43 protein-coding genes and 1 pseudogene (2 of these 44 only partly in view) are annotated in these 57,671 nt (G+C 68.1%); 8 read left to right on the plus strand and 36 right to left on the minus strand.

The features are described from left to right. Positions 1-651, plus strand: the 3' portion of a protein-coding gene (locus tag ACFXMF_RS06825) for an MAB_1171c family putative transporter (protein ID WP_379987838.1). The gene continues 588 nt to the left of window position 1, outside the view; only the last 651 of its 1,239 coding nucleotides appear in the window; the start codon falls outside the window, past its left edge; its stop codon occupies positions 649-651. 19 nt (positions 652-670) lie between these two features. Here ACFXMF_RS06825 and ACFXMF_RS06830 read toward each other — a convergent pair whose 3' ends face one another. From ACFXMF_RS06830 to ACFXMF_RS06895, 14 genes are all read right to left on the minus strand, one after another. Next, on the minus strand, positions 671-1,276 hold the full coding sequence (locus ACFXMF_RS06830) for a hypothetical protein (protein WP_379987837.1): 606 nt from the start codon (positions 1,274-1,276) through the stop codon (positions 671-673). Further along, positions 1,273-2,460, minus strand: coding sequence for an MAB_1171c family putative transporter (locus tag ACFXMF_RS06835; protein ID WP_379987836.1), 1,188 nt, complete (start codon positions 2,458-2,460; stop codon positions 1,273-1,275). The genes ACFXMF_RS06830 and ACFXMF_RS06835 overlap by 4 nt, the downstream gene beginning before the upstream one ends. Further along, positions 2,457-3,086 (minus strand): ImmA/IrrE family metallo-endopeptidase, encoded by a 630-nt coding sequence (locus ACFXMF_RS06840; RefSeq protein WP_379987835.1) that lies wholly within the window; start codon positions 3,084-3,086, stop codon positions 2,457-2,459. Before ACFXMF_RS06840 ends, ACFXMF_RS06835 begins: the two co-directional genes overlap by 4 nt. Next, positions 3,079-3,552, minus strand: a complete 474-nt coding sequence (locus tag ACFXMF_RS06845; protein ID WP_379987834.1) for a hypothetical protein — start codon at positions 3,550-3,552, stop codon at positions 3,079-3,081. The genes ACFXMF_RS06840 and ACFXMF_RS06845 overlap by 8 nt, the downstream gene beginning before the upstream one ends. A gap of 225 nt (positions 3,553-3,777) precedes the next feature. Beyond that, a complete protein-coding gene (locus ACFXMF_RS06850) occupies positions 3,778-4,581 on the minus strand; it encodes an SAM-dependent methyltransferase (protein WP_379987833.1) in 804 nt (267 codons plus the stop codon). Then, on the minus strand, positions 4,578-5,519 hold the full coding sequence (locus ACFXMF_RS06855) for an endonuclease/exonuclease/phosphatase family protein (RefSeq protein WP_379987832.1): 942 nt from the start codon (positions 5,517-5,519) through the stop codon (positions 4,578-4,580). The genes ACFXMF_RS06850 and ACFXMF_RS06855 overlap by 4 nt, the downstream gene beginning before the upstream one ends. Before the next feature lie 377 nt (positions 5,520-5,896). Continuing rightward, positions 5,897-6,259, minus strand: coding sequence for a formyltransferase family protein (locus ACFXMF_RS06860; protein ID WP_380020549.1), 363 nt, complete (start codon positions 6,257-6,259; stop codon positions 5,897-5,899). 259 nt (positions 6,260-6,518) lie between these two features. After that, positions 6,519-7,433, minus strand: a complete 915-nt coding sequence (locus ACFXMF_RS06865) for a hypothetical protein (RefSeq protein ID WP_379987831.1) — start codon at positions 7,431-7,433, stop codon at positions 6,519-6,521. Beyond that, positions 7,430-8,374 carry a phosphotransferase gene (locus ACFXMF_RS06870; RefSeq protein ID WP_379987830.1) on the minus strand — a complete coding sequence of 315 codons (945 nt, stop codon included), beginning with the start codon at positions 8,372-8,374 and terminating at the stop codon, positions 7,430-7,432. Before ACFXMF_RS06870 ends, ACFXMF_RS06865 begins: the two co-directional genes overlap by 4 nt. Before the next feature lie 62 nt (positions 8,375-8,436). Next, positions 8,437-9,270 (minus strand): SAM-dependent methyltransferase, encoded by an 834-nt coding sequence (locus ACFXMF_RS06875; protein ID WP_379987829.1) that lies wholly within the window; start codon positions 9,268-9,270, stop codon positions 8,437-8,439. 2 nt (positions 9,271-9,272) lie between these two features. Continuing rightward, the gene (locus ACFXMF_RS06880; RefSeq protein WP_379987828.1) at positions 9,273-9,650 is read right to left on the minus strand and encodes a hypothetical protein; all 378 of its coding nucleotides are present in this window, start codon (positions 9,648-9,650) and stop codon (positions 9,273-9,275) included. Then, entirely contained in the window at positions 9,647-10,186 is a 540-nt protein-coding gene (locus ACFXMF_RS06885; protein ID WP_379987827.1) for a hypothetical protein, read from the minus strand. Before ACFXMF_RS06885 ends, ACFXMF_RS06880 begins: the two co-directional genes overlap by 4 nt. Positions 10,187-10,647: 461 nt before the next feature. Continuing rightward, positions 10,648-10,989 carry a hypothetical protein gene (locus tag ACFXMF_RS06890; RefSeq protein WP_379987850.1) on the minus strand — a complete coding sequence of 114 codons (342 nt, stop codon included), beginning with the start codon at positions 10,987-10,989 and terminating at the stop codon, positions 10,648-10,650. Next, positions 10,916-11,605, minus strand: coding sequence for an ATP-binding protein (locus ACFXMF_RS06895; RefSeq protein WP_379987826.1), 690 nt, complete (start codon positions 11,603-11,605; stop codon positions 10,916-10,918). The genes ACFXMF_RS06890 and ACFXMF_RS06895 overlap by 74 nt, the downstream gene beginning before the upstream one ends. Before the next feature lie 252 nt (positions 11,606-11,857). Here ACFXMF_RS06895 and ACFXMF_RS06900 point away from each other — a divergent pair, with 252 nt between their 5' ends. After that, the gene (locus ACFXMF_RS06900; protein WP_380020551.1) at positions 11,858-12,718 is read left to right on the plus strand and encodes a helix-turn-helix domain-containing protein; all 861 of its coding nucleotides are present in this window, start codon (positions 11,858-11,860) and stop codon (positions 12,716-12,718) included. Positions 12,719-12,855: 137 nt separating this feature from the next. Then, positions 12,856-13,044, plus strand: a complete 189-nt coding sequence (locus ACFXMF_RS06905) for a DUF397 domain-containing protein (protein WP_379987824.1) — start codon at positions 12,856-12,858, stop codon at positions 13,042-13,044. 161 nt (positions 13,045-13,205) lie between these two features. Here the strand turns inward: ACFXMF_RS06905 and ACFXMF_RS06910 are convergent, their stop codons facing one another. The 8 genes from ACFXMF_RS06910 to ACFXMF_RS06945 form a co-directional block, all read right to left on the minus strand. Next, positions 13,206-15,143 carry an ABC transporter ATP-binding protein gene (locus ACFXMF_RS06910; RefSeq protein ID WP_379987823.1) on the minus strand — a complete coding sequence of 646 codons (1,938 nt, stop codon included), beginning with the start codon at positions 15,141-15,143 and terminating at the stop codon, positions 13,206-13,208. Further along, complete coding sequence (locus ACFXMF_RS06915) at positions 15,140-15,658, minus strand: NUDIX domain-containing protein (protein ID WP_379987822.1); 519 nt, start codon at positions 15,656-15,658, stop codon at positions 15,140-15,142. Before ACFXMF_RS06915 ends, ACFXMF_RS06910 begins: the two co-directional genes overlap by 4 nt. A 268-nt stretch (positions 15,659-15,926) precedes the next feature. After that, entirely contained in the window at positions 15,927-16,421 is a 495-nt protein-coding gene (locus ACFXMF_RS06920) for an NUDIX domain-containing protein (RefSeq protein ID WP_379987821.1), read from the minus strand. A gap of 220 nt (positions 16,422-16,641) precedes the next feature. After that, positions 16,642-17,730 carry a hypothetical protein gene (locus ACFXMF_RS06925; protein WP_379987820.1) on the minus strand — a complete coding sequence of 363 codons (1,089 nt, stop codon included), beginning with the start codon at positions 17,728-17,730 and terminating at the stop codon, positions 16,642-16,644. A gap of 4 nt (positions 17,731-17,734) precedes the next feature. Then, positions 17,735-19,789 (minus strand): methyltransferase, FxLD system, encoded by a 2,055-nt coding sequence (gene fxlM, locus ACFXMF_RS06930; RefSeq protein ID WP_379987819.1) that lies wholly within the window; start codon positions 19,787-19,789, stop codon positions 17,735-17,737. Positions 19,790-19,837: 48 nt separating this feature from the next. Next, positions 19,838-20,908 (minus strand): lanthionine synthetase C family protein, encoded by a 1,071-nt coding sequence (locus ACFXMF_RS06935; RefSeq protein WP_379987818.1) that lies wholly within the window; start codon positions 20,906-20,908, stop codon positions 19,838-19,840. Then, positions 20,905-22,932, minus strand: a complete 2,028-nt coding sequence (locus tag ACFXMF_RS06940; RefSeq protein WP_379987817.1) for a lantibiotic dehydratase family protein — start codon at positions 22,930-22,932, stop codon at positions 20,905-20,907. The genes ACFXMF_RS06935 and ACFXMF_RS06940 overlap by 4 nt, the downstream gene beginning before the upstream one ends. Positions 22,933-23,011: 79 nt before the next feature. Next, positions 23,012-23,197: an FxLD family lanthipeptide gene (locus tag ACFXMF_RS06945; RefSeq protein ID WP_379987816.1), complete on the minus strand. Its 186-nt coding sequence runs from the start codon at positions 23,195-23,197 to the stop codon at positions 23,012-23,014. A 264-nt stretch (positions 23,198-23,461) separates the two neighbouring features. Here ACFXMF_RS06945 and ACFXMF_RS06950 point away from each other — a divergent pair, with 264 nt between their 5' ends. Further along, positions 23,462-24,754, plus strand: a complete 1,293-nt coding sequence (locus ACFXMF_RS06950) for a helix-turn-helix domain-containing protein (RefSeq protein ID WP_379987815.1) — start codon at positions 23,462-23,464, stop codon at positions 24,752-24,754. Here the strand turns inward: ACFXMF_RS06950 and ACFXMF_RS06955 are convergent. Continuing rightward, a complete protein-coding gene (locus tag ACFXMF_RS06955) occupies positions 24,740-25,372 on the minus strand; it encodes an HAD family hydrolase (protein WP_379987814.1) in 633 nt (210 codons plus the stop codon). The genes ACFXMF_RS06950 and ACFXMF_RS06955 overlap by 15 nt on opposite strands. Positions 25,373-25,598: 226 nt before the next feature. On the opposite strand from ACFXMF_RS06955, the gene ACFXMF_RS06960 reads away from it, so the two are divergent. After that, positions 25,599-26,687 (plus strand): endonuclease NucS domain-containing protein, encoded by a 1,089-nt coding sequence (locus ACFXMF_RS06960; RefSeq protein ID WP_379987813.1) that lies wholly within the window; start codon positions 25,599-25,601, stop codon positions 26,685-26,687. 187 nt (positions 26,688-26,874) lie between these two features. Here ACFXMF_RS06960 and ACFXMF_RS06965 read toward each other — a convergent pair whose 3' ends face one another. Beyond that, positions 26,875-28,299 carry an HNH endonuclease gene (locus tag ACFXMF_RS06965; RefSeq protein ID WP_380017660.1) on the minus strand — a complete coding sequence of 475 codons (1,425 nt, stop codon included), beginning with the start codon at positions 28,297-28,299 and terminating at the stop codon, positions 26,875-26,877. A 246-nt stretch (positions 28,300-28,545) separates the two neighbouring features. Between ACFXMF_RS06965 and ACFXMF_RS06970 the strand changes: the two genes are divergently transcribed. After that, complete coding sequence (locus ACFXMF_RS06970; protein ID WP_380020553.1) at positions 28,546-29,262, plus strand: hypothetical protein; 717 nt, start codon at positions 28,546-28,548, stop codon at positions 29,260-29,262. A 52-nt stretch (positions 29,263-29,314) separates the two neighbouring features. Here ACFXMF_RS06970 and ACFXMF_RS06975 read toward each other — a convergent pair. The 6 genes and pseudogenes from ACFXMF_RS06975 to ACFXMF_RS07000 all read right to left on the minus strand — a co-directional run bounded on the left by ACFXMF_RS06975 (position 29,315) and on the right by ACFXMF_RS07000 (position 42,510). Continuing rightward, positions 29,315-30,085 (minus strand): annotated as a pseudogene (locus tag ACFXMF_RS06975) (transposase). Between the two features lie 43 nt (positions 30,086-30,128). After that, on the minus strand, positions 30,129-31,412 hold the full coding sequence (locus tag ACFXMF_RS06980) for a hypothetical protein (protein WP_380017661.1): 1,284 nt from the start codon (positions 31,410-31,412) through the stop codon (positions 30,129-30,131). A 1,589-nt stretch (positions 31,413-33,001) separates the two neighbouring features. After that, a complete protein-coding gene (locus ACFXMF_RS06985; protein ID WP_380017662.1) occupies positions 33,002-35,212 on the minus strand; it encodes a P-loop NTPase fold protein in 2,211 nt (736 codons plus the stop codon). A gap of 250 nt (positions 35,213-35,462) precedes the next feature. Next, positions 35,463-37,979, minus strand: coding sequence for an RNaseH domain-containing protein (locus ACFXMF_RS06990; protein WP_379987808.1), 2,517 nt, complete (start codon positions 37,977-37,979; stop codon positions 35,463-35,465). Between the two features lie 14 nt (positions 37,980-37,993). Continuing rightward, the gene (locus ACFXMF_RS06995) at positions 37,994-41,323 is read right to left on the minus strand and encodes a hypothetical protein (RefSeq protein WP_379987807.1); all 3,330 of its coding nucleotides are present in this window, start codon (positions 41,321-41,323) and stop codon (positions 37,994-37,996) included. Then, positions 41,320-42,510 carry a hypothetical protein gene (locus ACFXMF_RS07000; protein WP_379987806.1) on the minus strand — a complete coding sequence of 397 codons (1,191 nt, stop codon included), beginning with the start codon at positions 42,508-42,510 and terminating at the stop codon, positions 41,320-41,322. Before ACFXMF_RS07000 ends, ACFXMF_RS06995 begins: the two co-directional genes overlap by 4 nt. A gap of 359 nt (positions 42,511-42,869) precedes the next feature. Here ACFXMF_RS07000 and ACFXMF_RS07005 point away from each other — a divergent pair, with 359 nt between their 5' ends. Next, positions 42,870-44,792, plus strand: coding sequence for an NACHT domain-containing protein (locus ACFXMF_RS07005; RefSeq protein WP_379987805.1), 1,923 nt, complete (start codon positions 42,870-42,872; stop codon positions 44,790-44,792). Positions 44,793-45,367: 575 nt separating this feature from the next. Further along, positions 45,368-46,231 (plus strand): hypothetical protein, encoded by an 864-nt coding sequence (locus ACFXMF_RS07010; protein ID WP_379987804.1) that lies wholly within the window; start codon positions 45,368-45,370, stop codon positions 46,229-46,231. Positions 46,232-47,031: 800 nt separating this feature from the next. Here the strand turns inward: ACFXMF_RS07010 and ACFXMF_RS07015 are convergent. The 6 genes from ACFXMF_RS07015 to ACFXMF_RS07040 all read right to left on the minus strand — a co-directional run. Beyond that, complete coding sequence (locus ACFXMF_RS07015) at positions 47,032-47,778, minus strand: hypothetical protein (protein ID WP_379987803.1); 747 nt, start codon at positions 47,776-47,778, stop codon at positions 47,032-47,034. Positions 47,779-48,018: 240 nt separating this feature from the next. Next, the gene (locus ACFXMF_RS07020; RefSeq protein ID WP_379987802.1) at positions 48,019-49,755 is read right to left on the minus strand and encodes a hypothetical protein; all 1,737 of its coding nucleotides are present in this window, start codon (positions 49,753-49,755) and stop codon (positions 48,019-48,021) included. Positions 49,756-49,801: 46 nt separating this feature from the next. Then, positions 49,802-51,520 (minus strand): hypothetical protein, encoded by a 1,719-nt coding sequence (locus tag ACFXMF_RS07025; RefSeq protein WP_379987801.1) that lies wholly within the window; start codon positions 51,518-51,520, stop codon positions 49,802-49,804. Next, positions 51,520-52,398 carry a hypothetical protein gene (locus ACFXMF_RS07030; protein WP_379987800.1) on the minus strand — a complete coding sequence of 293 codons (879 nt, stop codon included), beginning with the start codon at positions 52,396-52,398 and terminating at the stop codon, positions 51,520-51,522. The genes ACFXMF_RS07025 and ACFXMF_RS07030 overlap by 1 nt, the downstream gene beginning before the upstream one ends. Positions 52,399-52,455: 57 nt before the next feature. Beyond that, positions 52,456-55,887 carry a hypothetical protein gene (locus ACFXMF_RS07035; RefSeq protein WP_379987799.1) on the minus strand — a complete coding sequence of 1,144 codons (3,432 nt, stop codon included), beginning with the start codon at positions 55,885-55,887 and terminating at the stop codon, positions 52,456-52,458. A 4-nt stretch (positions 55,888-55,891) separates the two neighbouring features. Next, positions 55,892-57,671: the 3' portion of a hypothetical protein gene (locus ACFXMF_RS07040; RefSeq protein WP_379987798.1), read on the minus strand. The gene runs 401 nt beyond the window's last position; only the last 1,780 of its 2,181 coding nucleotides appear in the window; its start codon lies off the right edge, out of view — the gene reads right to left on this strand; its stop codon occupies positions 55,892-55,894.

The following is a 57,671-nucleotide window of genomic DNA, read 5'->3' on the forward strand; positions in this document are numbered from 1 at the left end:
ACCGTCTACGCCACCGGGCACACAGCCCCCGATGCCTTCACCACGAACCGATTGAGCCAACCCTTCGGCGCCTTGTCGGTCCTTCTCATCGTCGCGGGCGTCTCCGTTCCGGGCTTGGTCACCCTCCATCGGACCTGGATCGCTCACCGGCGACTGCGCACCCTTCGCCCACTCTGGGACCTGGTCGTCCCCGCCATCCCCGACGCCGTTCTGCCCCCGCCTCCCCGCTCGCGCACCGACCTGCTGGGCCTGGGCAGCACCCATCTGCGCCTGGTCCGCCAGGTCGTCGAGATCCGCGACGGCATGCTGGCCCTGCGCCGGTACGCCGACCCGGACCTGTGCGAACGCCTCCGGGTGGATCTAGAGGCGCGCGGGCTCGTGGATGCTGACCTCGAACTGGCGACCGTCGCAGCGTGGACGATCCTGACGGCCGACGCGTTGCACCGCGGCAAGACTCCCCAGCGCGTGGTGGCGCCGCCCCCACGGCCGCCGAAGCCGAGTCTCGACGCGGAGGCGAAGCGGCTCACCGATATCGAGGACGCACTTCACTGGCCCCGGACGAAGGCATGTGTCGAGGCGATTTTGGGTGCCTCCGAAAATGGCGCGGTGAGGCGTCCACCCGGTCGGGAGAACGCCTCACCGCTGCCGTAGGCAGACGAACTTCGCCGGTTCAGCCGAGAATCCAACAACCCGCGGCCAGGCCGAACCCGACCATCGCACCGGCCAGGGCCTGCGCGCGGGTGTGGGCACGAAGGACCACTCGCGACCAGGCAACGAGCGGGACGAGCACGGCAGCCAACGTCCACCACGCACTCAGCGCGTACACGGTCTGTGTGATCGCTCCGGCCATCACCGTGGTGTGCACGCTGATCTTCCACACGCTGGTGACGACCGTAAGCACCGACAGCGTCACCACCATCACCACGACCAGCAGCACCATGTCGTGGGGAGCCCCCAGCACCACCATCGACGTCAAGCCGACCGCCACCAGGGCCACGACCACGGGCATCACCCGCATCCGCTGGGCCCGCCTGCTCAGATGCCGGTCCGCCCACCGGCCGCGCCGGATACCGACCTTGACGAGGGCCAACGGCAGAACAGCGGTGAACAGGATCGCCCACATCGCCCAGCCGACCCCGGACCATCCGTCCGTGACCGCCCCGACCAGCAACAGCAGCCCGACCACGATGTACTGAGGCGCGAGCACATCGGTGACCGTCCGCGCGAAACGCTCCCCCGGCCGGACCGGCGTCGAGGAGCGGCGCGAGGCACTCATACCGCGCCCTTCGGAAGCGCCTCGTGAATTCGGCGCATCACGGGCGAGCCGAAAGCCTGGGCCACCCGCACAAGCCAAGCCGTCTCCGCCTCCGATTCCGCCGCCGGATGCGGCGAATACGAGGGGTCACCCGGTCCGCTCAGGCCCAGTTCCACCGACAGCAGGACCTGCTTGAGCCAGAACGCTTCCGCCACCACCGCTCGCTCGGCCTCCGGCACACCCACACGCTCCACCGCGAGCACCGCGTCGCGATAGAGCCCCGCCGGCGCGGTATCGCGCAGGGTCAGGGCAGCGTCGCGGATCTCGATCCCCCTGCGGTGGAGCCGATAGGTCAACTCCACCAAGCTGTGCTCACGCGGCTCGTTCTCGTCGCGCAGGACGACATGCGGCACCGCATCGGTCAACACCGCCCACAGGGCACGCAGTCGACGCATCGCAACCCACTGCCTCCACCGGCGCAGGGCGAGCGCGAACGCTGAGTACGACGTCCCGGCGAGAATCAACGTGATCGCGCCCAGCTTGACCACCTTGGACTCCGCCTCGAAGGCGCCGTCTCCCCCGGGCCAGGCCCCATCGAACGCCGTGACCAGCAGATACGTCGCCCGAAGCGCGCAGTAGCCCACACCCAGCAGGTTCCCCAGCGCCAGCGTCGCCAACGACCGCCGCAAGCCACCGACCGGGGCCTGGCGCGCGGCTCTGCCGACCAACGAGGTACCGACCCCGGTCGCCAACGCCGCGCTCGCGACGAACACGAGCTGGTACGCGGTCGCGACCGCGTCGCCGGCGTGGTCGGTGATGAAGTAGTCCCCGCCGTGGTCCCGTTCGGGGATGAGGAAGAACAGCACCACCAGCGCGCAGATCATCACCCCTGCCGTGATGTATCGGGGCGAGGTGAAAGCCGGCGGCTCCTCGGTGGGAGACAGCAGGGCCGTGATCCAGTTGACCAGCAGGAGCATCGCCACGACCCCGACGATGTGCTTGAGCAGCGTGCTCACCTGCGCCACGCCGGTGACGTTCTCGATGATCTCGGCAACGCGAGGCATGCGGATCGTAAGCGCGACAGCCAGGGCCACAAAGGCGCCCCAGAGCGGCTGGGTCTGGAACGACGTGCGCAACGTCGGACGCCTCCACACCACAACGACCCAGGCCAACACCACCACAACCAGTTCCAGCGCGTGGATCATGATCGCCTGCGGAGTCGCTGTGCTGGCTCGGTCAGACTCGCGTGCAACCGCGACAGCACCCGACCCGACAGCTCGGGCGAGGACGGAGCGGCCGGGAGCGTGAGCAGCGTGGCCAGCGTCTCGGCCTCCAGTTCCTGGAAGTCGGTGTACGAGGTACGCCCGATCATGCGCCGAATGGTCGCCGGATCCAGGTCCGGCGACAGCCGCCCCGCCATGAGGGCGTCCATACCGCCGTTGTGGTCACACAGCACGTGCGCCAGCTCGTGCGCGACGATGTGCCGCTGGTGCGCCGGGCTGGTCGAGGCGTCGTACCAAACCCAGTCCGCCTTCTCGGTGGCCGCCCACATCCCGCAAGGCATCCCGGCCGGCATCCCCTCCGGCAGCGGCATCAACCGCAGGGCCCGGCCCCGCGCCCGGGAGATGTTCTCGCACAGCAGCTGCGCGTCGAACGGATCCGGGATGACGATGTCCAGGCGTTCCAGCCGCTTGCGAGATGCGTCCCGCAGGCGCTTGAGATCCATGCGCGCAGTACTCCGTTGTACCCAGGACGACGGGGAGAGCCGGTCGTCGCAGCCGTTGCCGTTGCCGTTGCCGTTGCTGCGGATGCAGGTGCGGGTCTCAACCACGCTCCACCGCCGACGCACCGTCCGCGTCCGGAGGACCACCCTTGAGCCCTTCGAGACGACGCGCCTGCTCGATCACCGCGCTCACCATTCGCAGACTGTCGGCCGACAGACCATCGGCGCGGAACACCAACCTGTGGACGTCGTTCTCCCGCATCCGCGACCAGGCGTCCCGCTCGGCGGCGATGCGTTCAGCCGCCTCGTCGTCGAAGAAGTAGACGGGTTCGACGTTGAAGAACCGCGCGAGCGCGTCGAGGGTCTTCAACGTCGGATTCGTCTGCACCCCGGTTCGCAACTGCTGCACCAGGCTCGCGGAGACCGTCGGCCCATCGGGACCTGCCTGCTCCTTGATCCCTCGCGCGACCTCGCCGTTGCTGTACGCACCGCCGTCGGGTTTGCGCACGACATCGAACAAGCGGTCAAGCTTCGCCGCCAGCGTCATAGCCGGCAGATCAGGCTTCTCGCCCACTCCGCCACACCTCCTTCATCGGAGGCACAGACTGCACGAATCATCATCATCGCGTCCACCAAACTGTTGGATGATGAGAATCACATGCCAATGGGCTGTGAGCTTCGAACGCGGCCTGCCTTGCCGCGTCTGCGGCAAGGCAGGCCCATGGTCTTCTCGGTCTTCCGGTTCCCCTGTGTTCGTTCGGCCATTCGGAGGGCCAGCAGGCTGGACAGGCGACGCGGGTCAGCGCACCCGAGCGACGCCCCCGTACATGTGGACCTCCCACTCCCCCTGGTGGCCGGTTCGATAGGGACCGATGTCGTCAGTCCTCCACGCTGCGACGTCGCCCGCCCCGGGTGGCAGCACCTCAAGCCCCGCCAGCAAGGCGGCGGCTTCGTCGGATGTGGCAACGCGACCCCAGGCTCCCCTGGTGCCGGCGTGCATCGCGTCGGTAATCGCGCGGCGGACACCCGGCTGATCGCTGACGAGCACGCTCACGACCACGTACGAGCCGGACGGCACGCGGCCGACAAGGGCGCGCATGAAGGTTGCCGGACTTCGGAGGCAGTTCAGAACCGCCGTTGCCAGTACGGCAACCGGACCCTCGACGAGGAGATCGGCGATGTCGGGGATACGCATCAAGGCGTCAACGTCGGCGATGTCCGCGGCCACGACAGACGTGTATTCGTTCTGATCCAAGAGCATCCTCGCCTGTCCAAGCACCAGTTCGTCGTTGTCGACGTGGACCACCCGGGTCCCGGAATGGGTGCTCTGGGCCACCGTGTGGATATAGGGCTGGGTGGGGACGCCGCAGCCGAGATCGAGAATGCGGCGGATCCCGCAGTCACGGACGAGAATTCTGGTGGCACGACGCGCGAACGCCTGCGAGTTGCGTACGACAACTCCGGCCGAGGGCGCGACGTCGAGAATGGCCGAGCCGGTCGCGCCGTCGGGCGGGTAGTGGTCGGCGCCGCCGGCCAGCCAGTCGAATACGCGGGCGTCGGACGCAGTCTCGATCCCGGTCGGGATCGGCTCGTCGGGGGTCACAGGGCCGCGCTCCGGGATTGGGCAGACGAGCGTTCGCTGTCGGCGTGTGGCACAGAGGCGCGGCGCAGGATGTCCGCCAGGGCTTTGCGGTCGAACCTCGCGCGGACGGCGTGGTGGTCGGAGAGCCCGGTCATGTCGATGACTTCGACGTCCCACAGCGCGGGCAGGAGCAGCGTGGACACCCACAAGCCGTCGACGGCGGTCGGAGGACCTTGCGACGGTTTGGGGATGACAGTGGGGGCCAGCGCGGACATGCGTCCCTGGGTAAGAGCGATGTGGCGGGCTGCATCCTCGGCGCCGGCGGCGCGCATGACGTCGTCGGTGTGGGTGTCGGGGATGCGGGTGCCGTCAGGGCCGGGGCGGGAACGGTGGGTCTGGTGGACCCGGTCGGTGAAGGTCTCGACGGGTGGCAGGGGCGGCCCGCCGGGGACCGGGGTTCGGTAGCTGTTGCGGTCGCCACCGAAGATCGCCGGGAGCTTGACCGTCGCTCCGCTTTCGGTGGTGTACGCCTTGTCGAGGAAGCGGGTCAGATTCTCTCCTTCCGCTGCTCGGGCGGTGACGGAGGAGTAGGTGAGGTGATGCGATACCGCGACGATCGGCAGCGTCTCTCCGCCGGTGTCTCGCAGACACAAGGCCCTTGCCGTTGGCTCCAGTTGCCATCCGTGGTCGTCCCAGCCGCGTGGGGACTCGAACACTTGCGGGTCGATGTACAGGGCGGTCGAACTCCCGCGGCCGACCCATCCGGTCATTGCGAGAACCGTCTCGGCCGCCCCGGCGAGTTCGCCGTCGTTGTCGAGGGCGGTCCACACCTCCTGCTGAAGAAGCACAGCCGGACGCAGCGAGGCGTAGAACTGGTGCGCCTTCAGCCACTTCGCGGGATCGCCGCCGCCGTAGTTCTCGAAGTTGCTGCTGACGATGTCGAGTGTCGCTGGGGTCATGGAAGTCCCTTCGTGGGGGTGGAGCAGGAACGAACTGCGCGGAGTAGCGCGGAACGGGCGGGGAACGGGCCCGGGCCCGCGGCAGGGTTCGGGGTTCGGGTGCGGCTGTGAGGCGTGGGTCAGGTATGGGCATGTGGGGATGCGGTGGGGATGGGTGTCGCGTCGGCGACCCAGAGCGGTGCACCGTCTCCGCACTGAACGCGAAGGGTGCATGCAGAGGTTGGCGTCGGGCTGGTGCGGGTGATGGTGTGCCAGGCACCGTCGATGTGTACGTGGGGTGTCCACCCGAGATAGCGCAGCGCGCGGGTGAGGTCGTGGAGCGTCGAGGCCGGTCGCGTGGTGTCGAGGTAGCGGTCGGAGGGGTTCATGAACCCGGCTCAGGTCGCGACGTCCGCATCCTGGGGGGCGCCCGGTTCGCAGTGCACGAGCGCGGTCAGGGCCTTCGGCAGGACACCGCGCAGGAGTTTGCGGGTGAGGTGCGCGCGGAGCGCGGCGGGGTCGAACTCGTCGGGCGCCGGAATGCTGTCCTGTGCGAGAACGGGGCCGTCGTCGTAGGCGTCGCCGGTCATCCGGTGAACGCTGAGTCCGATGACCGGATCGCCCATCCGCAGAGCCCAGGCGATCGGCGAGGGTCCCTGCCATCGGGGAAGCAGCGCGGGATGGCAGCCGATGGCACCTCCGGGGACGGCGTCGAGGACGACCCGCGGCAGGACAGTGGGGTACTCGCAGACCACCAGCACGTCGACGCCGAATAGGCGAACACGTCAGGGAGTTCGGTCGCGGGCCGGCCGACGACGCCGATTTCCGGGGGCGTGACGGCGCGGACGCGGGCCAGTCGGGCGGCGGGGTCCTGCTCGCGGGTGCGGTGGTGCCAGATCACCGGGGGCACGACGACGAGGACCGGTTGCACGCCGGCCCCGGCGCATGCATCGCGCATCAGCTCCAGGACGTCGAGGCGTGCACTGACCAACGCCGCTCGCGGGTAGGGCCGTTCAGTGATCATGATGTCCTCCCCGCGGTGTTCGCGTGCCGCGCGGAGGCGGGGCCCGGTGCGTGGGCGGCGGAGCGATCGGGATCCTCGTGGCGAGGTGCTCTCAGGGCCAAGGAAGGCTCCAGGTCGGCTGGATATCGGGTGCCGGATGTGGGTAATGCGGTGAGCCGTCGGCGCACGCGGTGTTCCCGGCGGCCGGCTCGGTTCGGCAGTGGCTTTGCCGGTGGTCGACTCGGGAGTCGGCTACCGATGCGCTTCTGTCGTCGCGACGTACGGGTGCTCGGATTGTCTGCGGTAGGTGAGGACGGCTGCGAAACGCAGGTCGGGACCCGGGTTGTCGGCCATGGCGACCCGTAGGTGCGGGTGCAGGGCAAAGCCGTCACCGGCCCGGCGCACATGCCGCACCCGACCGCCCGCCGACGCCGAGCCCGCCAACGTGCCCACGGCCCGAGGGATGGTGCGTCGGTGTGGCTGAGGAAGGCCACCCGCAGGACCTGCTCCGACGGCAGAGGAAGCCACAGGTGCACCAGGTCTTCGCCGCTGCTCGGGCGGTGGTGCTCCTGGTCGGGGCGGGGCAGCCGGGCGGGGCGCGGTGACGGGCTGCGCGGCGGTGCGCAGAGCAGCGTGGCGCCGGCCGGCGCCGCCAGGCCGTGGCCGAGGAAGACGGCCGCCGTGTCGATGAGAACCGGGTCTGCCAGGGTTCGCGCGATCACCTCGGACCGTTGCTCGACGGCGAGCAGCCGGTGCATGTTCAGTGCGATCTCGCCCGGGTGGATCAGCAGTTCGCGTCGCGTGGGTGGTTGCTCGTACAGGCGCGCGGCCTCGGCGGTGAGGTCGTCGATGATCGTGCGGTCCGGGAGGCGGCCCAGGTGGGCGTAGCCGTTGCGGAGGTAGAGGGAGCGGGCGTCCGGTTCGATCGTCACCGGGTCGTCTCCGCCGGAGCAACGGTGTCGGCGCGGCGGTGGGCCACCCTGGCGGCGGCCCGGTGCAGGTCCGCGAGTTGTGTATGCAGCTCGGTGGCGGTGGGCCGGTCCATCGGCGCGCGGCTCAGCGCCGGCGTGAGTATGTCGTCGAGTGCCGTCCAGGCGAGATCGCCGGGCACTCGGGACAAGGGTGCTCCGTCGGCGATCGCTTTCCAGCGTTGTTCCGGGGACAGCGGTCGGCCGCCGTAGCCTCGGCGCACGGCGACGGCCGGCTCGCCCGTCCAGCACAGGCGCAGCGATGCGGCGAGGGCGTAGACGTCGGCTGCGGGGGTGGCGACGGGTCGGCGGCGGTTGACCATCATGGTGGCGATTTCGGGGGCGGCGCAGTCGATGCGGCCGTTCGGGCGGGGGGTGACGAGGTTGTCGGGAATGGCGCCGCGCGGTCCGCGGGCGCAGGCGTAGTCGATCAGGCGGACGCCGGTGGGAGTGTGGATGCAGTGCGCGGGGTGGAGGTCGCCGTGGGTCCAGCCTTTCGCGTGCACGGCGGCGACGGCGGCGGCCAGTTCGACCGCACGCTCCAGGGCTCGTACGCGCGTGATCTGGCGTTCGGGGGCTCGCTCGCGCAGGGGTGCCCAGTGTTGGTCCGTGGTGGCGCCCTGGTACCAGGGCGTGGCGAACCAGGTGCCGACGGTGTGTGAGCCGCGTAGGGGGCGTTCGGGGACAAGGTCGACGGCGTGCAGGGCGTCGAGGACGGTGGCCTCGCGGTCGACGTCCCGGCCGAAACCGCATTTGAGCGCCAGGATCGTGTGTCCGCCGGCGATACGCCACACCGGGATACGCGCGGCGGGTGCCGTGATCCGCGTGGCGGTGGGGGTGGGACCGACAACGGCCCGCAGGGCGTGGAGGACGCCCGGGGGTAACTCGACTGCGGTGGTGTGCACGTGGACTCCGATCGGGGTGAGAGATGGGGGCGGCGTGGGTCGCCCGGTTGTGGTGGTCCGGCTCAGGTGCCGGTGCGTTGCAGCGGTGCGGGTGCGGCGAGTTCGCTCACGACCGCGTGGCAGGTCACGGCCGCCGCGGCCGGGGTGTTTGTGAGGGGCGTGCGCCATCGGGCGGCCGGTACGAGACCCGGAGGCAGCGGTGTTCCCGGGAGAAGCGCGAGGATTTCGCGACGGGTTCGCACACGCAGGTGGATGCCGTGGGAGTCGTACACGCGGGCAATTGCGGTGGCGCGCGAGCGGGGGTCGGTGTCCCCGGTCAGGTGGGTGGTGAGGATGTGGCTGCCGGCCGGGAGGTCCGCGGTGAGGCGGTGGAGGACGCCGCGCGGCCCGTGCCCGTACGGGAGGTGTTGGAGAAGGCCGCCGACGACGACGGCGACGGGCTCGGTGAGGTCGAGCATCGCGCGGATCCTCGGGTGCTCCCAGACGGTCTCCGGCTGCAGGGGCCATGCGCGGACGCAGGCGACGCGGCCGGTCGGGTCGTTCGTCAGGGCGCTTGGGAGGGCGTGGACGACCGGGTCGTCCTCGACGTAGACGATCCGGCAGTCCGCGTCGACCGCGTGGGCGACCTGGTGGACGGTGTGGCCTTCGATCGGGACGCCTTGCGCGAGGTCGACGAACTGGCGCGTTCCGCTGCGTGCCAGGTGGTCGATCGCGCGCCGCGTGAACAGCGTTGCGTCCGCCACCGTCCTCCACAGCTGCGGATACACGGTGAGCGCGGCGTCGGCCAAGGCTCGGTCGGCGGCGAAGTTGCTGTGACCGCCCGCGAGGCTGTTGTTCACCCGGGCCGGGTGCGGCCGGTCCAGGTCGAGTGCGACGGGAGGGGAAGGCGCGTGCATGTCTACCGTTTCGGAGTGGTGAAGGGGATGGGAGCCGCGCCCGAGGTGTCGGGTGTGCCGGTCGGCTTGTCCTCGAACCAGTCGCGGCCCACGGGGCTCGGGCGGTGGGGTGGCACGCCGGGCGCGAGCCGAACCCCCGGGTCGAAGTCGCGCCACGGCAGGCGTCGTTCGCTGCCCTGCTGCCAGAGCTGAAGGAGCGCTCCCGACCGGCCGGGCCGACGGACCGCGGGTACGAGGTGCAGATGCCGAGGCCAGCCGAGGTAGAACGCGCGGATCGAAGCGATCGCCTGCCCGGCGGTGACGGTCCGCTCGCGCGATCCGCAACCGATGACGAACCGCAGCCGCCAGGCGTCGTGCAGGCGCACGCTCATGCCACTCATCCGCAGTCCTCGGACACCTGCCGGCACCACACCGGTGCGGTCAGGCGACGCGCTGTCGGCTCCTCGCCCACCAACGGCAGGCGTGGTGGATCACCCGCGACGGGCGCGCCGCTGTCCCATGCCCTGCGCAGGCTTCGCAGCCAGTCGCGTGTGCGTGCCGACGAAGGGAGTTCGGTGTCGGGCAGCAGCCACACGCCGGCGCCGGTCGGCGCGTCGTCGGGGCCGAGGCGGATCACAGCGAGCGCGATGCGGGCTGCGGCGGACCGGTGGACGACGTCGACGGCCGCCTCGGCAACCGCCCGTCGGCGCGCTGCCGGTGTCCGGGCCAGGCTCCAGGCGTCGGTCTGGATGTCGAGGGCGGTGTCGAGGTCCGCCCACAAGGTCTGCCAGAGCGTCAACGGTAGGGTCCAGACCCGCTCGGGTGCGTCCGGCGACGCGGGCCACCAGACCCGAGGGGTGTCGTCCAACGGTCCGAAGCCGAAATGGGAGATCACGGCCAGGGCATTGGCCGCGGGCGTGCACGGCCACGCCACCATGCAGGGTGCACACCGGCCGTCAACGAATCGGTGGTTGCGGGCGACAGCGTGCGTCAGGCGGGCAGTTCGGGCATACGGGTCGTCGGACTCGACCGGGATAGGGCCCCTGCGCGTAAGCACGTCCCCGAAGCGGGAACGACGGTGTCTCATCGAAGATCTCCGAGGCGAGTGGTGATCACGGGGCGGTACGGGTGGCGGGCGACGCTTCGTCGAGGCGCCCGCCACCCGCCGTCGGAGTGCTGGGGACCCTCGTCGGGGCGGCTCCGAACCCGGCTCCCGCAGGAGGGGATCGGGGTGAGGGAAGATTTTCGAGGTCGGACGTGAACGGTCAGGTCGTTCACGTCCGACCGGCCGCCCCTGGAGGGTGGGGAGGGCGGCCAACCCGACACAGGGATGAAAGGGTCATCGACCTGCGCCGGGAGACAAGGCATGGTCCGGTGGATGTCGCCGGAAAGAAGGGCTCAGTGCACGAAACGGATCACGCCTACATCCGCGCGGGAGAACTCGGTGTGGTCCTCACCGAGCACGGAACTGATGCGTGCATCCAGCACCTTCGGGGTCAGACCGGGAAGACGGGACACCGCCGCGAAGAGCGCAACCGCCGCGTCGTGGTTGTTCGTCCGCTCGCAATGCGCAAGAGCCTCGACGGCCCCTGCGGCATCGAGTTCCAACCGCTCCCTGAAACGCCATCGGCCCTGGGTGAGCAACACCCACCGCACGACGACCACGCTACCGACGGTGAACCGCGGGTAGGCGGTGAAGACGCGCCGCGGGCTCGGATCGGCATCGAAGAACGTCTTCACGAAACCCTCTCAAGTTGCGAGTGCCCCTGCTGCGGCGTTGTGAACGGACAGTCTCCGCTGGGGTTGTGCGGAACGAGTCCGGACGACTGTCGGTTGGGTCGGGGCCGTCGAGCGGATCACCGGGCCCAGGTGCGCGCCGGCTGTGCCATGACGGTTGCTTCCCCATTGCCTTCCGACGGGTCCGGAAGGGAACGTTGGGCAACGTGAAGCTGGCCGCGACCCACTTGCCGCCGGCCCCTTCGTGAATGGGCCCGTACTCCAAGCGGTCCGCGAGAGTGGCCACAATCCCCAAGCCCCTCCCGGACTCCTCGTCTGCGGGCACGGCGTCGTTCTCGCGCGCCCACACGAGTTGTACGAACCTCGTGTCGGTAACGGCGAAGGTCACCACGTGTTCGTCGGACCACCAGTGGACGGCCATCGCGCCGGTGGTGTGCTTCAGGGCGTTGGTGACCAACTCGCAAACCACCACGAGGACGTCATCCAGCCAATCGGCGTGGGCCTTGGTGAAGCGGTCGATGCCCAAGGTCGCGCACACGGCGACGACGTGGGCGCGGGCGATCGCCGTGACGACCGTGTCCCGAAGCAGGTCGAGGTGCGGGGTTGGAGATGACTTCATGCCGAACTCCCTTGCGGCAGGGGCTTACTCGCCTGGAACCGCTCTCCGTGCCTGATCACGATCAGTGGCTCGAAGGTGACCTCAAGATACAAGGGAATGTTCTGCCGGCAACACCCATCTCTGAAATTTCAGTGTGACGAGTGATTCCATGCGACGATTCAACCGATCCCAGGTCAGGGTGAGACGTCGCAACGTCGTCGCGTGCGGCAAGATGTCGCCGGGCATGTGACGTTCAGTCGAGGAGGCGTGTTGGTGGAGAACCGACCGGAGCCGACGGTGGCCAGCGTTCAACTCGGCCGCCGCATGCGTAAGTACCGCGTTGATGCCGGGGTTTCAGCGAAAGCAGCCGCCCAGGCGATCGACGGCTCGACGCCGAAGATCTCGCGGTACGAAACGGGTCGGCAGTGGCCGCTCAAACGCATCGAGGTCGCCGAACTCCTGCGCCTCTACGGCAGATCTCACCAGGAGGTCGAAGACACTCTCGCGCTCATGGAGAAGGCGAAGTTGCCGGACTGGTGGCAGGACGAGGCCAGTGTCGTCCCGCGCGGTCTCGGCCAGTTGTTCGCTGTCGAGACGGCCGCCGAGGAACTGCGCACCGTGAGCGGCGGGATGTTGTTCGGGATGCTCCAGACCGAGGAGTACGCACGGGAGATCATCAGGGTTCACACCACGGATCAGTCGCTGGTGGAGGGCCGGGTCCGATTGCGTCTACGACGACAGGAGTTGCTGCGGCGGGAGTCTCCGCCCAGGCTCGTGGCGCTCATCGACGAAGGTGCTCTGCGCCACGTGATCGGTAGCCGCGCGATCATGCGTGACCAGATCACACACTTGATCGAACTCGGCGCGCTGCCCAACATCACGATCCGCCTGGTCACGTTCGAGGCCGGTGCTCATCGCGGGCTGACCAACGGTTTCCTGTGGCTCAAGCTGCCGAGCGAGACGGAGATGCCGGACGTCGTCTATACCGAAAGCCTCACCGGCAACAACTACTTCAGCAAACCCGAGCAGGTGTCGGGCTTCGCCGACGCCTTCACGTCCATCGAGGCCCTGGCACTCGACCCGGAGGAAAGCGTGGACTTCCTGCGAAGCCTGCTGGAGTCCCACGCCGAGTAGGCCGAGTCGAACCGCGCACTTCCATCCGCGCTTCCTTGATCCACGCTCTCACGGGCGAAGGATCGGTTGCCCCGCGTACCGACGTGCCCGCAACCGGTCCCATGATGGTGGGACGACACCTAGCTCAGGAGATGCACATGTCGCAGCACAGTAGCCCGCTGACGTGGAGGACCTCGTCGTACAGCGACGGCGGTCAGTGCGTCGAGACCGCCATCGACGCACCTGGAGTCCTGGTCAGGGACAGCAAGACGGCGTCAAGTCCGGTCCACACGTTCGACCGTCAAGCCTGGACGGCCTTCACTGCGGCCATCAAGCCCAAGCACTGACGCAAACAGATGCAGGCGGCTGACCCCACGGCTATTGGGGTCAGCCGCCACTTCCCTAGCTTGACCCACATCCCGGACACCCAAGGCACAGCACGCCGAATCCCGTTGCCCGACCATGCCGGATTCGGCAGTGTCGAGGATCCAGCATTAGTACGAGTCGGTCATGTGTCTTCTCCAGGGCGGTAGGCGGCACGGTCCTGTTGAAGGTGCCACAAATCTCGCATCAGGCCGGGTCGGTTGATCAACTCGTGGAATGTTCCCGATTGCACGACGCGTCCCTTGTCCAGGACGACGATTCGGTCGGCGATCGAGGTGTTTGCCAGGTTGTGCGTGACCAAGACGACCGCGCGGTTGCCGGCGAGGTCGCGCAGGCCGGTGAAGATGCGGTGCTCGGCCCTGGGGTCGAGGTCCGAGGTGGGCTCGTCCATGACCAGCAGACCCGCATCGCGGTGCGCGGCCCGGGCGACGGCGATGCGCTGCCATTGTCCGGGAGACAGGGCCACCCCGCCCCACCACTCCCGGGCGAGCAGGGTGTCCAGTCCCGACCGCAGTGTCCTGATCACGTCGTCGGCTCCGCTGGCCCGTGCCGCGCGGTGCACCGCGCGATCCCCGGCCGCGCGTGGTTGGCCCAGGGTGATGTTCTCGCGCGCGGTCATCGGCCAGCGGGCGAAGTCCTGGGGAACCACCGACGTTTGCCGCCACATCGCCTGCGAGTTCAGATCGGTGACGCTGACTCCGTCCCACGTGACGGTGCCGGTGGTGGGCAGGTTGAGTCCCGACAGCAGTTTCATCAGGGTCGACTTCCCGGATCCGTTCTCGCCGACGACGGCCACGATCTCGCCTTGGCGGACGTCGAAGTCGACGCCGCGCAGGGTGTCCCGGTCGGCTTCGGGGTAGCGGAAGACGACGTCGCGCAGGGCGATGTGCCGCGGTCGGTCGGGGACGATGTCGCCGCGGTCCAGGCGTTGTCCTGCGGCTTCGGTGACGAAGCGCTCCCAGTCGTCGAGGTACAGGCCGGTCCGCAGCAGATCGCGGCCGTAGCCGACCAGCCCCTGCAGACCCGTGCTCGCCGATCGCAGTGCGAAGATCGCCGTTCCGGCGGAAGCCGCGGAGATGCGGCCGGTACCGAGCAACAGCAGCACCGCACCCCAGACCACGGCGGACGCCGCACCGGTGGCGAGAGCGCCCACGACGGAGATCTTCGCGCGGTCCCAGGCAGCTCTGTTGTTGGTGTCCTCCACCCGCACGGCACTGGCTCGGTACTTGTTCAGGAGGTAGGGGGCCAGGGTGTCGGTGCGGACCTGGTCCGCCTGTTCCTTGGCGATCAGGTGCCACCGCAGCATCGACATCACCCGGCGGTCCTTGTGCGTGGCCACGACCGCCAGGTACGTCACGCGCTCGCCCCGGATCGAGGCGATCGCCTGGGGCACCGCCGCCAGCAACAGCAGGGGCAACAGCAGTGGATACAGCGTGGCGAGCACCACGCCCGCGGCAACGAACGTGGCCAGGGAGGACACGTAGTTCTGGGACTGCCCGATCATGTCGCGGCTGACGTCCACGCCCCGCTCGGCCGCGTCGTATCTGTCGTTGAAGCCGGGGTGGTCGTAGGCGGCCTGTTCGGCATTGGTCGCCGCCTCCAGCATCCGGTACTCCGCCTCGCGGCAGATCCGGGGCGAGAGCCGATTCGACAGGGCCTGGATGACAATGCCCAGCAACGCCCGCAGACCGGCGGTGGCGGCCAACACCGACACCGCCGGAACCGCAGCGCCCACCCGGCCGGATTCATGCGCCGTCTCGATGAGCACCGAGAACGCGGCCGTGGTCGCGAACAACCCAAGCGCCGCGGATACTCCGGACACGATCTGGCAGCCGAGCAGCCACACGACCGCCCTGCGGTCGACCTCCCACGCCAGGGCGAAGGTACGACGGACCAACGAGGGAAGGCGGCGGGCCATGCTGCGGCCGGTGAGCAACTCGGCCAACTCCAGGCTGTCGCCGCCCGGGTGGTCGTAGGTCAGACCCTCCTCGGCCGGGGCGGGGGCGTCCGACTTCCTCGCGTCGCCTTCCTGCTTGCGCAGTTCGTCAGCGGTTTCCGTCACGTTCCGGCTCCCTCATCGATCGGACGTTCGGCGGCCCGGTCGGTCGTCTCGGGCGGTGCCGAGCGGGCTTCACCGACGGCGGGGATCATGCGCAGCCGGTCCCTCGTGTGGTCGTACGCGATCGCATCGCCACAGTGTTGGAAGTGCACGGCAAACCGGGCGCCGGCGCAGTAGGCATCGAGCCCGGCCCGGCAGTAGGCCACCATCGGTGCGGGCAGTGCATCGAGCCGGTACCACTCCATCGCGTCGCACACGTCCGGTTCCATGACCTTCGGTGCATTGCGCCAGCGGCGGACCTCGAAGAAGAATCCGACCCGGGCACCCCCGGTGGGGCTGCGGTGGTGCACGGTGACGGCGGCGCGGACGTCGCCCGGGTCCACGAGTACGCCGGTCTCCTCCGCCGTCTCGCGAACGAGCGCGTCGACGACGTCCTCGTGCGGCCCGTCCAGGTGGCCCGACGGCAGATGCCACAGGCCCGCCGCGTACACCGCGCCCGCTCGCCGCGACAGCAACACCTGTGATCCGTCAGCACTTTCGCGGCGCAGGACCAGGTGGACGTCCACAGGCTCCGTGTGCCGCTCCGGCGCAGTCAATTGCCACTTCCGGATGCACGGATGTCCGAGTCTGCGATCGACTCCCGCGCGGCGAGGGATTCGTGCCGGAGGTGGCGTGCGCCGCGCCGCCGGTGGTCACCGGGCGCCGCAGGAACGGTGGCGACCGTCGCGGGTGCGTACTCGCTCACGGTAGTGGACCTTTCCGCGCGGTGGGTCCGTGTGCCTGATGTCATGTCCACCCCAACTCCGTGTAGAGGCGGCCGGTTTGGATGGCCTGGATCGCGGCGCGGGTGTAGGCGACGGTCGGGTCCGGCAGGTCGTGGGGGTGCCACCAGCTCCAGCCGAGGCACTTGTCGGGTTCGAGGACCTCGGGGGTGCCGGTCCAACGTCGAGCCCGGAAGATCATCTGCATGCGCGGCCGGGTTCCCGGCGAGTCCACGAGGTGGACGGCGTGGGCGAACTCGACGTCACCGGAGTGGATCACCAGTCCGGCCTCCTCTCGGGCTTCGCGCACGAGACAGGCAACGGCGGATTCCTGCTCGCAGTGCCCGGCCAGGAAGTGGTGGGTCGACGGCGCATAGAGGGAATCGGGGTGCCGCAACCCGAGCAGGACCCGCCCCCGGGCATCCTCCACATAGAGGTGGACACCGACGACATTCAGGACCCCCCGCGTACCGGCCTCGCCGCACCACCGAGGTACCGCCGCGCCTTCCTCGCCGCTCATCGAGGCGCTCCTGACCGCCGGCGGAACCCGTTGACCAGGAGTGCAATCGCGCCGCCGGCAAGTGCCGGGTGGGGACGAACAGCAAGAGGAGGGGGAAGAGCCAGATCGAGCTTCATCACCCGGAGTGTAGGTTCCCCTACTGACAGATACGGTGAGGTCAGGTCGGCAGGGGTCCCGACACCGGCCTCGGGGACGACCCCGTCATGTATACGAGCGGCCCCTAGCCGGGCCACAGCTGCCTGCGGAGCGCCGCTTCGGCATTGCACACAGCTGCGGTCAGCGGCTGCATGTGGGCTGCGGACAGGCTTCCAATACCGAGTCCGGAGACACCGAGTACGGCTTGGAGTTTCCGTATTTCCCTACTGGCCAGCCGGGAGCGCGTCGGGCCGTGGTTCAGCACGTCCCGAGCGGCGTACGCATCGAGGGCGGCCACGCCGGCGAGAGCGCTTCGCACCTGGGTGGTGGCGTCGCTCTCCTCGTGCCCCAGGTCGAGCGCGGCAAGCCCAACCCGAGCTTGGAACACGGCGGTTGTCGGGTCGGGTGGGATGAGCGCCGGAAGTGTCTCCCGCAGGACGATGTCGCGGTCGTGTCGCCGGGGCCGGCAGTGGGCGCGGAGGAGGGCGGCGATGGCGTTCTCCCACGGTTCTGCGGGGATGCTGGTGTCGATCATGGCGCGGGCCTGCCGGTCGAGGCCGCGTTCCATCAGTGACATGATCGCGATCTGGCGTCCGTCGAGCAGTCGGTTGCCGACGCCTCGGTGCGCGGTCATGGTCTCGGCGGCCTCGGTCCAGCGGCCGGTCCGTGCCAGGGCTCTGGCGCCGTCGATCAGCACGCTCACCCACAGTTCCTCGCAGATCTTCCGGTGGTCCGCGTCCGTGCCGGTCAGGACCGACAGGTCGACTCGGCGGTCGCGGATCTCGGCACTTCCGCGCTGCTGGCCGGCGCGGTACAACCGTTCGAGGACTTCGTACCCGGCGTCGCCGTCGCCTTCACGGATCAACAGTCGGGCCAGGTTCACCATCGGCATGAGGGCCATCACGGCGATGTCCCCGGTGAGGTGTCCGGCGTCGGCGAAGACGCGGTGTTGTCTCCAGCACAGTTCCGCGGCCAGGTCGGGCATGCCGACGTCAGAGGCGATCAGTGCCGCGTAATTGAGGACTCCGCTCGCGCGGGCCACCAGATCACGGTGGCCCGCGTCGGCGGGCGGGACGGCAAGCGCGGTGAGGTGGGCGATGCGTTCGGCCAGGGGTAGGCCGGGTGCCTTGGGCCTGCGCACCAGGGGGATGCGGTCGGCTATCGCGGGGATCATCGGCTCAGCTCCTGCGTGGCCAGTCGACGACGAGGCGGCTGTGGGTCTTGTCGACGACGAAGCGCGGTTCGGCGATTGTGAGTTGGTCGCGGGCGTCGCCGATGGCCATGCGGAATCCGGGGGCGGCGGCGGTGTTGCCCCAGCCGCGGTCCCATTCGCCGATCTCGCCGGCGACGTGGTCGGCGAGTGCCGCGGCGCGCGGGCCGTGGCCGATGACGCCGATCTCCCAGTACCTGCCCTGCTCGTCCTCGCCTTCGCGCACGGTCAGGTAGGCGAGGGTGTCGCCGTCGAGGGCTGCCATGGAGCCCCATCCGAAGTGCGGGGTGAAGCCGGGGCGGGATCCGGGCATGCGGGACAGGCCGTTGGGCAGCACGGTCGCCAGATACAGGTACAGCCACTCCCAGGGGTCGCCCTGGCGGAACCTCACGCCGGAGTAGACCTTGGCGGGCAGCTGGTCCAGGACAGTGCGGATCGCGTCGCGGTCCACGTCCTGTTCGCTGAAGGTCTCCAGGCGCACGTTGCCCTCGCCGGCCATGGGCACGAGGGTGTAGACGTCGTCGCACACGCCTTTGCGCAGGGGCACGAACGTCGCCATCTCGCATGAGACGGTCTTCCAGGTCTTCTCGTCGCGTTCGAAGGCGAAGCTGCGGGAGATGCTGCCGCGGATGCGCATCGGCAGGACCAGGCGTCCCTCGGGGGCGAGTTGGTCGAGGATCCGCACGGGGACGTCGCCCGCGCCGACCGTGAATTGGATGCGGTCGAAGGGGCCGTACTCGGGCAGGCCGGCCGCGCCGTCGGCCAGTTCGACGCTCACGTTCGTGGCTCCGGCCCGGGCGAGGTTGTCTCGGGCGCGGTCTACGAGGTCCTGGTCGACGTCGACGGTCCACACATGACCGTCCGGAGCGACGAGTCGTCCGAGCAGGTGGGCGTTGTAGCCGGTGGCGGCCCCGGCCTCCAGGACCCTGTGGCCGGGCTCGGCGCCGAGTTGCTCGATCTGGGTGGCGACGATCGAGGGCGCGGAGATGCAGGAGATCATCTCGCCGCTCTCGTCGTGCTTGATCGGCACGGCGTCGTCGACGTACGCGGCCCGCGGGTCGACGCCGGGAAGGAACTCGTGCCGTTCGGTGTCCCGGAAGGCGCCGACGACGGCGGGCGTGCGCAGGTGGCCGCTGTCGACGAGGCGGGTGACGAGCGCTTCGCGCAGCTCGGCGGGGTCGGTTGCGGGGGTCAGGGTGCTCTCCATCCGAGTGAGGGTAGGGGTCGGTGAGGTGTACCGGCGGGTGGACACGTCGGCTTCATCCCCGTCGGCGAAGGCGGCGTTTCGTCCCAGCCAGGCCGTTGCCGCCTGTTCCTCGACGGATACGCCGGCGCGGTTGAGGGTGAAGATCGCGTGGTGGGCGAGGACGGCTCGCAGGCCCCGCGTCAGCCTTCCATCGGCGGCCAGTTGCCTCAGCCGGAGGCCGGCGTCCTCGAACGCGGCGACGCGTTCGGCCCAGTCGGGCTCGACGTCCGGGCGTCGGGCGGCGTCGGCGTGCATCAGGCGACGCATGGCCGTGATCGCCCGCTCGCGCGGGAGGCCGGTGGGCGAGGTGATCGGGGGCCGTAGGGACGCGAGTTTGGCCCAGACGTCGCCGATCTCGAACGGGTCCAGGCCGGCCGCCCGATTCATCGTGGACAACAACAGAACACAGCGTTCCCTGGCTCCCGGTTCGCCGCTTTCGGCGAGCGCGGCACGGCTGTCCGCACAGAACAGGTCGTGCGCGATGTCCATGCCGCCGGGGCCGCCGAACGCTTCGATCTCCGGCTCGTACACGCCGCCGATCCAGCCGTCGATCAGCCTGTCGGTGGCGAGCTTGTCCAGCAGTTGGGCTGCGGACTGCTCGGTGCGTAGCCTCACTCCCCCGTCCTTGCGCAGGAAGTGGAACCGCTGATCGTGCAGTGCGCACGACAGTGCCCGGGCGGCGTCCGTGCTCGCTCCGGCGTTTCCCGGGAAGGATACGGTGGCGTGCCACCAGCCGTTCTCGGCGGTGATCGGAAGGTGCTCGTCGTCGACGTCCATGGTCGTTGGGCGCTCCTGGGTCGTAGGGCTCGGGCGAATGAGGGCGGGTCACGAGATCAGCAGGGCGCGGGTCCAGCCGGTGGTGTTCGTGCCGTCGAGTGCCAGGCGCGCGCCGGCTCGGCCCTCCATGAAGCCGGGCCTGGACAGCGCGTCCGCTTCGGCGGCCAAGTGCTTGTACAGGTCTTCGATCAGTGGCGTGAACCGGGCCGGATTAGGGCTGTCTTCGGCGATGGCACGGGCGAGGGTCAACAGGCCGGCCCAGCCGTGACAGAGCGAGGCATCGGTGATCCGTTCCAGGCGTTGCGGCTCGCCCAGTGCGCTGACGAAGGTGTCCTCCGCGGCGCGTCGGCCGGTCTGGTCGCCGAGGGCGATCGCGGCCAGTTGCCGAGTGCGGGCGATGCCGGGTTCTCCGTAGCACCACGACGGTCGAGCGGCGACCGGCGCGGGCGGCTCGTCAAGGGACAGTTGGTCGCGGGTGGTCCAGTAGCAGTGGCCGTACCGGTCCAGCCAACGGGCAAACACTTCGATGGCGTCCTGCTGCCCGGTCACTTGGACGCCGTGCCGGGTGGCGAGGGACAGCACGGCCAAGGGGCCGGCGATGCCGTGCGCGACGCCGTTGTTGCCGTGGCCGCCGCGCATCTCCTCGCCTCCGGGACCGGTGTCGCACCACCAGCCGGGCAGCTCGCGACCGTCGACGCGGACCGGCTGCGACAGGGAAACCAGATAGGCCAGCACCTCCCGCAGCAGCGACGGGACTCCGTCGCGGGTCAGTAGCAGCGCGCCGAGCCCGCTCAGGCCCCGGATGAGATCGAACTCCGCGACATGCGGCAATGCCCCGCCGGCCTCCCTCCGACGGGCCGCGGCCAGCCTGGTGGTGACAACGCGGTCGACGGCGCGTTGCACGTGGCGGTCGGCACGCCCGGCGCGGCCGAGTACGAACTCCAGCGCCGGGGCGCCGTGGAACAACGACGCGTTGCCCCCGGCGCTGACCCCACCCGCGACAGCCTGCGCCAGGCTGCGTCGCGCGGAAGCGAGGTCAGCGCGTTCGAGGTGCAGCAACGCCATCCCCAGCGGGCCTTCGGAGAGGTCCTGCGTCCTGGGCGCGGTCGTCGTCTTCATGGCCGCGCCCGGAGCGGAACGACGATGCTGTGGGCGCGTCCGCCGAGCCAGCCGTCGGCATCCGGCGGCGGCGCGTCGTGCAGGACGGCGACGCCGGTCGGAGCGGCGGCGAGGTGGGTGCGTAGCACGTCCAGATGCATGTCGTGACACAGATCGAGCGGCAACTGCTGGTCGTCCTGGACCAAGAGCACGCGCTCCGGCACGCGGAACCGGCGCATCCAGCCGTGCAGTGCCTCGGCCCACTCGTCCTGTGTCGCGGTGGGGCCGGGCAGGTTCCGGGCGGGCAATTTCCATCGTGCGGGCGCGAGGACGGAACGTCGGTAGTGCAGAGCGGGGGTGAACGGGAGGGTCCAGGCGGCGCCCCAGTCGAACCACGTCACCTGCGGGGTTCCGGCGCGGCCGATCTCGGCCAGGAATCGGACCAGGGGTGGGGTGTAGTTGTTCCACAGGAAGTTGATCGCGGTCGGCGCGAGCAGTTCCAGGCGCTTACCGGTGGCGGCCTCGGCCAAATGGAGGCGGCCATCACGTAAACCGACGACGAGATCGGACGGGAAAAGCACGCCCTTTTCCCGGGGCCGGAATTCCCCGACGCTGACTAGACGAGGCAGGATCTGAGGGGCACGTGTGAGCAGGTCGGCCGGAACGCGGGCGGCGTGGAACGACAACTGGGCCAACTCCGCGTCGGGTTCGACCGTGGGCAGGTAGGCATACGTCGAGCCGGTGGGCGGGATCAGGTGCCAGAAGCGGCCCGTCATCGACCCGGCCGCGCGGGAGACGGTGGTCACGCGAAGACGGAAGTCCCCACGATCCAGGGCTCGTGTGGAGGCGGCCTGGACCTGCACGCACAGTTCGAGATGAGAAGGGGTGTGCGTTCGCTGGCCCGCCGCCGCCTCCAGCCTTTCGATCATCGCGCCGCAGAGCACGACCGACCTGTTGCCCTCGACGGCCGCGGTGCCGGCAAGTTCCAGAAGCAGCCGATCGCGCCGAGTCATCGGTCGGGGCGGCTCCGAGACATGGTCGAAGCCCTCGGGTAAGCCCAGACCCCGGTCGGGATCCGTCACCAGTTCCAGCGGAACCTCGACGTTCTCGCCGAAACGGTCGGCGAACCGTTCGGCATAGCGGCGCCACGCCTCGGTGCCCGTCGGGTGCGTGGCGAGCCTGGTCAGGATGGTCGCGGCGGTTTCCGCTTCCGTCTCCACCGTCGTCGGCAGCCGAACTGTGGCGTCCAATCGCACGTCCGGTGCCGTCGTGCGGGCGCGGGCGCTCCGGCGCAGGTCGGGCGGCAGGGTGTTGGTGGGGTCGACGACGGTGGCGGGTGCGCGCAGCGACGACCGCAACAGCCGCACCCGCAGGAGTTGTCCGAGCAGCCCGGTGCGTTCGCACTCCGTGGTGTCCGGGAATTCGGCGGCCAGCTTGCCTACCAGTGCCGAGTACCGGATCGGCGACCGAGCCGCGTCGAGGACCAGCGCGACCGCAGGTGTCATCGCGAGTGAGAACTCCGAGGCGCCTTCGGACGGGATGAGTACGCGGCCGTTCCGCACTCGTGCCAGGTTGTTGGCGCACACGTCGAGGTCGGCCATCCGCGCGTCGTCGGCTTCCCAGGCGCTGATCGCGGCATCCAATGCCACGGGGTCCGGCCGGGTGACAATCCGGTGCCGGTCGCCGAAGCGTGCCTGTGCCACGTCGCCGAACTCGATCGGGGCCACGCCGGCGAACAGGCCGAACGGGGTGGAGCGGTGCGTGTACCTGATTGCGTACCGGGCGGTGGCCAGCGCCGCCCGACGTACCTTCGTGGTTCGCCCATCGAGGATCGCCCGAACTTGGCACTCGAGACCGGGGCCGGCCTCGGACACGGCCCGCCGGAAGGAGTCGTCGGCCCATACCGTGGTCAGCCACGAACGCCAATCCGCCGGTGAAGCTGCGGACCCCGGCCAAGGCGGCGTGACCGGCCCGGTGAGGTTCACCGCGGCCCGCAACATCCCTTCACCGCAGCCCCCGTACAGGCTGTGTCGTACGCGCGTCATAACCCGCACTCCGTTCGTGGACGAGGGGCACGCGGGCCGAGCGGATAGCTCCGCCCGGCCCGCGCCCGGCCGGCTTGCGTTATGAGGTGGTACAGGCGCTCGGGCAGGAACTCCCGCAGTTGTCGCCCGTGCTGCACATCAACACCGTCTCGGTCGCCGGTGTGTTCTCGATAATGGTGATGTCGAGCTGGAACGGATCGTCGTCGGCGTCGTTGGCGTCGCCCTGGCACGGTTCGACCGTCGGCGCGCTGGTTCGAGCGCTCATGTGTGCTCCTGATCGTTCGAAGGAAAACCTTGACCGGAACGTGCGGCGGGCGGCCTGGCGCCGCCGCGAGGTTGAGCATCCCCGGACGCAGACTTCCACGGCGCCCGGTGAAGGACTCGGGATCGACCGCACACGTGCCGCCGGCGGATTGAGCGGCGAAGGCCCTCGCTTTATGTCCTGAGACGAGCACACACCGCCACCGGACAGGGAACAATGGTGTGGCCCGATCCAGCACCGATCCCAAGCGGCAGAGGCTGGTCCCCGATGTCCGATCAACTCCGCGACGATATGCGGAAGGCCCGCAGGTCATCCGGTATGACCTGGGCGAAACTCGCTCGCCAGGCAGGGTTCGGCGAGGCGTACCTGCGCAATGTGGAAAATGGAAACCGATCCGTGACGGTCGCCGTCGCCGCTGCCTACGACAGGGTGCTGCGGACCGGCGGCGCCTTCGCCGCGACGCTGCAAGCACCCGGCTCGACGATCGGCAAGGATGCTCCTTGGGACCGGCCAGGGAGTCTCAGGGTTCTCATGGAACTGCTGAACGGAAGCAGCGTGGATCGCAGGAGTTTCCTCTCGGCCGGGGCGGCACTCTCCGTTTCGGCAAGCAGCTGGTCCCAAGCCCTGGAACCGAATCGGACGGCCCGCAAGCCAGCGCCCCTGCCGGACGGCCCGGCCTTGTTGACCCATGTGGACGCTCGTCTCGATCACTTGAGGCACCTCGACGACGAGCTCGGCAGCGGCGAGGTATGCCAACTCGCCCGCGGCGAACTGTCCTTGATCGTGCGGCTGATCAAGACGGGACGCTACGACGGGCCAACCGTCGACCACTTGCACTCGACGGCGTCCGAGGCGGCCCGCCAAGTGGCATGGAGTGCGTTCGACCAGGGCAAGCCCGGCGTCGCCCAGCGCTTCTTCGACGCCTCCCTCCGAGCCTCCGCCGAGGCCCGCGATCCGATCAGCGGCGCCTACGCACTGTCCTTCGCCGCCGTGCAGTGCTACTCCACCCCCGGACAGGCGAGCAGAGCGGTATCACTCCTGGAAGCAGCACAGGAACAGGTGCGGTGGAAGGCAACTCCCCGCATGCACGCGATGCTGGCCGCCCGGACCGCTCGCGCGCTGTCGAAGACCGGCGCCAAGAAGGAGTGCGCACGCCAACTCGACCTCGCCCGCACGGCGTTGGACAAAGGAAAACACGACGACGACCCGAAGACCCTCTACTGGGTGGACTACGGCGAAATCGAAATGATCGCCGGCTCGTCCGCACTGCAACTCGGCGATCCGGCCGAGGCCGTACGCCGCTTCGAGGCCGCCGCGACGGCGTCGTACCCCGGCGACGACGAATATCCACGAAGCCATGCCATCTACCTGGCCCGGGCCGCCGAAGCACACCTCGCCATGCACGACCTGGACGCCGCCGTCGCCAAAGCACGGCACGCGGCCCGATGCCTCGGTTCGGTGGACTCCGCACGCTCCGCCTCCGAGCTGAGCGGCCTTCGCGCGCAGCTGGCGGTACACACCTCGCACACGGCCGTATGCGAATTCCTACAGGTCGGGTAGACCGAGCACTCCCCGCAGGCGGGCAGCCACGACATCCTCGTCCAGTGCCAGCAGCGGCGTGATGCCGAGCCTGTAGGCGGCGGCGAGGTTCTCTTCGCTGTCGTCGACGAACAGGCACCGTTCGGCCGAGACGCCGAGCTTGTCGAGCACGAGGCGGAAGATGGCAGGATCGGGCTTGCGCACCCCGTGGTCCGCGGAGAACACGACCTCGTCAAAAGTGCCGTGCAGGTCGAACCCCGCGTAGGGGTCATACGGTTCCCGCCCCAAACTGTTCGACAACACCGCCGTCCTGATCCCGGCGGCCCGCGCCTGCCGCGCCACCTTGAGCACCCGATGCGCCGGAAACGCATCGTGAAGATAGCGGGCGAGCAGGTCATCGGGCGCAACGTTCATCAGGGCGGCGAACCCTTCATTCCAGTCGGTCTGAGTGATCGCACCGAGTTCGAGCCGCCGGAACAAGTCCTGCCCCCGAGGGTCGGCCCACGCTCGGAGAAAAGTCCCCCGCGCGATCTTCTCCCGATCCTCGAAACACGAGATCACCTCGACCATGTTGAAGGTCAGGACCCCAAAGAAGTCAAAGATCAAGCCGCCGTACTTGGGCTGCGCGGTGTTCACCATCCCCAAAGCCTACGATTCGCAAGGCAGTTGGGCACCGCCTCCTGCACACGTTGTCCGCAGCCCGCGACGGCACCTGCCCGAAACACAGTGCCGGCAGTCGATCGACCCTGTCGTCCGGTGCCAAGGGGCCAGGTGCGAGCAGTAAAATCCGGCCAGGATACGCGGAACAACGCTCATCCCGTCGTAGTTGCTCCCGGATACGAAGTCGCCGAGGGGTTGGAGGGGCATGCCGACTGGTGTCGCGATGTGGCGGGTGGACGGGGACGGGGCGCGGCGTTTGCGGCCCGCGAGGATGCCGTTGGAGCACGAACTCGAATCGCTGATCGAGGCCGACCCTGACATCCTCGGGAAGCGGTTGTTGGTGATCGGCCGTCAGGTGCGCACCACGCACGGCGGCGTGGTGGACCTGCTCGCAGTCGACGGCGAGGGCACCGTCCACGTCATCGAGTTGAAGCGCGACCGCGGCCCCCGCGAAGTGATCGCCCAGGTCCTGGACTACGCATCCTGGATCGCAACCGTGTCGCACACCGAAATCCAACAGATTTTCGCCAAGTACAACGACGGTGTGGAGACCTTCGAGGCCGCCTTCGAGCGTCGATTCGACACCGCAGCCCCGCAGGAGTTGAACACCGCGCACCGCCTCACGGTGGTCGCGGCCCGCCTGGACGACGCCACCGAACGGATCCTCACCTACCTGGGGGACCTCGGCGTGCCGATCAACGCGGCGGCATTCGAGTACTACGAAGACCACGGCTCCCGATACCTCGCCCGGACGATGCTCCGCGACGACACCAACGCGCCCGCCGCCAAGCCCGCGCCCATGACCCGCACCCGTGAGCCGTGGACCGGCGAGGACTGGTACTCCGCGCTGGGCGAGGACGGCATCCGCTCCTGGGACGACGCACGCCGTCTCGGCTTCGTCAGCGCCGGTGGCGGCACCTGGTTCTCCCAGGGACTGCGTCGCCCTCGAATCGGCCACAGGGTGCACGTGTACATCCCACGCGTCGGGTACGTCGGCGTCGGCGAAGTCGACGGTGAGATCGCCCCGTTCGTCGAGGCCCGGGTCAAGGTCGACGGCCGCCACGTACGACTGGCCGAACAGACGCTCGCCGGCACCTACCGCCACCCCGGCGACGACACCGACCCCGACCTCGCCGAATACGTGCTGCCCGTTCGCTGGCTGAGCACGGTCGACCGGATTGATGCCGTTCGTGAGCAGGGCATGTTCGCAAGCCAGCACCCGATGTGCAGGCTCCACCACGCGGCCACGCTCGCGATACTCCGTCGGGCATTCTCACCGACTCAAACCGTCTGACCCTTCATCGCAAGAGAGGACCCACGAAAGGGCGTAGCGTCTCTCCATCGAGGAACGGCGACGCCAACGTCGTCCTGCTGTGCGCGGTCGTGGACTGGGAGAAGTACGAATACCGCAACTGGCCCACGCTGTGGACGACGTGGGCCTGGGCGTGCTGCCGCCGGCTCCGCCGTCGGGACAACAGAGCCTACGAAATGGTCGATGGGTCACCGCTCTCAGGCTGCTTCTTGCCGAGCATGTGAAGAAGCGAGCCCAGAACCCGTTCGTCCAAAGCTCGTTCTTCAAAGGGTAGATCGGGGTCGGCGACTTTCGCGCGCAGCCTCTCGACTGCGGATCTGAGGGCCGGCTCTGCGTCCGGTACGTCGCCTCGATCCGAAACGCGGTCTTCTCGCCTCCTGTTCTGGAATTGTTCCCGGGTGATGTGACCGTCCCTGAATGCCGTCTCCCACATCGCCTCGATGTGGTCCTCGTTGTGGTCCTCATCCCGGAAGCCCATTTCCCAGCCGTCCGGATCCTCGTTCCATTCCGGGTAGGACCATGGATCGGATTCGTACGGCAAACCGTTGTCCGAGCACTCGGGCCCGTATTTCTCCGCCCGTCCCTGCGTCCCTTGGTATTCCCACCCTGTGCCGATGGGCCGGCTGGTGTCCTGTGGCTGCTCGGCGGCGCCTCCCAACCAACCTGAAAACTCCTCGGCCAGGCCAGCGGCCTGTGCGACGTCTTCGACGATCGGTACCTCAGGGAGGAGCTCGTTCGGATCGACCCGATCCCGGGAGGCGGCATCGTGGACGGCCCCCATCACTTCATGCAAGCGGTGCCATTGGCTCTGGTCTTCCAGGATCGCGCCGATCTTCGTGCCATGTGAAGTTGCCTCGACGATCCGATCCATTTCCTCGTCGTCCGGCACCCCCATCGGTTGCTTCCGGCGGCCGGCGATCCAGATCGCAGTTGCCGTCAGCGAGAAGCAGTCTCTGCAAGAGTGCTGTGCGGCACTCTCCACGTGAGGCGTGGCGTTGCCTGTGGAGCCGTCGCCGGTGGAGAGGATCGCCCGGGCGTGATCTTGCAGACGCCTTACCCGTGCCCAGGCCACGCCGCAGAAGTACCGAAACTTGTTGTCTCCGCTGACCTTGGTGTTGCTCATCGCAAGTCGGATGGCGTCTTCGAAGGCGAAGGCTTCCAAACCAGCCGCGCGGAAGGCGTCGATGCTGCTCTCCCAGCCGCCCGGCAGCGGAAAGTTCTCGTTGTCCGCCCCGTATGTCCACTCCTCCCAAAGAGCCGCAAAGCCCTCCCGGTAGGCGAGACGGGTGCTGTAGTCCTCACGAGCGGCTGCAACGGCTTCCTTCATCGCCGCTGCCCAGCGCACAGCATCCTTGGCAACGTCCTCGACTACATCCGCGCCCGGCGTTACGGACGCCTTGCCGCTGTTGCATTCTTCACACGCCGTCACCAGGTTGGATGCCATATCGGTCCCACCCAGCGCCTGGGGCACCACATGGTCCACGACCAGCTTCACCGCCGGCGCCTTCGCGCCGCAGTACCTACATGCGTGATCATCCCGCCGCAAAACCTCATACCGAAGCCGCCGCCCAATAGCCATGCCCGCCCCTCCCATCGGCCGTGGAGAGCATTGTGCTCCTGCCGGCGGACAGCTGAGCGAAATACCGTGAGTTCGTGACCGTCGATCCGCCGCCGAGTTGTCCCGGCCACGGTGGCGTCGCTCTCCCCCAATGCTTCGCGGCCTTCCACGCTGCTCGGCTCGGGCATGCGCTACGACCCAAAAGCCTCGCCGTGTCTGCCAAGGTGAGCGCCGGCTCAAAACTCGGCGACCATCCGCGCCGGACTCGGGCACGCTGGTCACGTGACTTATTTCGTACACGTCGACGTCGTCACTCCCGACGGGCACGCGCCCTTGGACGCCCTGCAACGAACAGGCGTGGCCAGCCTTCTCGCCGACCTCCTGGCGCGCCTGGAGGGTATCGACGGCCCGGACGGCGTGAGCATCGATCTCGACGACTTCCGAGTCGCCGCGCATCCCGAAGGCGCGTTGGTCCTGCTCATCATGGACGCCCCCGCCCTGGAGTTCGCCGAAGGTGCCGCTCGCGAAGTGGTCGAGGAGATCTTCGAGGGCACGGAGGAGTTCGAGGACTGGGCCATCGCCTCCTGTGAGGTCAAGCTGCACGACAAACTCGCGCAGGAGAGCCTCGCCGTCGCAGACGGCCCCGACGCACCACCTGCGGATCCCGCAGAACGCGCCCGACTCCACCGCCTGCCTCAAGCGGACACGGACTCGGCAGGTCCGACGGACGAGGAGGTGGAAACTCGCCGTACGCACCTGCGGAACCTCGCGCCGAAACTGACGTCCTTCACGGCTGCCCACTTCGGCCATGACGCCTCGGACGCCGTGCCTCTGACCACCGCCGAACTGGCAGCCGGTGCCCTCGTCAACGCCATCGACGTGCTCACCGACGAACTCTTCGGCGACCTCATCACCCTCGCGGAAGACGAGACAGCCGACAGCATCGACGATTCCGACGCCGTCTTCTTCGTCCTGGAAGAACTTCCGCCTCTGCTCTAAGGCTTGTCCCGTAATTGATCTTGGGGTGTCTGTATCGGGGTTCCTCGCTGGGTCAGCCGGCGAGGGTGAGGTTGTGCAGTCGGGCGATGCCGAGCATGGCGTGGTGGACGCCGTGGCCTTTGAGGCGGCAGTCGCGGAGGATCTTCCAGGTCTTCATGTGGGGCGAAGACGTGTTCGACGCGGGCGCGGACACGGCGGTGGGAGGCGTTGTGTTCGTGTTTCCAGTCGGGGAGTTCGCCTTGCCCGCGTTCGCGTCGGTGCGGGACGAGGACGCCGGTGCCGCGGTAGCCGCCGTCGCCGATCACGCGGGCGGTGCCGACGGTGTCTTCGGCGCCGGATAACCCCCAGGCCTTGCAGTCGTTGCGGTTGCCGGTGACCGGTCGGCCGACCACGACGATCAGGCGGGTGTCGGCGTCGATGACGACCTGGTGGTTCGTGGAGTACTGGTAGTTCTTCGGCTTCTCGGCGACCGTGTGGTCGCGGGTGGGCACGAGCGTGCCGTCGACGATCAGCACGGTGTCCTTGCGGAACCGCTTGCGCTGCTGCAGTGCGAGCAGTGGGCCGAGGTGGTCGACGACACGGTCGGCGGCGGACTTCGATATGCCGAACAGTGGGGCGAGTTGGCGCAGTGTCAGGTTCGTGCGCCAATACGCCGCGACGAGGAGCACCCGGTCTTCCAACGAGAGCGCCCACGGTCGGCCCTTGCCGGGCCGGTCGGTTCCCTCGCGCCGCAGCGCGGTCGTCAGCTTGCCGAACTGGCGCGGGCTCAGCCCGGTGAACGGGCTATCCAGGACGGCTCCGACGCCGTGATCACACCAGCCACACCAAGATCATCTCACCCGTGGTCAGCACTTACGGGACAAGCCTTAGCGCTTCCGTTTGTTCTTCTGCTGCTTCGGACGCGAAGCGCTTGCAGCGCGGCGAAATGACCCTTGTGCGTGCAGGTTGATCGTGCGTCGAAGATCGGCAGCGGGCCGGAGGGACCTCAGGGTCGCCGTCAACGTGGCGTCCAAGGGCCCGATGTGTCCGTCGTAGAAGATGCCGACGAGATCCCGTGTCGGTTCGTCGTAGAGGAGAACCACACCTCGCGGGAGGTTGAGCTGGTGCTTCTTCGCACGCAGGTAGCCCCGCAACTGCGTCTCCGCCTTGGCTGCATCCTGTCCAGCCGGGCGTGTAGCCCAGACGACCAGCCATCCTTCGGCGGGATCCACGCTCCCTGTGATAGGCATGGTGAGGCTACGACCTGCGCCGTCAGGAGATGGATTGTCGAGGAGTTCGTCACCGTAGCGGGCGAACTTGTGCTGGACATCCGTCGTCGCGGACAACAGCGTGGCGCCGATACTGAGCCATCCTGTGACCTTCCTCGACTGCAGTTCGTCGAGGAGCGGTGCGACCGGTGAAAGCACCATCGCCGGCTTCGGCACGGGATCGACGACCCGGCCAGCCGGTTCCTTGGTGTGAAACCAGTGGTCGAGGGCGTCCGTCCGACTGCTGATCCAGGCTGGTTGGCGTGAGCGATGGCGGCGCAGCTCGGCTGTGGTCGGTTCGGGGAGGAACGGGAAAGCGGCACGGACCTGACCCGGGTCGGGTTCGACCCAAAGCCCCGCCTCGAAGAAGTACAGGAACAGATCCAGTTCGTCAGGCGCGCGGAACATGACAGTGACGTCAGGGTTTCGACGTCGGCGAAGGTAGAGGAGAAACTCGGCCGGTCGAGCGACGAGTTCGGTAATCAGCTCGAGGTCGTGCAGCGACACGGTCCACGGAATGTTGTCGGGCCGGAGCACGTTGGCTCTCACCAACTCTGCGGTGGCGGTCATGACGGTTGAGAGGTCGTCGAGACTGATCGCGATGGTATGGATTTCGCGGACATGCCTGAGGTCGACCCAGCCTTCTCCTTCAACTCTCAGACCTCCATCCCGTTTGATACCGTCACGCATCCGGCCGGCCTGCTCGGCTGCCTTCGTGATGATGCCGGTCAGATCCGTACGGATCCGTGTGATCTTGCCACCTCGGGAGTGGCCGCTCAGCGCTACGGCCTTGTCTTCCACAATGATCGCGACGTCGTCGACGAGGAGAAGGTGGTCGCCTTCGACGCGCTTGGTGTATCGCGTGGGATCGGCATTCGCCTCTTCAACGTCGTTCGCGGGCACGTAGTACTCGAATGCGTCCCTGAAGTTCCCATCGGGAACCGGGTCTCGAGCAGGTCGCCGCGATGCTTCGCGTAGCTGTTCCACGCAATCGACGTCTTGAGGTGCTCTTCGAGGTTCTCCCGCACCGAGCACACGTTTAGCGCCGAGTGGGCCAGCATGATGCGTCCGTTGCCGGCGACAACGAGAGGACGGACGCGCATCGGATTCTTACCTGTGGTGAACGCGTGGACAACTTCCGCAGGAGACGCTGTTCCCAAGTCGAGTCGGAAGCATTCGACAACGGCGTGCACGCGTTCCTCGGCGATGCCCGTATGCGCGACGATGTCTCCAACGGCGACTGTCACTTCGTCGGCAGCGGGCTCGAACATCGACATGAACCCGGACCGGGCGAGTTCCGTCAAGCCATCGTCAGTTTGGCCGGCCTCCGTGGCCTCCATCGCGTCCGACAGCGCCGTGCGCATTGCATCCATACGCTCGTTCATGTGGCGCAGTTGTAGATCGTGGCATGCCTCCAGAACAGCCAAGGCGTCGTTCGCGTCAAACCCGAGCTCGGCGATCAGCGCCGCGTGGACGTTCGGTTCCCCGTCAAGAAGCGCGCGGTTGGTAACCGCGACCACCTCCGGGTAGGAAGAGTTACGCATGTGCACCTCGGCACCCTGAATAAGCAGGGACACCATGGCAAGCTTGTCGTTCGAATCGATAGCGGCGAAGGCCCGCATGCGTGCGAGCCGGAGAAGCGCGTCGAGCTCTTCCTTTGCCTCGGAAACGAATTGGCTCATTTCCTGATCGGCAAGGGCGTCACGGTCGCGGGTTCCGGGTGTCTCCGTATCCAGCTGCGCGGCGAGAGCAACCAGTGCAAGCAGGTCGAGGCGCGCGGCACTGGCCTCCGTATCTACCCGTATCGCGCCCTCGGGCGCCATCGGCAGAAACGCCAGACGACCCACCTCGATCAGCCGGAGCGCGTCGAATCGCCGCGCCTTAACGACGAACCGGGTGATGGCGTCGTCGAATGCCGCATCGAGCGCCGCCTCGGGATCCTCCGCCGCCGTGAACCTCTCCATGAGTTCCAGCACCGAAGTCCAGGAGTCGACAATGACCCGCGCATGCGGGTCGAATGCCGCTGCCTCCGGTTCGGCTCGGCGTCGCCTTTTCTTTCGCGTGTCGTGACGCTTTGAACGAGAAGCCACCCGCCAATTTCACCACACACTGCCACCAACGAGCCAACGGATTCCGGCAGGCACCCCCCGTGGCAGGTGTCGTCACCGGCGATTGCCTCGGGTTGGTAGCGCGGTATCCGTCTCCGGAGACCGGCTCCTACTCCATCCGTTTCCTTAACAGCCGCCTTGACATTCCTTGAGCCAGCGCTCGACCGCCGGAAACAGCCGTCCTGGAGCGGAGATCTCCCCCGGAGGCAAACACCGTGCAGCGGACCTTCTCTCAGCATCTGCCGGCGCACGGGCTGCGCCTTCGGTGTTCACCGGCCAGAAGCTCATGGCGATGCTGCGGACATCGACGTCGTCGTAAAGTCGGTCGATTCGCGGTCGATCGGCGTTGATTCGGCATCTGCCGGTGTTTCCGACACACGCACGTCAGGGTCCTGATTGACGGTCGCGCCAGTCCCGCAAGACGGTAAGTGCCCAGTCGCGTCGTTGGTCCGACGTCGGATTCCAGAGGCTGGTGTCGGTTGGCTGGCGTGTAGCGTTGTCGAGGGCGGGTCCAAGGGTTCGCGTAGCGTTGTCGAGCCCGATCAGGCTCTCGACGCGGTCGGTGAATTCGCCTGCCGAGCCTGAGAAGGCCGGGCTGTCGGGAACCAGCCGGATCACGAGTTCCAGAAGGAGCCAGTGGCTGTTGCGTAGAGTGGTGTGGATCCAGGTTCGTACTTGATCGGGTGCGAGGACGTGCCACAGCACAAGGAGTGACAGTTCACATCCGGTCAGGTCCGTCGCAGGCCGGGTGCGGGCCGGTTCCAGGAATGTGGGAAAAGCCGTGACCAGGCGCGTTCGTCCTTCGAGGGCCCACGGAGGAAGGCCGGGGGTGGCCGCCCGGGTCAGCGGTTGACCATCCGGAACGACCAGGTAGGCCAGTGCCAATGCCGCCAGTTCGGCACCCTGGCATGTTGCAGCCATCCGCTCGAGGACGTCTGGACGTTCGTGTTCGGGCACGGCTCGGAGAAGGTCGGCTGCGGCAAAACGCACGGATCCTTCCGCGGTGAGGATCCCGTGTCCTTGAGCCGGGGTGTTGAAGTCCCGGTAGTGGTCTGCCATGAGTTCCAACACCTCTGCCAGTGGCAGAGGTTCGCCCTGAGACAGAAGATCGCGAATCCGACGGACGATCCGATGCGTGTCAGAGCCGAGGAGGAGCACCAGGCGATCGCGTTCGGGGCCTTGTGCTCCTGCGGCCAATTGGGCAAGAGCCTGCCTGAAGTCTGCTTCGGAGAGGTCGTCTTCGGTGACTCCGAAGGCGAAATAGCGGTCGAAGTAGTCCACGTCGCCGGCGCCGAGGGGAACGGGGGCTCCTGTCACGCCGATTCCTGGACGCACCGTTCGGGCGACGGCTCCGAAGAGAGTGCAAAGGATGTCCAGGACGCCCTCACAGTGGCCCGGCGCCACACCGGCGTCCGCTATTAGTCTGCGCCACTCGGCGGCTCGGGCTTCAGCGGCATGCGACGGGCTGAAGTCTGTTCCGGTCAGGGCTGCGCGCTGCCCGGGCAGCGCGGCGTACAGGGCCGGTTCCATCGTGCGGAGGAACGTCAGAAGCAAAAAGTCGACCGGATCGACGTTGCCGACAACCGTTGCCAGGCTCGCGTCCGCTTGGGCGAAGTACCGCTTGATTGCCCGAGGAGTGCGAAGCCGGGAGCCAAGCTGCGCGTGATAGCTCTCTCCGAATCTGCGCAGCTGCGGCTCGGAGAATGTGATCCCGTGACCTGAGAGCAGTTCGTCGATCGCCTGCTCGACAAGCGCAATCGCATCCTGGTCACGGAAGGCAGGCAAGTCCAGGCGCACCTGGATCATCTTCTCGAGAAACTCACGCGCCCGAGATTCCTCGCCGCCTACCAGGTCGCTGCGCTGGAGAACATCCAGCAGCGTGCGCTCGTCGAAGCAGAGCAGGTAGTGCACGTTCGGTAGGCGCCCGACCAAGCGCACCATCTTGAAGACCACCAAGAGTTCGTCCGGCGTCAAGCGGTCCAGATCGTCCATGACGACGAGCACCGGTGTACGGACGTCGCGTAGTGCCTTCTCGGCCTTGTGCCTGGTGGCCGATGCGCTCGTGTCACCCGCCATACGATCGGCTGCGGTCTTGGCGAGCTCGGAGACGTCCATGAAGCCGATGAGGCCGGCGAGCTTCCCGATTGGACTGACCGCCCCGGCGTAGCTCGCGAGGGTCTGCCGCGCGGTCGACCAACGGTCTCCCTTCGGGAGCGCTTCGCGAATCTCGCCGAACAGCGCAAGTGCCAGCGACTCCGGATCCTGGTAGAGCCACGGATTGAGTTCGGCAATGGACCACGCCTCCTGTCCGGAGGCCTCATGCGACAACCGACTGGTTACCAAGTTCAACACGGTCGACTTGCCTGACCCCCACGAGCCGACCAGGGACAAGACGACAGAATCGTCCTGTCCGCGGACACGGCGCAGTATGCGAACGACGTGCTCCGCGTATCGCCCGCGGCCAAGTGCATCGGGGCGGCCCGGCGAACCATCAACGGGCTCATCGCTGAAGAAGGGGCGCGAACTCACGTGCAGATTCTCCCAGACGAGACTCGTACGTGCGAATTTTTGCGACGTCGCACCATGCCTGCACACGTCGCGGCACGTCCGTTGCTACCCGTTGGCAGGGGGCGCGCGCGCCCGACCAGTTCAACCACCGCAATCGGGGCAACCACCAGCGACGCAAGTCCCCGAAAACACCATGCTCACCGAATCGTTCGCGGTCGACACTCACGGATGAGCACGAACTCGCCCTCGGCCGCCACCGGATGGAGACAAATCCGCTCGGCAGTGGTAGGGGATATGTTGGGAGACAGGGGACGGAGTCGACACATCACCATCGGTACTACTCCGGAGCTCGGTACTCGGGGTGGGATTTGTCGAGTACGTGCGCGAGGTGCAGCGGGGCCGGGCGTCGTGTCCGTCCGTCCCAGGCCAACGACTGGTGACAAAGTTGAGCGGTGAGGAGTGCCAAGTCTTCGGCGGCCCAGGGGCCTTGCTGTACCACGTCGATGAGCGTGCCGGTGAAGTCGTGCCAGTCCTTGCCCAATCGGTGACGGTGTTCCTCGGGAACCGTGAAGCGTGTGTACTCGCCGCTGGCTCGTCCGATGGGGCCTCCGGTGTATTGCCGTGACGCCTGTCCGATGTACCAGTGTTCACGGCCGGTGTCGGATGTGCGTCGATAGAGGGTGTCCTTCGGCGGCAGCGGTCGTTCGGGATATTTGCGCCATCCATCGCGATCGACGGGTTGCGGAGTCTCCTCGTCGGTGATGTTGACGCAGACGACGGCGAGCGGGCAGCCGTCCCGCCTCAGCGAGTCGCCCGGGAGAGCGCCATCACCGAGAGTGGAGTACTGGAGTCCGGGCCAGATGGTGCGGGTGGCCTCGGCTTCCACCCAGACGCAAATGGGGCGGTCTCGGGGCAATAGACGCAGTGCCGACTCGACGCTGTCGCGGACCAGACGCGCGCCCTCGCGATGGCGGGCGTGTTCGGCGTGTCCGATGGGTCCGGAAGCGTAGGCGCTCATCGCGTCCGCGACGGGTCGCCATTGATGAGTGGAGGCGTCGTACATCCGCACCTGAGCGGGCGATGTGGCATCGCGGTTGAGTTCGATCGAGGTGAGGATCTCGATCATGCGGGTTCGCGTTGCTCCGCGGGGGTTTCGGTGACTGACATGTTGCTGGCGCACGTGGATGCCTACCAGGAGCAGGTCTTGTTCTGGTGAGGCGGCCGCGCTCAGGCGAGTGTCGACGAGGCCGGCACGGACGAGGAGTTTGCGCACCGCGCCCTCGGCCGGGTGGTCGCGGACCGGCTCGTCGGTCGGGGCGTGGGTGTCGTCGTCCGGGGTGCTGCGGGTGGCGAGGAACTGTGGGATGACGCGATGCCCGTACAGCCATCGCTTGAGGTCGTCCTTGTGGTCGTGCCGTGAAGGACTGTCCTGTGCGGGTCGGCGGCGCGTGGCGGGGTTCGCGTGCCAGTGTGTCTCGACGAGGGCAACGTGGAGGGTGGTGGCGTCGGTCGAGGGAAGGTCCCGGAGTTCGGTGTCCCAGTCGACCTTCTCAGGGGCGTCGAGGGCAGCGGTGTGGCGGAAGACGACGGACAGGCGTTGGGTCAACGGATAGGACTGTGTGTCCTGTGGAAGGAACTGCCCCGAGTCGTCGATACCCGCCAAGGCCGCGAGTTCGGCTGCCATGCGGCGCCGGGTGCCGGCGCTGTCCTGGAGGACGTGGATGACCACGTTTTGCTTGCCGGTTCCCACGATGGCGTCGTCGAGATGCTGGGCGGGAACGCGGCCGGTTACGGCGCGCTGGAATCGTCGTCCGGTGTCTTCGTAGGCGATCTGCTCGGTGCCCCCGGCCAGGCAGTCTGCGAACTGAAGGATGAGGTACTTGGTGAACAGAGCCCCGGGCCCTCGTCCGAGGGGGTGTCGATCGGAGGCCGCCGTGAGTGAGCGCACGGGGCCACGCAGATGCTTGAGGTCGTCGTTGTCACCCAGGTCGATGATCTCGACACCGCAGGCTTCGACGACTTCCGCGGCGGCATTGCGAGCGAAGGGCTCCCACAGGGTTTCGCCGTCGCGTGTGACGCGCCGGTTGCCGACGGGAAGACGAAGGACCACGCCCTTGCCCCGGGCAATGTAGGCGCTCTTCCTGCTGGCCCAGTGGTCTGCCAGGCGACTGAACACGGGAATGACGTGGACCGCGAGGCGAGATTCGCCGGGCAGGGCGACGACTCGGAGTTCGACCCGATGCATGCAGCGGCCGACGGTGCGTCCGTTGTAGAGGGTGCGGGTGACGATGTCCTTCTCGTCCCAGGCCACGAGGTTGCCGTCGGTATCCAGGCGCCAATCGATCGCACCGTGACCGGGGATCACCAACGGTGTCCGAGACAGGACGTCGGCGCAGTGCCAGGCTGCGACCCGGAAGAACCAGCGTGGGGCTCGCGGCGTCCCTGCGGCCGCGCCCTGAATGAAGGCGGCCAGAGGCTGCGTCTCGGGCACAATTCCGGCGAAGGCCCGACTGAGGGTGTCCGTGGTGACGTCGCCGCGGATGTGCCGTTCCCATGCACGGACGGCGGCGATAAGGACCGACGGAGAGATGGGTCGGGTGGTGACCAGGACGAGGGGGGCGGGATGTTGTGGGTCGGCGTCGAGGTCGTCCGGCATCAGGACAACGGGTTGCCCGGTGACGGCGCTCAGGGCAGTGGCGAGGGCAGCGTATCGGGGCCGGGTGGGGCGTCCGGTGGACCCATCGCTGTAGCCGGGCAGTTGTGTCCAGGCGTGTTCGAACAGGTCGGTGAGGCGGTAGATGCAGACATGACCCAAGGCGTCGGGGCTCAGGAGGAAGCCGCGTGTCCTCAGCATGGGAAAACGTCCCTTCAGTGGCGGTCGGCGAAGGCGAAGAAGGCGTCCAGGGTGGTTCCGTACAGGTCGCGGAGGGTTTCGAGTTGTCCGTTCGCGCGCCAGTCGTCTCGTAGGGCGCGGATCAGCCGGGGCAGGCCCGCCTTGCCGTCGGGGTCGAGGAATGCGGCATCAACGAGGTTGACGCGACCGGGTGTTCCTCCGCGTCGAGCACGCCCGACGAGCTGGATGAGGCTGATGACCATTTCGGCGGCGATGGCCTTCTTGGCCCGATCGGGCAGGGCGCGGAAGTAGCGTCCCCCACCGACGATCTCCTCGAAGTAGGTACCGGCCCGGAGTCTGCGGCGACGCAGTTCCTTCCACGGTTCGGAGTGCGGCACGGCGTCGTCCAGAGCGGCAGCCTGGATATGGGCGAGGAGTTCGGCGGGCTCGTCGATCAATGCCATCGGGCGTACGACGAGCCAAATCGAGCCGATGGCGGAGCGGGTGTGACCCGGGACGAGGATGTTGAGGCCGCGTTCGGCGCGTCCCAGTGGCGCGATGAGGATTCGGGCTTCACGCATGTAGGCGAAGTCCTCGAGGCGGTCGCCTGGAATCTCCGGCCACGGCAGCGCGCGATCGATTGACCGACGTTGGGTCGTGGGGCGAATGGCCACGCATACGCTGCCAGTCGGGGCGCCCGCTTGGTACATGCCTTCGGCGAGGTGTCGGCAGCTGTCGTAGGAGGTAGTGACGACCAGGACGCGGTCCTGGACGTCGCTTCCGGGCGCGCGGGCGAGCACGTCGAGTTCGGTGCATAGACGTGGCCACAGTCGTTCCGCCATGGTGCGGGTGGCTTCGATGCGGGCTTTGCCGGTGAGGCCTGAGATGCGAATGGCCTCTCGGTCGTCTCCCAACCCCGGGATGGTTTCGGCATGGATGCGGACCGCTCCTTCGGCAGTGTCCGGCAGCCACCAGGTGGGGTGTTCGTGGACGTGGTGGCGATGCGCGAGCGGCATGTAGGCGGTAGCCGAGAGCCCGAGAACGATGCGACGGTGTCCCGTGTGGGCAACCGCGGTGGTGTGTCCCAGGGTGAGGACGTCGGTGTGCGGATCGCCGCCGAAAGCGGCCACGGACAGCTGGGTGTCGCGTCTGCGGTGGGGGTCGTGGCGTTCGGAGAACGCGAAGAACAACCGGCCCAGCGGCCCGTAAGGTGCGGCGCGCCAGGCGCTGTAGGCACCGAGCGCGTCCGCGATGACACGCGCGGATTCGACGCCTGCGGCGTGAAGTTGGGGCGCGGTGTGCACGAACCCGTACAGGCAGGTGCGCAGCGGTGCAAGGAATGCCCGGCGCAGGAGGCGGTGGATGAGAGTCGCTCGGATGCGCGGTTGAGGGACCCAGGGAGTCAGGAGGGCATCGAGAGCACGACGCGTGTCTGTGAGGTTTCCCGGTTCCCCATGAGGATCGGCGATACGGGAAATGATGTCGGCAAGGCGACAGTGGGGTCGGGAAAGTGTCTCACGGGGAGCGTGGCGGTCGAAGAGGTCGCGCAGTGCTTGGAGGTCGCGGGGGTCGGCCGTTTGCTGCGTCGTGGTGGCGATCAGGTCGGGGTCGTCGCGTAGGAGAGGACGGAGGTGGTCGGTGAGCCAGCCGTCCCAGCGTTGGGGAACCAGCCAGCGTGTCTGCGCCGGTCTCGGGCCCAGCCTCCGCGTTTTGGGCAGATCCGCTTGGAGGTCGGGTCCCAAGCGATCGTAGGCACGATGGCTGACGTAGGTCTCGGCGAGCCAGCGCGCCCGGGCAATGGTGTTGCGTACGCTCTCGTCGACGGTGGTGTGCACGCGGCCGAATGCGGCGGCGAATTCGGTGTCGACGGTACGCAGCGGCATCTCGTGGGTACTTTCGCCTCCGGCAAGGAGGAAGCCTCGGGCGCTGTCGTCCAGGGCGGATGCCTGGTAGGCGTCGATCTCGTCCATCACGACGAGTTGGCAGTGCCGGAGGATGAACTCCTCGACGGTGAGGTTGTCCCTGAGTGTTCCGTCGACGAGGAGGGGCAGGTGCATGCTCCCCTTGCGGAAATTGCCGTGCGAGGTGACGACGACACGCGCGCGAGTCGCCGCGCGGGCCAGACGGTATTTGTCACAGTCGTGGTCGCGGTAGGGACATACCTTGGAAGCGGAGGTGCGATCGCGGCGACCATCAGTGCTCACGCGGTCGGGAACGAGTGAGGTGCAGGGTTCGCCGCCCCCGACCCAAGTGTCCACCTCTCGGTCGGTGAGGGCTCCGGCGGACATGGCGCATCCATATCCCAGGCGGGCGTGGGCCCAGTCGATGAAGTCGTGGTCGGTATGGGTGGCGGCAACCCGGTCGAGGGTGGCCATGATGCCGTCGGGGGCCATCAGTGCCGTCACCAGGTGTTCGGGATGCTTGTGGCCGAGGGCGCGAAGGTCGTGTTCGATCCCGTGGACGACCTTGAGAACATCCATGTTGTTGGGGACCACCAGGGCCAAGGTGACGCCGGTCTCGACGGCCCACGTTCCCAGGTCCCGGCACAGCACGGACTTGCCGATGCCGGTGGGCGCTTGGAGTAGGCGGGTGCGACCTGATCGAAGGACCATGTGGTCGCCGATCGGGCCCTGGCGGGTGAGCATGCCTTCGAACAGCCGGGTGAGCGTGTGTTCGCGGAACGGCTTTCCTGTCGCCGTGTCCAGGCGTTCGGCGATGTCGAGATGCTCGCGGACCTTCCAGGTCAGTTCATCCAAGGCAGGCGCGGTGGTGAGGTGGGGGTGGATGGGTCGGATCAGGGGCGCCTGGTGGTCGGCGAGGATGTAGTGGGTATCAATGGTGATGGGGTCTGTGGCGCCAGCTCGCGGAATGCGCAGCACACTGGTGTATGCGCCTGGTGTTGCAGTGCGCGACAGGTGGCCTTGCCGGGCGCGAAGGGTGTCGAGTTCGTCAAGGAGCGCGTCCGCGCAGGCTCGGGATTCACGTCCGTGACGTGGAAGGAGGTGTTCCTGATCCGCGAGGAGGTCGTAGTGGGCAACGGTGTGGTTGTCGCACACGCGCGCGGCGATGTCGCGCACCTTCTCCTCGTACGCCAGAGGGCTCATACGGTGTTTGAGGAACCTGCCCAGGCGTAGCTCGTCGGCGTCGGACAACTCGGCGTGGCCGTTCCAGGTGTCGTGTTTGCCATCGAGGAAGAACGCGGAGGCCGTCACGGTGGTGACGACGCCATGGTCGCGGTGGTGTACCGGAAAATGGGTCTCGGCAAGCGCGAACGCCACACCGAAGACGCGGGCGACGATCGCCGGATCGGCGTGGCTCGGATCCCGGTATCCGTCGGAGGGAATCGGGTGCCGTTGCGTGGTCATCGTGCCGCCTTGCGGGCGACGCGAGCCACCTTCGCGACGACTTCCGTCGCCGTCCATACGCGCAAGTCAGGGACCAAGTCCTGGAGTTCGCGTTGTTGGACCGGGCCTCGATAGTCGGGGACGACGATGTTGCGGGTGGCGGGTGGTTTCCTGCGTAGGCGATCGGCCAAGGCCACGGCGCTCGCACTGTCCTTCATGTCCCACTCCAAATGCCAGTCCAGCAGTGGCACGAACGCTTCTCCGTCCACGCGGTCCTTGTCCGGCCACAGACGTGCCTCGACCACGCCCGGTCGGCGGTTCACGCGCTCGAACAGGTCGACTTCGGGCAGTCCGGGGACCACCGTGTGCCGCCAGACGGCGGCTTCGACGCACACCGACGCCCCAGGTCCGTCCGGTTGGTGTGGCAGGGCTGCGGGCGGCCTGGGAGCCTGCGGGAATGCCCGTGCCAGAGTCGGGCGCCGCGAGTTGCCCGGGCGAACGAAGTACCGGGCCTGGTGAAGCTCGAAGTCACAGCCGGCGTCGTCGCCGTCAACGCGCATCGGCCATCGGCATACCGGGCAGGGCCACCACACCCCCCGAACGTGCACGCGATCCGCGGGCACAGCCACGTACGGCACCGTCCGTCGTGTTCCGAGCGAAGCCGCCGCTTCCGCAATGCGGTCGGCCGGTCCCGCCGAATGCTCGACGACGAAGCGCCGTCCCCTCGTGTACTGCTCGTCCGTGGCGCCATCGCGCAGGCGGGCGAACGCGTTGCCCTGTACCTGTTCGGCCCGCATGTACGCCCAGGTCGGCATCCACGTCCGCGTGGCGCCGGGTGATTCGATGAGTTCAACGATGCGTTCGCAGCCCCGATCGAACACACCCTGACCGATCTCGTCCCGCCCATGAACGTCCACGATGACGACCAGGTCTCCGAGTGGATCCCCTTCGAAGCAGTCCGGCGCGATACGTCCGAGCGGTTGGCGCAAGCACTCGACCAAGGCGTGGGGCGACCGCGGACCCCGACCCGGTCCGCAGGCGGCCATCACCACGCCGGTCATCCGCGCCAACTCCCGCCATGCCTGGTCCTGTTCGTGACGTTGCGTCCATGCATAGGCGGCTCTGATGGCCGCTGTAGCCAATACCTCGCGGCGACGCATCGTCGAATCTCCCAAATCCAGCATCGAACCCACCTCGCGATCACCCATGGTGCTCGGGAAATTACGATCCGACTCCGACAACGGGCAGACCCGTCCTCATCGAACACAGGTCCCTGAATGGCGCCCCACCAGGCTGCAATGCTCTTCCCGATGCCGATGGGACCCTGGGGAGATTCACTCGATCGGGTGTGTCAAGCCCGCGCGGCACAGCCGGGATCTGAACGTCGCCGAGTCAGCCTCGTGAATATCCAAGCGCCCCGCGCGGCAGGCAGCGATGATGGCCGACCATGAGTGATAGTGGGAGACGCACGAACGGACGACGTCGGGCCTGGCTTCTGGTGTGTGTAGTGGGCACCGCCGTGATAGCCGGGTGGAGACTTGAGCGAGGCGGTGTCGACCCGGTCGACATGCTGTTCACCTCGATCGGGTTAATCGTGGCGGTGTGGTCGGGATTATTGGCCAAGGCCGCGCTTCGGCACCCGGAAACAGACAAGATCGCGATGGCCGGTCTGCTGGCCGGTCAGGTTGTCCGGTCCGAGACCCGAGAGCGTGCTCGCCTGCTGGGCAACGAGGCCGAGGCAATCGACGTGCGGTTCGTCCTGCGCCCGGCCTCGGCCCACAACGCGACTGGCGCCGATCCGGACGGGCAACTGAGCCGGGTGGTCGACTACTACCGTGCACTGCGCCCCGGACGCCTTGTCATTACGGGCAAGGCAGGGTCGGGCAAGACCGTCCTGGCCATCCAACTCCTCCTGGCCCTCGCCCAAGTGCGTGGCCCCGAGGATCCGGTACCGGTACGGATGTCACTCGCTTCCTGGACAACCCTGTCCATCGACCTCGGCACATCCGCCGGCGCCGGAGCAGGGGACGCGGTGCGGGCCTGGATCCGGACGCATCTGGTGGACACATTCGGCCTGTCCAATACCGCAGCCCAGGTACTTGTCGACGCGGGGATGATCCTGCCCGTCCTGGACGGCTTGGACGAGATGGACCCCGCCGACCCGCCGAACCTTGCCTCCGGCCCCTCGGCGCCACAAGCTCCGCGGGCGAGACGGGCGTTGATGGAACTCAACGCCTACCAGCATGGAACCGAGAGAGCGAGCCTGATCCTCACCAGCCGCGGCGAAACCTACGACGCACTGGGTCTGCGCGCACGGGACACCGCCCGCATCGAAATCGCTCCGATCGACCCGGCCCGAGCCCGCGCGTTCATCCTGTCCAGAGTCGACGAACCCATCCAGTGGCGTGATGTCGTGGACGAACTGGACCTCAATCCCGCAGGTCCACTCGCGAGAGCACTGTCCACACCCTGGCGGCTGACGACCGCCGTCGCCGTCCACAACACCCACCCGCACCTGCCACAGCTCCTGCTATCCCCCGTTCTCAATACCGAACCCGCCCTGCGCGACCACCTCATGCGCCTGTTTTTCCAGAGAGCCGTCACCGCCAACTCCCGACCTCCGGGCAGCCTCGACCCCCGCCAAGTCCACGCTCAACTTCGGGTCCTGGCCCACTACCTTGAGGAGAACACGAACAGCCCACGGATCCTTCACGGAAGGGCCCTGTCCGGTACCGATCTGGTTCCCCACGAACTATGGCCGCTGGCCGGGGACCGCTACGTCCGCGCCGCACACGCGTTCGCTATAGGCGCGTTCGGCACGGCAGCGATCATCGGTTTCTGGTTCACCGGTGTCGGATCCACGCCGGCTGGTCCGATCATCGCCACCATCGTCTTCGTTCTCATGAGCGCACTCGGGGCAATCCATACCTGGTCGAGGGCCTGGGCCGCCCCCGCGTGGTTCGACCTGGAAGGTTTCCGAACGGCCAAACGCCGACGCCGAGGAGCACTCGGCCTCGTGGTCGCGCTCGCGCTCGGCTCCCTGGTCGGCCTCGAACTCGGATTCGTATTCGGGCTCGCGGTCGGACTCGCGATCGCACTGCTCGGATGGCTCGGGGCTACGGCAAGCGGGTTCGGGGACGATGCGACGAGACTCATCGATCCACGAGACCTTCCCCGCGCGAGCTTGGCGGTGACGCTCGTGTTGAGCCTTGCAGGCGGTCTCTCCCTCGGGCTCGTCTGCGTACTCCTCTCCGGACCCGCGTTCGGTTTCACGGTCGGCTTCGCCTACTCGCTCATGGTCGGAATCGGAGCGTCGCGGGGCATCGTATTCCTGATGTGCGTTCGCCGAGGGCCTCACCGATTGCCGTGGCGGCTGGGACGGTTCCTGGACTGGGCCACCGAAGCCGGACTCCTCCGCGTCGCCGGGACCGCCTACCAGTTCCGCCACCGCGAACTCCAGGAGTGGCTCGCCCGCACTCCGGCACCTTGACCACAGTCTTTCGCCGTATGCGGAACTCGGCGGACGGTCAACCCGCACTGGGTCGGTGCAGCAGGGAACTCACAATGCCGGCAGGCAAGGGTTTGGCCTCGGCGTCGGCACTCCTTCAACGGAGATCGTGGAGTCCCAACAGACGCGGCGGGTCTCGCCGAACGCGACCGAGAACGGTTCACACGGCAGCGGGTGCAGCCGCGTTCGCTCCTCGGCAAGCATGTCCGCGGGGCGACGGCGGGTCACGCGGTGCGGGCGGGCGTTGACCTCGTCCGGAACGCCCGGCAGGCCGCCTCCAGTTCGCCGAACGTCTTGTAGTGCTCGCGAGGAGAGGCCCCGGACGCACAGCTGGCCCTCGGATCCGCAGTCGAGAACGCGCGCGTGAACCTCGCCGACCCCGATCTATCACCCGAGGAACGAGCCCTGAACGAACGGGGTTTAGCCTCTTTTCAAGAGATGCTCGACCAGAAGCAAAGCGAACCCGATGGCCCATCGACCGCTCCGTAGGCGATCGTGTAGCGCGCCGTCGTCCGCCGCGCCCTTCACATCTACCCTCGACCAAACAACCCACGTTCATGCGCGAGAGGCCACCCGAGATGATCAATGCGGACTACGAGTCCCCCGAAGTACAGCGCATGATCCAAGAGGCCCAGGAGGCGATGACCGAGGAACTCTTCGAGGAAGCGATCCGTACCCGGGCCAACGTAGAGCCCGACGACCTGACCACGCTGCTGGACCTCTTGGCGCTGGGCATCACCAACGGCGCCTGGCGGAACAGTTGCGTCGAGAACTGGCACGCCGACGACCGACTCTCGGACGGCGACATGATGCGGATCAACAGCCACACCACCGACGGCATACGCCGACGCCTGACCGGGTGGACCACCGAGTACGGGATCACCTCGGCGGAAGCCTCCGCACTCGCCCAGGTCGATGCCGAAGATGCCGGAGTCCTCGCCACCCGTCTCTTCCGGTGGCTGACGAATCCCCGGCGCAAGCTGCCCACCGGCATCACCCTCGGCGAGTTGGCACGAACCGGAGAAGACCTCGCGGAGTACCAGGACCACGCGGACCGCACCCTCGGCGGATTCGTCGGCCTGATGGAGGACGAGGGTGTACGGTTCGGCCTGCTCCGCACCGCCTCCCACGGCGCTCTTTCATGTGCTCGGTGGTGGGCACACCCCGCATGGCCCGATCTTGTCGAACGCTTCATCTCCGCCCTCGACGAGCCGACCCACTCCCACTGGGGCCCCGGCGGTCAATGGCGCACGAAGCTCGGCGTCGAACCCGTCTCCATGCAGGACCGCCACACTCTGTGTGCCACCCTGCTGGCGGCCCCGTGGAAGCTGGACGGCGCTGCCGCCGAGTGGATCACGAACGCCGGGATCGGATACATGTCCCCAACAATTACACCGCCTTCCGCACCCACATCCAACTGAAGCTTGTCGCCGAAGGAGACCGTGGGACGCGGCCGTTGTCTGACGCCCGTGGATTGAGCGGGCTCCGAGCGCGGATGGGGCACCTCCACAGCCACAGATCGCCGCTGGCCGACACCAAGGCCGCACGATAAACGAACGCGTGCGCTGGCGACGGCCATCACTCTCCAGAAGTGAGCGCTCGCACCGACGACCAAAGCACAGTGAACCCGTCAATCCTGTGGACCAGTTGTGGACCACACGACATGCGCGGATCGGCACGATAGGGTAGAAAACGAACGCTGTATTGGGCGTTAAAACACGCCTACGGGGGACTCCGTCCGGGTGGCCGCGGCCTGATCGGACCCGCAATGGGCTGTCGTCACGGGCGCCGCCGGGTCGTGGTCCGACGGCCGGGTGGCACCTCGAACCGGCCGCGTACGAGCCCCATGCCGGTTCCGCGCCTCCGCGTCAAGACCACGTGGATCCGATTCGCGACCGACCGTGCCGAGGAAACGTCATGGCGCGCGACGACCAGGGCAAGGGAAGCGCTCAGCTCGGCAACCTGCCCCGGCGAGAGCCCCTGCGGCAGGGTAACGAGCATCGTTGGCTGGGGGAGGTCGCGAGCGCCGATGTCGCAGTCCGGACGATCGGCAACAGCGTAGGGCCGCGCACGAGCGTCAGGCCCGGTCCTACGGCGACTGCGATCACATCGCAGCGGGTCATCCGGGCGGGACGGCTCGGACACCTGGCCGAAGCCCTCGGGAAAGCGGCACGACCACGGTCGCACTGATTTGTGGCGCGTTGGATCGTCTGGGTAGGGGTCAGGTCGGGGTGTAGTCCGCGTGGGGGATGCCGCGTTCCCAAAGCATCTCGAACATGCCGACCACGGGCAGCACGCGTCGAGGATCGGCGACGTACTCCATCCGGTCGGTGTCGACGTCGGTGACGATCTCCCGGGCGCATTCCAGGGCGCCGGCGTGGACGGCGGGTGTGGGGACCTCGAAGTGTCCGACGCGTTCGCACAGGTCGATCGAGGGCCGCACGCCGATCACCGCGCGGCGTAGGCGCATCCATTCCCGACTGTCGGGGACGGTGCCTGTGTGTCGGTCGACGGCCTCGGTGAGGTTCGCGGCCAGGTAGTCGATCCAGTGGCGGGCGGCGCGTTCCCGCCAGCGGCGCGACATGCCGTGTGCCATGCGTTGCCACACGTCGGCGAAGGCGGTCGCGAGCGGGGACGACGACGCGGGAGCGGTGCCCGGGGGCCGGTGCAGCAGATCGATCAGTTCCTCGCAGACCGCCGCGGCCGGCGGGAAGCGGCCCGCGGGTACGTCGAACTGGTCGTCGAAGAGGAAGAACCACCCGTTGACGTCGAACGCGAGATCGAGATCCTCGTCCTTGGCGTCCGGGTACGAGTAGGCGGCCACGTCCGCCCCCTGGGAGAACCGGTAGCGCTCCACCGCCTCGTCGCTGTTCAGCAGCCCCATGCGGCACGCCCACGCGACGTTGCGTTCTCGGGCCGCGGCCGGGTCGAGGGCGATCCAGGAAGGTACGGGTATGTCGAAGTCCACGTCTCGGGGCACCTCCCTCACACCCCCCGCGCGCATCCACGAACGCCTACCGTGACCACGCGGCCCGCATCGCACCCGACCACGACACACCCCCAGAACTCGACGAATCGGGGCACACCCCAGAAGACCACCGGCGAGCCCGCTGCCAAGACAACACGGATCCCGCAGTGGCGGAGTACGTGTTGCCCATGCACTGGTTGGGCACCGAACGGGTACGCCTGCCATGGTGTGGCCGGCGGGTCACGGGGGGCACGCGCCGCCCCGGCCGATTGCGATCAGGCGGTTTCCGTACCATGCCAGCGCTGGTGTTTCACGTGTCTGGTAGTCGTCCACAACGGAGGCCGTCGACCATGTGGAGCCGTCCGAGGAGCGTAGGTGCAGTGTGCCCTCGGAGTCGGGGAAGAGCATGTACAGCGTCGGTCCCGCGACGGCAAGCCGTACCGAGTGTGAAGCCCGCACATCATCGATCTCTTCTGTTGTCCAGTTCCCCGAGCCGTCCTTGTGGCGCCATTGAGTCCACACGCGGCCGTGCAAGCTGCGGCAGTAACAGGTCAGGGCACCGTTCCACATGAGGAGTTCGGGGTCTCCGACCGTGGCAGGTCGCATGCTGAACCGGACTTGCTGCCAGACGTTTTGGTCATCGCGTCGCTGAACCGTGAAGTCCAACACAAGCCCGCCGGTCACCCGCATCGCCGCGTGCAGCGCGGTGCCGTCCCAGCAGAGTGACACTGCCCGGCCGGGAACGCCGGGCATTCCCGAGGCCGCCCCCCACGTGACGCCATCGCTGCAGGTGCGGGTGAACCGTTTGCCGTCGGGTGCCTCGTAAGCGCAGATCAGCGATGTGCCTGCGGCGGTGAGCGCTACGGGTGCCGCCGTGGCGGGGCCGGGAGCGTTGGGCAGAGTCCGCCAGGTGCGGCCCTGGTATTCCGCCCAGGTCAGCTGCTCACCGGCGTAGGGCCGGAACAGGAGATGCAATTTCCCCTCTCGCACGGCGATCGCGGGTGGAGAGGCAGCGGGGCCGAACGGCAGCCGGACCGGCTCGCTCCAGCGGCGCAGCCGCGGATCGAAGGTCCGCATGGACAGTTCGGGACGGTGTTCCATTCCGGTGGCGGTGAAGGCCGGCACCGTGTGGGTGGGGGTCGCGAGCCGGTCGGTGATCACGCTGCGGGTTGCTGTCAGTGATGGGATGCTGATGTCCGGCGTGGCGACGGTCACCCATACCGAGCGCGCTGCTTCCCCGTCTCCGGATCCGGACAAGGAGGTACCACGCAATTCGAACAGGGTGTCCTGGGTGATGTTGTGGGCGGTATAGCTGTCGCGGCCGGTGACGGAGATGTCCGCCTGGTGGTAGCGCAGCCGGAAGTTGCCGTTGGCTGCCTGCCAACTGAGGGTGACGCTACCGCCGTACGGGACTCGCAGGGGTTCCGCCCGTAGGTCGCCCAGGCTGAAGGTGGGCGGGAATTTCGGCACGGGCAGCTCGACGGTCTCCGTGCTCCAGGGGATTTCGCCGGTGTCCCCGGGGATCCGCCAGCGCACCGCGACGGTCAGCACCGAGCGGCCTTCGACGCGGTTGACGGGGATCTTTGCCACCGTCAGCGCGAGGCCGTTGCCTTTGTCGATTTCGGCTGTGCCGTTGGGTGGCGTGAAAGTTACTGCCCCGGACGCGGTGACGGAGGCCGCCCAACCTTGCCGGTTGGCGGACGCGGTCATCCCGGTGGTTTCGGCGGCCAGGGCTGTGGCACCGGCGCCGACGGGCACAGTGACGGTGATGCCACCGCACTCGACCGGGCGGGAGGCACGGCGGGTGAGGACCAGGGTCAGATCCGACCGGTGGTAGGAGCCGGAGGCCGGGGACACCGGGACGGGGAAGGGCGCAGTGGACAGCGTGTGAATCAGTTCGACTCCGGCTTGCGCAACGGTTCCCGCCGTGGAGGCGTTCTCCGGTGTGGCAGCAGGTGTCGCCATGTTGGTGGTCACGGTTGCTCTCTTCGTGGGCGCGCGCAGGGGTCGGGGCAAACGCGTTTCAGAACAGCCACAGCCGACCACCGGTCGACAGCAGCGCCGGGTCGTACGTGTAGATCCGGTCGGACACCGGTGACGCGCTGGTCCAGGCGGTGCCGTCGTAGCTCATGAGCTGGGCGCGGCCGGAGACGTCACGGTAGACACAGTGCAACCGGTCGCCGTGGACGGCGAGTGAGGGCGGCCCTGCGGGTTTTGCCCCGAACGGCAGTTTCGGACCGGCCGCCCACGTTTGGACATAGGTCTCGTTGACCACCTGATGGTGGTCATGGGAGGGGTAGACGCACACCATTTTGTCCCGGAAGAGTGCGAGTGCCGGAGCTCCGGTGGCCGGAGCTCCGGGGAGCCAACGATTGACCGTGGACCAACTGTTCATCTCGTGGAACCAGTATTTCGGCGGCTTGTCCGTACTCTCCGTAATCACGAGGTACAGCATCAGGGCCGACCTGGCAACCAAGGCGGGACGGAACGGGCTCGTGGCAGGTTTGAACTGCTCCGGCTCACCCCACTTCCCGTCCAGTTGCATCCGGCGCATCAGCACTTCCGTGCCGCTTGCGCCGCCGCGGTAGGCGACCCACAGGAAGGGATACTTCAACGTCATGCAGGGATCGATGCCCGGGCCGACAGGTTCCTCGACGCGGGTCCATGAATAGCCGTCGAAGGACGACCACACGAGATCTGTTGTACCGAGCGGCTGGTAGAGGAGTTCGACGTAGGGGTTGCTGGGAGACCCTTCGGGCTGCCCCGTGGTGTGCGAGAACAGCGACGGGGCACCGACCGGCAGGGCGCTGCGGATCCATTGGCTGTCCTGCCAGCCGGTCCCGTCCACGGCGAGGAGGCTCTCCGGGGTGGCGGGCAGGTGCTGGGGAAAGACGAGCGGGGTGTCGGTAGAGGCCGCCGGGCTGACTCTCCCCGCCTGCAGGGTCCCGTGGACGATCACTCGGCCCACCGACAGGTGTGCGGGGTTGGCGACGTGTACCAGGAGACTGAGCGTGCGCTCCACGCTGCCGGAGCCCTCCTGTGCGACAGCCCGCAGGTGGAAGGACGTTGTCTGCCTCAGGCCGGAGACGGTGGTCGAGGTCTCCCCCGTCACGGGGTACGTCTTGCCGTCGTAGTACAGCGCGAGAAAGGTGGCGGCACTCGCGTCCCAGCGCAGGGTGACCGAGCCGCCGTGGGGCACGCTTTGCGACTCTGCGGTGAACGACCGCAGATGGAATCCGAGCGGGAACTTGCCGACACCCAGGCCGGTGGTGTGTTGTTGCCAGTCGGTCGTGCCGGACTGCCGCCAGGAGACGCTGATGTCCACCTGGCTGAGGCCGATGCGCTGGTTGACCGGCAGGCCCATCGCCTGGAACGTCACACCACCGCCTGCCCCGATCTCAGTGGGTGCATCGGGCCCGGGTGTGAAGGTAAGAGTGCGGGCCGACTCATTGACGTTTGCTGTCCAGCCCGCCAGGCTGATGCGCCCGGTGACACCGGACAGGCTGGAGCACAGGTCGCCCTCACCGGGGCCGACCTTGAGCGTGATCGTGAACGAGCGGCATTCGACGGGGGCTTCGGCGGCCGGCGTGGCCACCACGATCAGGTCGCCCTTGACAGGACTCCCGCTGGAGGGGGAAATCCGCAACGGGTCCGGGTTGGCGGACAGGTCGAAGTGGAGCGGATCGGCGCCGCTGCCGGCGGTTCCTGTGGCCGGAGCTGCCACGTGACGGACGAGCGTCATCACGCCTCCTCGACGGTGGGCCCGGACACGGACGGACAGGCGGGGCCGTCCCCGGCATTCCCCGCGAGCGGTGGCGCGATCCTGACCCTGTCCCGGGTGCGGGTCTCCATTCGGTCGGTATGGAGCGTGTCGGTCACGACGAGGTTGTGCACCTCGAAGTCCGGGTCGGTGACGCTGACGATCGCGCCCAGTGTCTGCTCGGCTGATCCATGGCTGCCGCGCAGATAGAACACGGTGGTGCGGCGCATGTCGGGCACGGTGAACTCGGCGCGCCCGGTGACGTCGTACTGCACGTCCTCGCGCAGGAGGTGCAGGGTTGCCCCGGCGGACGCCTGCCAGCGCAGTTCGACGTCCTCGCCGTTGTTCACCTCGGCCTTGGCGGAAGTGAAGTCCTTGAGGTAGAAGCCGGGCGGGAACTTGGCTACTTCGAAGACGGTCTTCGCGGTGCCCGCGTCGTTGTTCCAGTGGGCGGTCACGGTCACTTGGGAGGAGCCGATGGCCTGGTTGACCGGGATGCGGTCGAGGGTGACGGCCAGGCTCGCACCGGGGTCCACGATCTCGCCGCCGGAGGAGGGCATGAAGGAGAAGGTGGACTGTTGTACTCCGGTGTAGGCCCAGCCGGAGCGGTCGACGGCTGCCTCTACGCCGTTGAGCGAGGAAGCGAAGTGTGGTGAGTCCGCCCCGGCCAGGACTTTCACGGTGATCTCGTCGAGGGTGATCCTGCCCTGGCCGATCACCGACACGAGGACGGTGATCTTGGCGTATTCGGTGTCGCCGGTGCCGGACGAGACCACCACCACGTCTGGTGTGGTGCGGAGTTGGATGGCCACGCGGCTCTCGGCGGTGCGGGGCGCAGCCGCCGGGACGTACTCGGTCATGGTGATGCTCCTGGTGTGGATGAGCCGGCGAGGTGACGGAGACCAAAGAGCGCGGCGTCAGCCTTCGCCGTCGCGGCTCGCGTCAGCCGCCCCGTCGAGCAGCATGAACCCGCTGCGGATCCGGGGTCGGGTCCCCTGGGGCCACACCGTCGGGTCCGGCGCCGCCATCGGCGAGCGCGGCCAGGTCTCCCCGTCGCGTTCGGTCCACGTCCAGGTGCCGGTGGCCGTTGCCGGGTGGGGGGCCAGCACGGTGTCCGGGCCGGAGGTGCCCGACTGGACGGGGGCAAGCAGCGGGCCCGCGCGGAAGGCCACCGTCATCGCCGCAACGGCCTCTTCGGTGAATTCCTGCGGCACGAACACCTCGCCCACCGGCAGGATCTCGGTCGTCGCGTGCACCGCGGCCCGGGCGTCGAGAAGCAGCGTCACCTGGGCTCGTGGTCCGTCCAGGGACAGCTTCATCCGTTCCCCGCGGTCGATCCACCGCAGATAGCCGTCTCCGCTCTCACCGGGCTCCACGGTGGTCTCGAAGTGGTCGTAGTCGTCGCCGTGCACGTATCCGATCAGGCCGTCGTCGAGTTGGGCGGCTTCACCGAGCCGCACGCGCCACAGGTAGTTCTTCAGGCGCGGTTCCGGCTGGTCGAAGATGGTCTTCCAGTGCACGTCCTTGCGGACCGGCCCGCACAGTTCCAGGCCCAGTTCGGCCCGTACCAGGGCCAGGGGGCGTCCGAAGAAGCAGGCCAGGCTCGTGTCGTCCGGGCCGTCCGGGTCGATCACGGCGAGCGTGTCGTCCAGGCAACGGCGCAGGGCGTCGAAGCCCGCCGGGCCCTGTCGGCGCACCCCGGCCAGGAAGTCGTGGGCGTGGCGGGAGAGGTCGGCGAGGTCTTCGAGTTCGGGGACGGGTGAGCCGGGCAGCGGGTTCCACTCGACTGCCCGCCGACCCGTTCCGTCGACGATGATCCGGATATCGCCGAGGGCTGTGCCGTCGGGGCTGTAGCAGGCGATGGATCGATCCAGCCGGTTGTGGAGCAGCCAGGCGCACACCGGGTTCGCACCGGCGGTGACGTCCACCTCTTGGCCGGTGTGTCCGTCCAGGAAGTGGAAGGCGAGCCGGGCGGGCTGGAGCAGTCGCGGTCCCAGTTGCGCGTACCGGTCCGGTTCGATGCCGCCGACCTGCTCGTCGGGGATGAACGTCGTGGGCCGGGCGTAGTCGAAGTGTCGCGGATTGTCGATGAGGTTGACGGCCCGACCGAAGCGGTCGACGACCGCGAGGCGGGTGAACTCCAGCTGCCCCGACCGTAGTTCCTGGAAGTCGCTGTCCTCCCAGTCCTCCCACTCCTCCTCGGGGAACGTACCCGGCCGGGGCATGCCCTGGTCCCCGTCGGCGATCAGGTCGCCCACGAGGCCGTCGGGCCGCAATCCCGAACCGGTGATCCGCTGGCCGATCTGGGCCGAGAGCCCGTCCAGGCGCTGGGAGAGCTCGTCGGTGGTGCGCAGCCGGGAGCGCAGGGAGCGGACCATGTCCTGATCGAGGTCCGTGCGGCCGTTGGCATAGGCGGCGAGTTGCCCTTCCAGCAGGTGTCCGCTGGTGGGGGTGAGGATCTGCCGGCCGGAGGCGGGGACCCGGTGGGTGAGCGTTCCGCTTCCGGTCCAGCGGTAGCGTTCCCCGTCGAAGCGCCAGTTCTCGGTGCCGTCCGGCTCCTGGAAGGGGATGGCCACGTAGTCGGCCTTCCACATCAGGAACAGCGGCTGCCAGGGCTGCTCCCAGGGCTCGGTGCCGTATTCGGGCAGTGCCCCCTCGGCCTGGGCCAGGTCCAAGTCCTGGGCGCGGGCCCGGTCCAGGATGAAGAACTCCGCCAGGAGTTTGCTCACCAGGTGGGGCAGCCCTGCCGTGTTCACGCGAGCGACGTCGGGAGCCACGGTCGGCGCGGTGATCGGCCCGACGGCGGTGACCAGGCGTTCCTCGGTGCGGCAGGGAAGCAGCGAGTCCCGGTCCAGGGGAGCGTGCAGGTTGGCGCCGCGCAGCAGCACGACCGGGTCGGCGGCTTCCTCGTAGGGGGCGAGCGGGACACGCTGCAGAACCCGGGTCGAGCGCAGGCCCTTCGAGGCGGCGTGCTCCCTCGCCTGTGCCTCGAGTTCGTCCTGGTCCATCGACCAGGGCAGCACGGTTCGCTGGGCCAGGACCTGGGACGTCAGGTCGGCGACCTGCCGGGCCGGCGAGCCGGCGACCTCCGGCTTGAGCTTGTCCGCGATCTCCTCGGTGAAGAAGTCGGGTTTGAATTGCAGCCGGCTCAGCGACCACAGGTGGAACAGGTACTCCTGGGCGCTCCGCAGCTTCCTTTCCACTGCGTCGAGGTCCCGCTGCTTGGCGTTGAGGTCGGCGACGACCGTCGCTTCGGCAAGGCACTCGCGGGCCGCTTCGACGGTGGAGCGGGCCGGCAGCGCGTCGGGGTCGCCCCGGTCCACCACGCGCCAGGCGTAACCCCCCGGCACCGGGCCGAATCCGGAGCGGTGCGCGGCCCGCTCCGGAAAGAGGTCTCCGTCCGTACGGTCGAGTCGTTCCAGGCAGCCGAGCGCGAACGCCTTGAACAACTGGGCATTGCCGGCGTTCAGTGCCCCGGTGCCGCCGTATTGCTCCTCCACCGCGGCGGATGCCTCGGCGGTGGAGTTGCCGATCCCGACGGCCACCTCGTCGGGGCGCGGATTGCCGGAGGGGGGAATGGGGCCGTTCGGCTTCCAGTCGATGCCGAGCGCACTGCCCGCGTACAACGACCGTGAGGGGGTGCCGTAGCCGGGAGGCAGGATCCACTCCAGCTCGTCCATGAGGTCGCGGAACTCCCCCTCGCCGCACAGGGGGTCGTACTCTTCTTGCGCGTACCAGCCGATCACGCGGTAGCTGACCCGGGCATCGGCGCTCACGTCCTCCAGGGAGTCGTGGAGGGACAGCACGTTGGTGTTGTACGGCTGGTAGACCGAGAAGGTCAGAAGGCCGGGGCCGAGCGCGGTCAGGAACGCCTTGCGGCGACCTTCCGGCTCCTGCCAGGGTGCGGAAGCGGTGAGTTCGTGCTTGCGGCCGATCCTGGTGGGGGTGGCAAAGTCGGTGTGCGGGTCGAGGTAGGAGACGGTGCCGGAGTCACCGAGGTGATCGCTCTCCACCAGCCAGCTGCGGATGCCGCCGTCCCAGCGGCGGGTCACCAGCCACCGGTTGGGGATCAGCGGAAACTTCCCGATGCCCTCCTCGGTCTCTCGGCCGCGTGCCAGACCCGACGGCAGTTGCCACGTCACATAGGCGCCAAGCCGCTCCGGCCGGTCCCGCCACGGCTCCGGGTCGCTGAACGCCGGGAGTTCGGGGGGCGTGTTGCGGGAGGCGAAGGTGGAGAAGTTCGCCGGCAGGCGCTGCATCGTGTACGTGTCGTCGGTGTCGCGCACCTGGGGGTTCACCGCGAACGCGGCGACCTCGACGGGCACCACGAGGGTGTCGTTCAGGGCCATGGGTCTACAGCGTCCCTTCGGTGGACTCGGCGGGCGGGGGCGATGCCGGGCGCGGGGTGAACGTCTGCAGCAGGGGCGCCTTCACCATCTGGAGCGCGAACTGTGCCGAGGAGATCTCTTCCACGGTCAGCGCGTGGGCCAGTGCGGGGGCGAGTCGGTGCTCGATGTCGAGGACATCGTGGCCGCCGGACCGCAGGAACTGTCTGTAGCAGCTGCCGTCGGCGGGGAAGTCTCCGAGTGCCTGCCCGACCGGCGCGACGATGGAGCGCAGTTCCGTGGTGTCGTTGAAGCTCAGCCCGAAGTGCAGGCCCTGCGCGGGCTCGCCGAGCGTGAAGCGGTCCAGCACCTCCGTATACACAAGGATCCGCAGGTCTTGGCCGAAGTCCCGTTGACGGGCCGGCGTGATCTCGCGGCCCTCGGCGAACGCCGTCAGCAGGGCATCGGGCCAGCCGGTCAGCAACTCGGAGCGGATGACCACGCCGGAGGCGAGCCGGTCGATGCCCCTGATCTCCCGTGCCAGGTCGTTGAGATCGGCGTCCAGGGCATGCCCCACTCCCACGCTCAGCGCCCCGTCGACCGCCGCCTGGATCCAGCCGAGATCGATGTGGAAGAACCTCAGCGACTCGGGCGGCAGCATACGTTCGTCCGGTACCAGGTGGTCGAAGGGCACCATCTCCAGCCGGGCCAGCCGGGTCAGCCACGCCTGGACCGGGTGCAGTGAGGACTGCACGGCAGCCGCCAGCACCGAACGGGTCGAGGCATCGGCCAGCACGGTACGCAGCAGGCCGGTGCCGAGGGCACTCGGTGGCGCGGTGCGCGGGGCAGGGCGTCTTCCTGCGGCCTTGAGTTCGGCGCCCGTCCGGACCAGCGCCGTGGCCAGCGGCCCGTCCTCGCCCAGGAGCCGGTCGAAGGCGCGCCGGGCGACGCGGGTGTCGATCCCGGCGACGGCGTCCCGCTCTCCCGGTGCGCGCAGTTCGGGGAAGGTCAGCAGCCGGCGGGCCGCCTGCCGTGCCGCCTTTCGGAAGGTCAGCAGCGCGCTGCGGAATTCGGCGTCGGCCAGAGCCAGGGATCGGCCCGCGCTGAAGGCGACGGCGTAGCCGGTGTCGAAGACGCCCAACTCCTCCACGTACACCAGGGCTTCGCCGGGCGACTCCAGGCGCACGCCGGTGCCCTGCGGCAGCGGATGCGCGGGGGCGGCTGTCAGCGGACCCCGGTAGAACCCGACGCTCATTTCCCCGGACTCCAGACTCTGCGGCAGCACGGTGCCGCCCTGCCTGAGCAGGTCCAGCGCGAGCGGCACCTCGGACGTCTCCGGGAGCGCGGGGTGGCGCAGGATCGGGTCGGGGTGGGCCGCCAAGTGCCCGGCGAGTTCGCCGAAGTCGAGCTTCGTGTCGTCGATCGAGGTGAACGCCCAGGAGTGCAGGGAGACCAGCCGAAGTCCCTCGGCGGGCGGCGGGGTCTTCCCGTCCAGGTAGTTCTCGAAGCCGTCGAGGGAGACGAGATGGGCGACGTGCAGGCCCCCGGTGTCCGGGAAGCGCCCGGACACCACCACCGCTTTGAGGTCTTCTTCGTCCGGCGGCGGGTCCTCACCGGCCCTGCGGGTCGCGTCCGGCGGGCCGCCCTCGCGGATGTGCGCGAGCATGCCCAGTTCGTACGTGGTGGGGCACAGGGCCGTGAACAGCGGGCCCGGCACCAGGATGCTGGTGACGGTCAGTTCCCGCTCGTCCTCGAACAGCGGCGTCTCGAAGGCAGGCGGGCGGCCGTTGCCGGCCTGCCCGGCCACG

The organism is Embleya sp. NPDC059213 (genome assembly GCF_042754445.1).
Lineage (GTDB): Bacteria > Actinomycetota > Actinomycetes > Streptomycetales > Streptomycetaceae > Embleya.

Excerpts from the sequence above, each read along its gene's own strand:
- ACFXMF_RS06830 (WP_379987837.1), bottom strand. The coding sequence starts at position 1,276 with ATGAGTGCCTCGCGCCGCTCCTCGACGCCGGTCCGGCCGGGGGAGCGT.
- ACFXMF_RS06835 (WP_379987836.1), bottom strand. The coding sequence starts at position 2,460 with ATGATCCACGCGCTGGAACTGGTTGTGGTGGTGTTGGCCTGGGTCGTT.
- ACFXMF_RS06855 (WP_379987832.1), bottom strand. The coding sequence starts at position 5,519 with ATGACCCCAGCGACACTCGACATCGTCAGCAGCAACTTCGAGAACTAC.
- ACFXMF_RS06875 (WP_379987829.1), bottom strand. The coding sequence starts at position 9,270 with ATGCACGCGCCTTCCCCTCCCGTCGCACTCGACCTGGACCGGCCGCAC.
- ACFXMF_RS06880 (WP_379987828.1), bottom strand. The coding sequence starts at position 9,650 with ATGAGTGGCATGAGCGTGCGCCTGCACGACGCCTGGCGGCTGCGGTTC.
- ACFXMF_RS06885 (WP_379987827.1), bottom strand. The coding sequence starts at position 10,186 with ATGGTGGCGTGGCCGTGCACGCCCGCGGCCAATGCCCTGGCCGTGATC.
- ACFXMF_RS06895 (WP_379987826.1), bottom strand. The coding sequence starts at position 11,605 with ATGAAGTCATCTCCAACCCCGCACCTCGACCTGCTTCGGGACACGGTC.
- ACFXMF_RS06905 (WP_379987824.1), top strand. The coding sequence starts at position 12,856 with ATGTCGCAGCACAGTAGCCCGCTGACGTGGAGGACCTCGTCGTACAGC.
- ACFXMF_RS06920 (WP_379987821.1), bottom strand. The coding sequence starts at position 16,421 with ATGAGCGGCGAGGAAGGCGCGGCGGTACCTCGGTGGTGCGGCGAGGCC.
- ACFXMF_RS06925 (WP_379987820.1), bottom strand. The coding sequence starts at position 17,730 with ATGATCCCCGCGATAGCCGACCGCATCCCCCTGGTGCGCAGGCCCAAG.
- fxlM (WP_379987819.1), bottom strand. The coding sequence starts at position 19,789 with ATGGACGTCGACGACGAGCACCTTCCGATCACCGCCGAGAACGGCTGG.
- ACFXMF_RS06935 (WP_379987818.1), bottom strand. The coding sequence starts at position 20,908 with ATGAAGACGACGACCGCGCCCAGGACGCAGGACCTCTCCGAAGGCCCG.
- ACFXMF_RS06940 (WP_379987817.1), bottom strand. The coding sequence starts at position 22,932 with ATGACGCGCGTACGACACAGCCTGTACGGGGGCTGCGGTGAAGGGATG.
- ACFXMF_RS06945 (WP_379987816.1), bottom strand. The coding sequence starts at position 23,197 with ATGAGCGCTCGAACCAGCGCGCCGACGGTCGAACCGTGCCAGGGCGAC.
- ACFXMF_RS06950 (WP_379987815.1), top strand. The coding sequence starts at position 23,462 with ATGTCCGATCAACTCCGCGACGATATGCGGAAGGCCCGCAGGTCATCC.
- ACFXMF_RS06955 (WP_379987814.1), bottom strand. The coding sequence starts at position 25,372 with ATGGTGAACACCGCGCAGCCCAAGTACGGCGGCTTGATCTTTGACTTC.
- ACFXMF_RS06960 (WP_379987813.1), top strand. The coding sequence starts at position 25,599 with ATGCCGACTGGTGTCGCGATGTGGCGGGTGGACGGGGACGGGGCGCGG.
- ACFXMF_RS06965 (WP_380017660.1), bottom strand. The coding sequence starts at position 28,299 with ATGGGAGGGGCGGGCATGGCTATTGGGCGGCGGCTTCGGTATGAGGTT.
- ACFXMF_RS06990 (WP_379987808.1), bottom strand. The coding sequence starts at position 37,979 with ATGCTGAGGACACGCGGCTTCCTCCTGAGCCCCGACGCCTTGGGTCAT.
- ACFXMF_RS06995 (WP_379987807.1), bottom strand. The coding sequence starts at position 41,323 with ATGACCACGCAACGGCACCCGATTCCCTCCGACGGATACCGGGATCCG.
- ACFXMF_RS07000 (WP_379987806.1), bottom strand. The coding sequence starts at position 42,510 with ATGGGTGATCGCGAGGTGGGTTCGATGCTGGATTTGGGAGATTCGACG.
- ACFXMF_RS07005 (WP_379987805.1), top strand. The coding sequence starts at position 42,870 with ATGCTGTTCACCTCGATCGGGTTAATCGTGGCGGTGTGGTCGGGATTA.
- ACFXMF_RS07010 (WP_379987804.1), top strand. The coding sequence starts at position 45,368 with ATGCGCGAGAGGCCACCCGAGATGATCAATGCGGACTACGAGTCCCCC.
- ACFXMF_RS07025 (WP_379987801.1), bottom strand. The coding sequence starts at position 51,520 with ATGACGCTCGTCCGTCACGTGGCAGCTCCGGCCACAGGAACCGCCGGC.
- ACFXMF_RS07030 (WP_379987800.1), bottom strand. The coding sequence starts at position 52,398 with ATGACCGAGTACGTCCCGGCGGCTGCGCCCCGCACCGCCGAGAGCCGC.
- ACFXMF_RS07035 (WP_379987799.1), bottom strand. The coding sequence starts at position 55,887 with ATGGCCCTGAACGACACCCTCGTGGTGCCCGTCGAGGTCGCCGCGTTC.